This window comes from Bradyrhizobium sp. NBAIM18 (assembly GCF_020193825.1).
In the GTDB taxonomy this organism is placed as follows: Bacteria; Pseudomonadota; Alphaproteobacteria; order Rhizobiales; family Xanthobacteraceae; genus Bradyrhizobium; species Bradyrhizobium yuanmingense.
This window is the reverse complement of the sequence record NZ_JADYVO010000014.1, coordinates 56,008-111,192: the sequence shown is the minus strand read 5'-3', so window position 1 is coordinate 111,192 and position 55,185 is coordinate 56,008. Positions and strand designations below refer to the sequence as shown.

At 65.6% G+C, this 55,185-nt stretch carries 56 protein-coding genes, 1 other RNA gene and 1 pseudogene (2 of these 58 cut by a window edge); 28 read left to right on the top strand and 30 right to left on the bottom strand.

Annotation, left to right across the window (positions count from 1 at the left end):
• On the top strand, positions 1 to 157 hold the 3' end of the coding sequence (locus I6F17_RS26370; protein ID WP_036006428.1) for a LysM peptidoglycan-binding domain-containing protein. 788 nt of this gene lie to the left of the window's left edge; 157 of the gene's 945 nt are visible here — the last part of the coding sequence; its start codon lies beyond the left edge, outside the window; it ends in the stop codon at positions 155 to 157.
• A gap of 208 nt (positions 158 to 365) precedes the next feature.
• On the opposite strand, the gene I6F17_RS26365 is transcribed toward I6F17_RS26370, so the two are convergent.
• The gene (locus tag I6F17_RS26365) at positions 366 to 1,439 is read right to left on the bottom strand and encodes a tartrate dehydrogenase (RefSeq protein ID WP_225131724.1); all 1,074 of its coding nucleotides are present in this window, start codon (positions 1,437 to 1,439) and stop codon (positions 366 to 368) included.
• 273 nt (positions 1,440 to 1,712) lie between these two features.
• Between I6F17_RS26365 and I6F17_RS26360 the strand changes: the two genes are divergently transcribed.
• Both I6F17_RS26360 and I6F17_RS26355 read left to right on the top strand, forming a co-directional pair.
• Positions 1,713 to 2,630 (top strand): LysR family transcriptional regulator, encoded by a 918-nt coding sequence (locus tag I6F17_RS26360; protein ID WP_225131723.1) that lies wholly within the window; start codon positions 1,713 to 1,715, stop codon positions 2,628 to 2,630.
• Positions 2,631 to 2,689: 59 nt separating this feature from the next.
• A complete protein-coding gene (locus tag I6F17_RS26355; protein WP_225131722.1) occupies positions 2,690 to 3,514 on the top strand; it encodes an aspartate dehydrogenase in 825 nt (274 codons plus the stop codon).
• A 4-nt stretch (positions 3,515 to 3,518) separates the two neighbouring features.
• Here the strand turns inward: I6F17_RS26355 and I6F17_RS26350 are convergent, their stop codons facing one another.
• The 9 genes from I6F17_RS26350 to I6F17_RS26310 form a co-directional block, all read right to left on the bottom strand.
• Positions 3,519 to 4,823: a sorbosone dehydrogenase family protein gene (locus tag I6F17_RS26350; protein WP_225131721.1), complete on the bottom strand. Its 1,305-nt coding sequence runs from the start codon at positions 4,821 to 4,823 to the stop codon at positions 3,519 to 3,521.
• A 139-nt stretch (positions 4,824 to 4,962) separates the two neighbouring features.
• Entirely contained in the window at positions 4,963 to 5,172 is a 210-nt protein-coding gene (locus I6F17_RS26345; protein WP_225131720.1) for a hypothetical protein, read from the bottom strand.
• 136 nt (positions 5,173 to 5,308) lie between these two features.
• Positions 5,309 to 5,932: an isoprenylcysteine carboxylmethyltransferase family protein gene (locus I6F17_RS26340; RefSeq protein ID WP_225131719.1), complete on the bottom strand. Its 624-nt coding sequence runs from the start codon at positions 5,930 to 5,932 to the stop codon at positions 5,309 to 5,311.
• Positions 5,933 to 5,958: 26 nt separating this feature from the next.
• The gene (locus I6F17_RS26335) at positions 5,959 to 6,990 is read right to left on the bottom strand and encodes an NAD-dependent epimerase/dehydratase family protein (RefSeq protein ID WP_225131718.1); all 1,032 of its coding nucleotides are present in this window, start codon (positions 6,988 to 6,990) and stop codon (positions 5,959 to 5,961) included.
• A gap of 28 nt (positions 6,991 to 7,018) precedes the next feature.
• Complete coding sequence (locus tag I6F17_RS26330) at positions 7,019 to 7,537, bottom strand: Mpo1-like protein (protein ID WP_225131717.1); 519 nt, start codon at positions 7,535 to 7,537, stop codon at positions 7,019 to 7,021.
• 171 nt (positions 7,538 to 7,708) lie between these two features.
• A complete protein-coding gene (locus I6F17_RS26325; RefSeq protein WP_225131716.1) occupies positions 7,709 to 8,374 on the bottom strand; it encodes an OmpA family protein in 666 nt (221 codons plus the stop codon).
• Positions 8,374 to 8,790, bottom strand: a complete 417-nt coding sequence (locus I6F17_RS26320) for a hypothetical protein (RefSeq protein WP_036037371.1) — start codon at positions 8,788 to 8,790, stop codon at positions 8,374 to 8,376. Before I6F17_RS26320 ends, I6F17_RS26325 begins: the two co-directional genes overlap by 1 nt.
• An 88-nt stretch (positions 8,791 to 8,878) precedes the next feature.
• On the bottom strand, positions 8,879 to 9,166 hold the full coding sequence (locus tag I6F17_RS26315; RefSeq protein WP_225131715.1) for a type II toxin-antitoxin system HicB family antitoxin: 288 nt from the start codon (positions 9,164 to 9,166) through the stop codon (positions 8,879 to 8,881).
• A gap of 8 nt (positions 9,167 to 9,174) precedes the next feature.
• Positions 9,175 to 11,751: a UvrD-helicase domain-containing protein gene (locus I6F17_RS26310; RefSeq protein WP_225131714.1), complete on the bottom strand. Its 2,577-nt coding sequence runs from the start codon at positions 11,749 to 11,751 to the stop codon at positions 9,175 to 9,177.
• A gap of 236 nt (positions 11,752 to 11,987) precedes the next feature.
• On the opposite strand from I6F17_RS26310, the gene I6F17_RS26305 reads away from it, so the two are divergent.
• Positions 11,988 to 12,161 (top strand): DUF1328 domain-containing protein, encoded by a 174-nt coding sequence (locus I6F17_RS26305; RefSeq protein WP_036006471.1) that lies wholly within the window; start codon positions 11,988 to 11,990, stop codon positions 12,159 to 12,161.
• A gap of 65 nt (positions 12,162 to 12,226) precedes the next feature.
• On the opposite strand, the gene I6F17_RS26300 is transcribed toward I6F17_RS26305, so the two are convergent.
• Positions 12,227 to 12,733, bottom strand: coding sequence for a thioesterase family protein (locus tag I6F17_RS26300; protein ID WP_225131713.1), 507 nt, complete (start codon positions 12,731 to 12,733; stop codon positions 12,227 to 12,229).
• Between the two features lie 87 nt (positions 12,734 to 12,820).
• Between I6F17_RS26300 and I6F17_RS26295 the strand changes: the two genes are divergently transcribed.
• From I6F17_RS26295 to I6F17_RS26285, 3 genes are all read left to right on the top strand, one after another.
• Positions 12,821 to 14,245: an FAD-linked oxidase C-terminal domain-containing protein gene (locus I6F17_RS26295; protein ID WP_225131712.1), complete on the top strand. Its 1,425-nt coding sequence runs from the start codon at positions 12,821 to 12,823 to the stop codon at positions 14,243 to 14,245.
• Between the two features lie 100 nt (positions 14,246 to 14,345).
• A complete protein-coding gene (locus I6F17_RS26290) occupies positions 14,346 to 15,638 on the top strand; it encodes a Spy/CpxP family protein refolding chaperone (RefSeq protein WP_225131711.1) in 1,293 nt (430 codons plus the stop codon).
• Between the two features lie 34 nt (positions 15,639 to 15,672).
• A complete protein-coding gene (locus I6F17_RS26285) occupies positions 15,673 to 16,038 on the top strand; it encodes a hypothetical protein (protein ID WP_225131710.1) in 366 nt (121 codons plus the stop codon).
• 51 nt (positions 16,039 to 16,089) lie between these two features.
• Here I6F17_RS26285 and I6F17_RS26280 read toward each other — a convergent pair whose 3' ends face one another.
• Complete coding sequence (locus tag I6F17_RS26280; RefSeq protein ID WP_225131709.1) at positions 16,090 to 17,586, bottom strand: caspase family protein; 1,497 nt, start codon at positions 17,584 to 17,586, stop codon at positions 16,090 to 16,092.
• A gap of 187 nt (positions 17,587 to 17,773) precedes the next feature.
• Here I6F17_RS26280 and I6F17_RS26275 point away from each other — a divergent pair, with 187 nt between their 5' ends.
• Positions 17,774 to 18,751 (top strand): hydroxyacid dehydrogenase, encoded by a 978-nt coding sequence (locus tag I6F17_RS26275; RefSeq protein ID WP_225131708.1) that lies wholly within the window; start codon positions 17,774 to 17,776, stop codon positions 18,749 to 18,751.
• A 6-nt stretch (positions 18,752 to 18,757) separates the two neighbouring features.
• Here I6F17_RS26275 and I6F17_RS26270 read toward each other — a convergent pair whose 3' ends face one another.
• Positions 18,758 to 19,924 (bottom strand): ABC transporter substrate-binding protein, encoded by a 1,167-nt coding sequence (locus tag I6F17_RS26270; RefSeq protein ID WP_225131707.1) that lies wholly within the window; start codon positions 19,922 to 19,924, stop codon positions 18,758 to 18,760.
• 288 nt (positions 19,925 to 20,212) lie between these two features.
• Here I6F17_RS26270 and I6F17_RS26265 point away from each other — a divergent pair, with 288 nt between their 5' ends.
• The 5 genes and pseudogenes from I6F17_RS26265 to I6F17_RS26240 all read left to right on the top strand — a co-directional run bounded on the left by I6F17_RS26265 (position 20,213) and on the right by I6F17_RS26240 (position 27,871).
• On the top strand, positions 20,213 to 22,642 hold the full coding sequence (locus I6F17_RS26265; protein WP_225131706.1) for an EAL domain-containing protein: 2,430 nt from the start codon (positions 20,213 to 20,215) through the stop codon (positions 22,640 to 22,642).
• Between the two features lie 256 nt (positions 22,643 to 22,898).
• On the top strand, positions 22,899 to 24,194 hold the full coding sequence (locus I6F17_RS26260) for an MFS transporter (protein WP_225131725.1): 1,296 nt from the start codon (positions 22,899 to 22,901) through the stop codon (positions 24,192 to 24,194).
• A gap of 156 nt (positions 24,195 to 24,350) precedes the next feature.
• Positions 24,351 to 26,935, top strand: a pseudogene (locus tag I6F17_RS26255) (EAL domain-containing protein).
• 107 nt (positions 26,936 to 27,042) lie between these two features.
• A complete protein-coding gene (locus I6F17_RS26250; protein WP_225131705.1) occupies positions 27,043 to 27,387 on the top strand; it encodes a hypothetical protein in 345 nt (114 codons plus the stop codon).
• A gap of 247 nt (positions 27,388 to 27,634) precedes the next feature.
• Complete coding sequence (locus tag I6F17_RS26240; RefSeq protein ID WP_225131703.1) at positions 27,635 to 27,871, top strand: hypothetical protein; 237 nt, start codon at positions 27,635 to 27,637, stop codon at positions 27,869 to 27,871.
• Positions 27,872 to 27,916: 45 nt separating this feature from the next.
• On the opposite strand, the gene I6F17_RS26235 is transcribed toward I6F17_RS26240, so the two are convergent.
• From I6F17_RS26235 to I6F17_RS26225, 3 genes are all read right to left on the bottom strand, one after another.
• A complete protein-coding gene (locus tag I6F17_RS26235) occupies positions 27,917 to 28,138 on the bottom strand; it encodes a hypothetical protein (RefSeq protein ID WP_036006506.1) in 222 nt (73 codons plus the stop codon).
• Positions 28,139 to 28,189: 51 nt separating this feature from the next.
• Positions 28,190 to 28,432 (bottom strand): transcriptional regulator, encoded by a 243-nt coding sequence (locus tag I6F17_RS26230; RefSeq protein ID WP_225131702.1) that lies wholly within the window; start codon positions 28,430 to 28,432, stop codon positions 28,190 to 28,192.
• A 95-nt stretch (positions 28,433 to 28,527) separates the two neighbouring features.
• Positions 28,528 to 28,737: a cold-shock protein gene (locus I6F17_RS26225; protein ID WP_036006545.1), complete on the bottom strand. Its 210-nt coding sequence runs from the start codon at positions 28,735 to 28,737 to the stop codon at positions 28,528 to 28,530.
• 429 nt (positions 28,738 to 29,166) lie between these two features.
• Between I6F17_RS26225 and rpsU the strand changes: the two genes are divergently transcribed.
• Positions 29,167 to 29,442: a 30S ribosomal protein S21 gene (rpsU, locus tag I6F17_RS26220; protein WP_025038058.1), complete on the top strand. Its 276-nt coding sequence runs from the start codon at positions 29,167 to 29,169 to the stop codon at positions 29,440 to 29,442.
• 101 nt (positions 29,443 to 29,543) lie between these two features.
• Here the strand turns inward: rpsU and I6F17_RS26215 are convergent, their stop codons facing one another.
• Genes I6F17_RS26215 through I6F17_RS26205 form a run of 3 tightly spaced genes read right to left on the bottom strand, consistent with a single transcriptional unit; the run spans position 29,544 to position 30,436 of the window.
• Positions 29,544 to 29,822, bottom strand: a complete 279-nt coding sequence (locus I6F17_RS26215; RefSeq protein ID WP_036037411.1) for a DUF1488 domain-containing protein — start codon at positions 29,820 to 29,822, stop codon at positions 29,544 to 29,546.
• Between the two features lie 58 nt (positions 29,823 to 29,880).
• Complete coding sequence (locus I6F17_RS26210) at positions 29,881 to 30,177, bottom strand: hypothetical protein (protein WP_036006516.1); 297 nt, start codon at positions 30,175 to 30,177, stop codon at positions 29,881 to 29,883.
• Positions 30,170 to 30,436, bottom strand: coding sequence for a hypothetical protein (locus I6F17_RS26205; RefSeq protein ID WP_225131701.1), 267 nt, complete (start codon positions 30,434 to 30,436; stop codon positions 30,170 to 30,172). The genes I6F17_RS26210 and I6F17_RS26205 overlap by 8 nt, the downstream gene beginning before the upstream one ends.
• A gap of 371 nt (positions 30,437 to 30,807) precedes the next feature.
• Between I6F17_RS26205 and I6F17_RS37805 the strand changes: the two genes are divergently transcribed.
• Entirely contained in the window at positions 30,808 to 30,933 is a 126-nt protein-coding gene (locus I6F17_RS37805) for a hypothetical protein (RefSeq protein ID WP_276573291.1), read from the top strand.
• 66 nt (positions 30,934 to 30,999) lie between these two features.
• Complete coding sequence (locus tag I6F17_RS37800; protein WP_276573290.1) at positions 31,000 to 31,134, top strand: hypothetical protein; 135 nt, start codon at positions 31,000 to 31,002, stop codon at positions 31,132 to 31,134.
• Between the two features lie 84 nt (positions 31,135 to 31,218).
• Here the strand turns inward: I6F17_RS37800 and I6F17_RS26200 are convergent, their stop codons facing one another.
• Positions 31,219 to 31,830: a TetR/AcrR family transcriptional regulator gene (locus I6F17_RS26200; RefSeq protein ID WP_128263106.1), complete on the bottom strand. Its 612-nt coding sequence runs from the start codon at positions 31,828 to 31,830 to the stop codon at positions 31,219 to 31,221.
• Between the two features lie 131 nt (positions 31,831 to 31,961).
• Here I6F17_RS26200 and I6F17_RS26195 point away from each other — a divergent pair, with 131 nt between their 5' ends.
• From I6F17_RS26195 to I6F17_RS26180, 4 genes are all read left to right on the top strand, one after another.
• Positions 31,962 to 33,191 (top strand): cytochrome P450, encoded by a 1,230-nt coding sequence (locus I6F17_RS26195; protein ID WP_036037420.1) that lies wholly within the window; start codon positions 31,962 to 31,964, stop codon positions 33,189 to 33,191.
• Positions 33,192 to 33,324: 133 nt separating this feature from the next.
• On the top strand, positions 33,325 to 36,999 hold the full coding sequence (locus I6F17_RS26190; protein WP_225190451.1) for an AsmA-like C-terminal region-containing protein: 3,675 nt from the start codon (positions 33,325 to 33,327) through the stop codon (positions 36,997 to 36,999).
• 334 nt (positions 37,000 to 37,333) lie between these two features.
• Positions 37,334 to 38,452 (top strand): DUF2336 domain-containing protein, encoded by a 1,119-nt coding sequence (locus I6F17_RS26185; RefSeq protein WP_225131743.1) that lies wholly within the window; start codon positions 37,334 to 37,336, stop codon positions 38,450 to 38,452.
• A 31-nt stretch (positions 38,453 to 38,483) separates the two neighbouring features.
• On the top strand, positions 38,484 to 38,726 hold the full coding sequence (locus tag I6F17_RS26180) for a hypothetical protein (protein ID WP_036037436.1): 243 nt from the start codon (positions 38,484 to 38,486) through the stop codon (positions 38,724 to 38,726).
• A gap of 50 nt (positions 38,727 to 38,776) precedes the next feature.
• Here I6F17_RS26180 and I6F17_RS26175 read toward each other — a convergent pair whose 3' ends face one another.
• The 10 genes from I6F17_RS26175 to ssrA all read right to left on the bottom strand — a co-directional run bounded on the left by I6F17_RS26175 (position 38,777) and on the right by ssrA (position 48,466).
• The gene (locus tag I6F17_RS26175; RefSeq protein WP_225131742.1) at positions 38,777 to 40,483 is read right to left on the bottom strand and encodes an ATP-binding protein; all 1,707 of its coding nucleotides are present in this window, start codon (positions 40,481 to 40,483) and stop codon (positions 38,777 to 38,779) included.
• Positions 40,480 to 41,994, bottom strand: a complete 1,515-nt coding sequence (locus I6F17_RS26170; RefSeq protein ID WP_225131741.1) for an ATPase domain-containing protein — start codon at positions 41,992 to 41,994, stop codon at positions 40,480 to 40,482. Before I6F17_RS26170 ends, I6F17_RS26175 begins: the two co-directional genes overlap by 4 nt.
• Before the next feature lie 239 nt (positions 41,995 to 42,233).
• Positions 42,234 to 42,731, bottom strand: coding sequence for a GNAT family N-acetyltransferase (locus I6F17_RS26165; RefSeq protein ID WP_036037439.1), 498 nt, complete (start codon positions 42,729 to 42,731; stop codon positions 42,234 to 42,236).
• 201 nt (positions 42,732 to 42,932) lie between these two features.
• The gene (locus I6F17_RS26160; RefSeq protein WP_225131740.1) at positions 42,933 to 44,804 is read right to left on the bottom strand and encodes a ferrous iron transporter B; all 1,872 of its coding nucleotides are present in this window, start codon (positions 44,802 to 44,804) and stop codon (positions 42,933 to 42,935) included.
• 36 nt (positions 44,805 to 44,840) lie between these two features.
• Positions 44,841 to 45,116 carry a FeoA family protein gene (locus tag I6F17_RS26155; protein ID WP_036037441.1) on the bottom strand — a complete coding sequence of 92 codons (276 nt, stop codon included), beginning with the start codon at positions 45,114 to 45,116 and terminating at the stop codon, positions 44,841 to 44,843.
• A gap of 115 nt (positions 45,117 to 45,231) precedes the next feature.
• Positions 45,232 to 45,483, bottom strand: a complete 252-nt coding sequence (locus I6F17_RS26150; RefSeq protein WP_025038043.1) for a ribbon-helix-helix domain-containing protein — start codon at positions 45,481 to 45,483, stop codon at positions 45,232 to 45,234.
• Entirely contained in the window at positions 45,480 to 45,668 is a 189-nt protein-coding gene (locus tag I6F17_RS26145) for a DUF4169 family protein (RefSeq protein WP_109144934.1), read from the bottom strand. The genes I6F17_RS26150 and I6F17_RS26145 overlap by 4 nt, the downstream gene beginning before the upstream one ends.
• Before the next feature lie 275 nt (positions 45,669 to 45,943).
• Positions 45,944 to 47,377 carry a class II fumarate hydratase gene (fumC, locus tag I6F17_RS26140; RefSeq protein ID WP_225131739.1) on the bottom strand — a complete coding sequence of 478 codons (1,434 nt, stop codon included), beginning with the start codon at positions 47,375 to 47,377 and terminating at the stop codon, positions 45,944 to 45,946.
• Between the two features lie 88 nt (positions 47,378 to 47,465).
• Positions 47,466 to 47,984 (bottom strand): ClpXP protease specificity-enhancing factor SspB, encoded by a 519-nt coding sequence (locus I6F17_RS26135; protein WP_157284719.1) that lies wholly within the window; start codon positions 47,982 to 47,984, stop codon positions 47,466 to 47,468.
• Between the two features lie 115 nt (positions 47,985 to 48,099).
• Positions 48,100 to 48,466: a transfer-messenger RNA gene (gene ssrA / locus I6F17_RS26130) on the bottom strand.
• A 405-nt stretch (positions 48,467 to 48,871) separates the two neighbouring features.
• Between ssrA and I6F17_RS26125 the strand changes: the two genes are divergently transcribed.
• The 8 genes from I6F17_RS26125 to hflK all read left to right on the top strand — a co-directional run.
• A complete protein-coding gene (locus tag I6F17_RS26125) occupies positions 48,872 to 49,024 on the top strand; it encodes a hypothetical protein (protein WP_225131738.1) in 153 nt (50 codons plus the stop codon).
• An 81-nt stretch (positions 49,025 to 49,105) separates the two neighbouring features.
• Positions 49,106 to 49,867 (top strand): tripartite tricarboxylate transporter TctB family protein, encoded by a 762-nt coding sequence (locus I6F17_RS26120; RefSeq protein WP_036037445.1) that lies wholly within the window; start codon positions 49,106 to 49,108, stop codon positions 49,865 to 49,867.
• A 7-nt stretch (positions 49,868 to 49,874) separates the two neighbouring features.
• Positions 49,875 to 51,389 (top strand): tripartite tricarboxylate transporter permease, encoded by a 1,515-nt coding sequence (locus tag I6F17_RS26115; protein ID WP_036037446.1) that lies wholly within the window; start codon positions 49,875 to 49,877, stop codon positions 51,387 to 51,389.
• Positions 51,390 to 51,527: 138 nt separating this feature from the next.
• Positions 51,528 to 52,508: a tripartite tricarboxylate transporter substrate binding protein BugD gene (locus I6F17_RS26110; RefSeq protein WP_036006574.1), complete on the top strand. Its 981-nt coding sequence runs from the start codon at positions 51,528 to 51,530 to the stop codon at positions 52,506 to 52,508.
• Between the two features lie 173 nt (positions 52,509 to 52,681).
• The gene (locus I6F17_RS26105) at positions 52,682 to 53,476 is read left to right on the top strand and encodes a thymidylate synthase (RefSeq protein ID WP_225131737.1); all 795 of its coding nucleotides are present in this window, start codon (positions 52,682 to 52,684) and stop codon (positions 53,474 to 53,476) included.
• A 6-nt stretch (positions 53,477 to 53,482) separates the two neighbouring features.
• Positions 53,483 to 53,968, top strand: a complete 486-nt coding sequence (locus I6F17_RS26100; RefSeq protein WP_036037448.1) for a GNAT family N-acetyltransferase — start codon at positions 53,483 to 53,485, stop codon at positions 53,966 to 53,968.
• Complete coding sequence (locus tag I6F17_RS26095; protein WP_036037449.1) at positions 53,968 to 54,477, top strand: dihydrofolate reductase; 510 nt, start codon at positions 53,968 to 53,970, stop codon at positions 54,475 to 54,477. Before I6F17_RS26100 ends, I6F17_RS26095 begins: the two co-directional genes overlap by 1 nt.
• Before the next feature lie 153 nt (positions 54,478 to 54,630).
• Positions 54,631 to 55,185: the beginning of an FtsH protease activity modulator HflK gene (gene hflK / locus I6F17_RS26090; protein WP_225131736.1), read on the top strand. The gene runs 582 nt beyond the window's last position; only the first 555 of its 1,137 coding nucleotides appear in the window; it begins with the start codon at positions 54,631 to 54,633; the stop codon falls past the right edge of the window.

The following is a 55,185-nucleotide window of genomic DNA, read 5'->3' as shown; positions in this document are numbered from 1 at the left end:
CCGCGTGCCGCTGTGGACGCTGGCGCAGAGCAACTCGCTGCCCGAGAACGCGCAGCTGACGCCGGGCCAGACCATCATCGTCCCCCGCCATCTGACACCGCCCGAGCCGGCCGCCGCGATGGCCACGCCGCCGGCGTCACCGGCGGCGCGGAGGTAGGGGCCGTTATCTTGCCGCAGAAGGCGGTGCGCTCCCTCTCCCGCTTGCGGGGGAGGGTTGGGGAGGGGGTCTCTCCTCGATCGAGGACCCCAGAGAAGAGAGCCCCCACCCGCCGCGCTCTGGCGCGCAATTGCGCTGCCGAGCGCGTCGCCCTCCCCGCAAGTGGGAGAGGTGCAGCGAGTCCTTGGCGACACTCGATCCGATAAGACTAAACATTCGATCCGTGGATCGCATCGATCACGGCGTCCGTGACCTCCTTCGTGGTCGCCTTGCCTCCGACATCCGGCGTCAGCACGCCCGCGGCGCAGACACGCTCGACGGCGGCCATCAGCCGTAAGGCGGCATCCTTCTCGCCGAGATGCTCGAGCATCTGCGCGCCGGTCCAGAACGTCGCGACCGGGTTGGCGATGCCCTTGCCGGTGATGTCGAACGCCGAGCCGTGGATCGGCTCGAACATCGAGGGGAAGCGGCGCTGCGGATCGATGTTTCCGGTCGGGGCGACGCCGAGGCTTCCAGCCAGCGCGCCGGCGAGATCGGAGAGGATGTCGGCGTGGAGATTGGTTGCGACGATGGTGTCGAGGCTCTTCGGATGCAGCGTCATGCGCACCGTCATGGCGTCGACCAGCATCTTGTCCCAGGTCACGTCAGGGAATTCGCCGGCGACCTCGGCCGCGATCTCGTCCCACATCACCATGCCGTGGCGCTGCGCGTTCGACTTGGTCACGACGGTCAGCAGCTTGCGCGGGCGCGACCGCGCGAGCCGGAACGCATAGCGCATGATCCGCGTGACGCCGACGCGGGTGAAGACGGCGACTTCGGTGCCGACCTCTTCCGGCAGGCCCTTGTGGGCGCGGCCGCCCATGCCGGCATATTCGCCTTCCGAGTTCTCGCGCACGATCACCCAGTCGAGATCGCCGACGCCGACATTGCGCAGCGGCGAGGCGACGCCCGGCAGGATCTTGGTCGGCCGCACATTGGCGTATTGGTCAAAACCCTGGCAGATCGGCAGGCGCAGGCCCCACAGCGTGATGTGGTCGGGCACGTCGGGGGCGCCGACCGCGCCGAAATAGATCGCGTCGAACTTCTTCAGCTCGCTGAGGCCGTCCGCCGGCATCATCACGCCGTGCTTCTTGTAATAATCCGAGCCCCAGTCGAACGTCTTGACGTTGAAGGCGAGATCGCCACTGCGTTTTGCGAGAGCCTCCAGCACGCGGACGCCGGCCGAGATCACCTCGGGGCCGATGCCGTCGGCGGGAATGGCTGCGATCGAATGGGTGCGCATGGGAAGGCTCCGTTTGAGAGATCGGGCCGGCATATCCGGCCGTCGGCGTCGCTGGCGAATCTAGACGGGAGTGCCGGGCAAACTCAATCGGCGCTGGTTTATACAAAAAAATGATATAATCATCGGGAGGTCGCCACGGCGTCATGGCCGGGCTTGACCCGGCCATCCACGACTTTCCCCCGCGGCCCAAGAACGTGGATGCCCAGGACAAGCCCGGGCATGACGACCTCGCGCAAGTCTCAAGCGCGGTCGGGCGAGGCGAGAGGACGGCGAATGGAATTGCATCAGCTCCGATGCTTCGTGGCGACGGCCGAGCAGCTGCATTTCGGCCGCGCGGCGCAGCAGCTTCAGATGCTGCCCTCCGCGCTCGGCCGGCAGATCCGGCTGCTGGAGGAAGACCTGGGCACTCGGCTGTTCGCGCGGACCACGCGCGCGGTGTCGCTCACCGAGGACGGCACGACGCTGCTGCGCGATGCCCGCACCATCCTCGCCAAGGTCGAGGCGGTCGAGAGCAACCTGCGCAATCGCTCGCGCGCGGGGACCGCGCGGCGGCTGCGGGTCGGTGCTATCGACAGCGCGGCGGCCGGACTGTTGCCGCCGCTCCTGCGCGATTTCCGCGCCAGGCATCCTGACATCGCGGTGCAGCTCCTCGAAGACAAGACTGTCCGGCTGCTGCCGAAGATTTTGACCGGCGCGCTCGATCTCGCCTTCGTCCGTCCGCCTGACCGGCTGGACAAGCGGCTCGAATTCCGCGACCTGCTCCAGGAGAGCGCGATCGTTGCGTTCCCGCGGCGGCACGCGCTGGCCGGGCGCAAAGCGATCACGCTGGCGGATATCGCCGACGAGTCTATGCTGGTTCCGGACCGGCGCTCGCGGCCGCACAGCCACGACCTCACCATAAAGCTGTTCGAACAGGCCGGCCTGACGCCGCGCATCGTTCAGGTCGCCGACGAGAAGCAGACCATCATCAACCTCGTGGCAACGAAGCTCGGGGTCGCGATCGTGCCGCGCTGGACCGCACGGATGGCGGTGACCGGTGTGCGCTTCGTGCCGCTTCGACCGAGGCAGAGCGGGCCGGTGGGCCGGTTGCCGCTTGCCGCCGCCTGGCTGCGCGGCTCGCGCGATCCGGCCCGCGATGCCATGCTGGCGGTTCTGGAAGCCCGCCTGCGCAGCTATGCGCGGGAGGCGTGAGCGGCTATGACATCGGCCAAGACAGTGGCCAAGACAGAGGCCAAGACAGAGGGATGGTGATGACGGATCAGACGGCTTCACGCGAATTGCGGGTGGCTATTGCAGGGCTGGGCTCGATCGGCACCAAGATCGCGACCGCACTCGATCAGGGCATCGAGGGCCTGTCGCTCGCGGCCGTGGCCGTGCGGGATCCCGCCAAGCATCAAGCCTTCATCGACGGCTTGCGTCGCCCACCGACAATCCTGCCGCTCGACCAGCTCGGCAAGGCCGCCGACATCGTCGTCGAATGCGCGCCGAGCAGCCAGCTGCGTGCGATCGTCGAGCCTGCGGTGAAGCGCGGCAAGGCCGCGGTCGTGGTCAGCGTCGGCGGCTTGCTCGACAATTTCGATCTGGTCGATCTCGCCCGCGCCAATGGCGGCCGCATCCTCGTGCCGACCGGCGCCCTGCTCGGCCTCGATGCCGTTAACGCCGCCGCAATCGGCACCATCCATTCCGTGAAGATGGTGACCCGCAAGCCGATCGACGGCCTGAAGGGCGCGCCGTTCGTCGTTCAGAACAACATCGACATCGACAATCTGCGCGAACCGCTGAAGCTGTTCGAGGGCAGCGCGCGCGAAGCGGCAAAGGGCTTTCCGGCCAACGTCAATGTCGCCGTTGCGCTGTCGCTGGCAGGCATCGGGCCCGATCGCACCGAGATCCAGGTTTGGGCCGACCCGACCGTGACGCGCAACGTTCACCGCATCGAGGTCGAGGCGGATTCGGCGCGCTTCTCGATGGGCATCGAGAACATCCCGTCCGAGAATCCCAAGACCGGCCTGATCACAGCGCTGTCGGTGATCGCGCTGCTCCGCAAGCAGCGCGCCACGCTGTGCGTCGGGACGTGAGCTCCTACGCCCCCGTCACGCGCCAGATTACGTTGCCGACGTCGTCGGCCATCAGCAGCGATTTCCTGTCGGGACCGATCGTGACGCCGACCGGGCGACCGTAGGATTCCTTCTCGTCCGGCGATAGGAAGCCCGACAGGATGTCGCGCGAGGGGCCGGAGGGCTTGCCGTTCGCGAACGGGATGAACACCAGCTTGTAGCCGGACAGCTTGCTGCGATTCCACGAGCCGTGCTGGCCGATCACCATGCCTTCGCCGAAGCCGGGCAGGGTGCCTGCGGGCATCCAGCACAGGCCGAGCGAAGCGGTGTGGCCACCGAGCGCATAGTCCGGTTGAATTGCCTTGGCAACCATCGCCGGATCCTGCGGCACGCGGTCGTCCACCGTCTTGCCCCAGTAGCAATAGGGCCAGCCGTAGAAGCCGCCGTCGCGCACGGAGGTGAGATAGTCGGGCGGCGTCTCGTCGCCGAGGCCGTCGCGTTCGTTGACGACGGTCCAAAGCACGCCGGTCGTCGGCTCCCAGGCAAGGCCCACGGGATTGCGCAGGCCGGCCGCAAAGATGCGATGCGTGCCGGCGACGAGATCGAGCTCGTAGACCGCGGCGCGACCTTGCTCGACCTCCATGCCCATCTCGGCGATGTTGCTGAGCGAGCCGACGCCGGCATAGAGCTTCTTGCCGTCGGGACTGGCGAGCAGACTGCGCGTCCAGTGGCCGGCGGGCTTGAATGTTGTCAGCCGCTTGCCCGGTGCTGTGATGCGGTCGGCATCGGCAACGTAAGGAAAAGCCATCACGCCGTCGGTGTTGCCGACGTAGAAAGTGTCGCCGACCAGTGCCATGCCGAACGGCTGGCTGAGGTTCTCCATGAACGTGCCGCGCACTTCGGCGACGCCGTCGCGGTCCTTGTCGCGCAACAGCGTGATGCGGTTGGCGGAGACGCCGAGCGCGGCGGCGCGCCGCATCGTCGCCTGCATCGCATAGTGGAACACGCTGCGCGGGGCGCCCGCGATCTGCGTTGCCTCCGCGATCAGCACGTCGCCATTGGGCAGCACCTCGATCCAGCGCGGATGGTCGAGACCGCTCGCGAACGCATCGACCTTGAGCCCGGGTGCAGCGATCGGCTTCTGTCCGTCGCGCCAGCCGCGTGCGGTCGGCATCTTCAAGGTGGGGATCGCGCCTTGCGGTTTCGCTTCGGGAATGGCGGGCTTCTCGCCCCAGGCCGGCGCGGGCTCGGTGCCCGTCATCTTGCGCCATTGCAGCGCGATGCCGCCGATGAAGGCGACGAACTGCGCGAAGATGCTGGAAAACGTCATGACAAGCCCCCGGTTGCGCGCGCATCCAACTGGCTGACGGGGCCGACGTCAACCTGTGCGGAGCTCAGCAGGGGCCTATTCCCGTGGAATGGCAGCCGATCGAATTTGCATGGGACAGGTCGCGGCGTCGGCCCGGCGATCAACGGCCGATCTGCCGCTCCAGCCGTCGTGCCGCGCGAAAATCATCCAAGTGACGGATGTTCGGCGCCAGCGCCGCTTCCCTGGAGAGCAGATGATAGACCCGCGCCACCGTGCGCTGCTTCTGCTTCGTACGCCCAGGGGGCAGCGCACGCGCCCTGCGGACGGCGGCGATCGCGTGTGCGCGAAAATAATCGTAGGCGTCCGACATGGCTCGATGCTCTGCGGCCGTTGACAGATGTCGAGGGCTAACGGACCAGCGCAGGTGTGGTTCCTTGGCGAGTCGGAATCGTGCACTCGTGCCCCGGACGCGCAGCGCAGCGCGTCCGGACAGGAGAGTGACGCCCTCACCGCGGCGACGTGAACGGAATGATCATCGGAACGCGGCGGCAATAGGCTCCATATGCGTCCTCGCCGAGCTCCTTCGAGAGGAACACCTCTTCCATCCGGCCCTTCTGCCACATGCCGAGCGAGATCAGGATCGCGCCGAGGATCGTCGTCACCAAGCCGATCGCAACGCCGGTCACCAGCATGCCGAAGATCAGGCCGGTGTAGATCGGGTGACGGACGATGCCGTAAGGGCCGGTGTCGATGACGCGGTGGTCTTCCTTCTGGGTGATGGTGTTGGACCAGAATTTCCCGAGATGCAGCCGCCCCCACCATGCGAAAGCGATGCCGGCGACTGAGAGGACCGCAGCGATGATGATGCCGGTGTTGCCGAGCACCCAAAGCGGCTTCCAGCCCATGGCTTCCGCAATGAACGGCGTGTACAGGATGCCGCCGACCAGGATCGGCAGGCGATAGCGCTGCGACTCCAGCGTCATGACCTGCTTCTTGGTCTGTCCCTGCCAGAACGAGGCACCGACCCAGCTGGCCAGAAAAGCGAGCCAGATCAGGGCGAGCAGTTGCGTCGGCCAGGTCGTGGTCCAGCCACCCCAGGCGACAGAGAGAAGCTTGCTGAAATCGAACATGAAGGTTCTTTGCGTTTGAAGCGGCGTCAGCTCGCGCGCGAGGACAGCGCGTGATGCTTGAGGGCGCCGGAGGGCTGCTGGCCGTTGCGGGCGAGCAGGTGGGTGATGGTTTCGCGCAAGACCGGCTCGATCGGACGCGGCGAATAGCCGAGCTCGTTACGGGCTTTGCCGATCGAGAGGTCGCTCGCTGCGAGCGCGATCCGCACGCCCTCGGCGGTGCCGTTGGGCGGCCGGCGCGTGATGTGGTCGGCGATGTATTCGAGCATGATCGCGGAGAGCTCGGCGATCTTGCCGGGTACGACGACGGGAAGTTGCCGGCGTCCGCTCATCGCCGACATCATGCGCAGGATGTCGCCGAGCGGGACGCAGTCGCCGCCGAGGATGTAGCGCTGCCCGAGGCGGCCGCGCTCCATGGTCAGGACCAGGCCCATGGCGACGTCGCGGACGTCGACCAGGTTGACCAGGAAGTTGAGGTGCGGCTGCACCTTCTTCTGCAGGAAGTACCAGAGCATCGCGGTCGGCGGTGTCAGATGTTGGTCGGCGGCGCCGATCGGCATGGTCGGCGTGCCGATCACCAGCGGGAAGCCCGCTTCTGCCGCCTTGGCGGCGTGATGCTCGGCAAGCGATTTCGACCGCGTATAGGCGCCGGGCATCGCCTCGGCCGGCTGCAGCGCCTCTTCGGCCGGAACGCCCTTGAGGTCGCAATAGGGGAACAGGATCGATTCGGTCGAGCAGTGCAGGAAGCGCGCGACGCCGCGCTTCATCGCCGCCGCCAGCACGATCTCGGTGCCGCGGCAATTGACCTCGTGAAAGTCCTGCTTGTTCGGGGCCCACATGCCCGGCAGGCCGGCGAGGTGATAGACCTGATCGCAACCGGCGATCGCCGCATCGACCGCGGCACAGTCCAGCACCGAGCCGTGGACGTGCTCGACATCCGCGTTCGCCGCGCTCGGCACACGGACATCGAGAACGCGGACCCGCTGCCCACGGGCGCGGAGCGCTTCTACGAGGTGATGTCCGATGAAGCCACTGCCACCGGTAACCAGGACAAGAGCCATGCAGTAGGTTGCTGTTTCGCTTCGAGCGTTATCGGGTTGAAAGTGAATTGGCCGGAAGAGGCGCCAGAATCGCGGCAAGGTCGCGACGGAAACCCATTGCAATGAATAATTTTGCCATGACGAACATCGGTCCAAGCAAAAGATGCGAGGGGAACGTGAACAACGAGGCCTCGCGCCCCTCAAAAACCTTGTGGCCGATGGCCTGCGCGGCGAGGCCGAGCACCACCAGCGTCGCGAAAATCGCCCACATCGTCGCGGTGCCGACTTGCGCCGCGATGGTCGTCGCAACCGAAAACAGCACGACGGAGACAGCGAGAATGCCGAGCCCGAGCGCCGCGTCGAGCAGCAGCCAGTAAATCAAGACCGGAACAGCCAGGACCACCGCCAGGCTGACGTTGAATCCGAACAGCGGAAGCTTGACCAGCGTCAGCGGCAGCACGGCGCCGGTGAACAGCAGCAGGATGCCGACCACATGCATCGCCGTGTTGCGGGGATCGCGATGATACTCGACATAAACGGCAAGTTGGCGCAAAAAAAAGCCACCCATTTCGGTCTCATGCAGCACGGGGTCGGGAAGGGCGAACAGAGGCTATAGCACTGGACCGGGCGGTGCACAAACCGGCACTTTTGTCGCGTGAAACCGTCTTCGCGCGCCCGGGACAGGCTGCAAAATAGTCCGCACTTCAAGGGGTTCCGTCAGCGGCGGAGCCGCCGTCGCTCAGCGCTTCTTGGCGGGCTTTTTCGCCGCAGGCGCTGGCGTCGCAGCCGGACGCGGCTCCTCCGGCAGCTTGGCATAAGTCAGGATCTGCAACTGGCCGTTGACGGCGGAGGTCGGCTTGGCCCGGTCGAGAAACTGCTCCTCGCCGAGGCCGATCGGATGCAGCCGCTTGGTCGAGATCTTGAAGGTGTTCACCAGCACGTCACGGATCGCATCGGCCCGCCGCTGGCTCAGGATCGCATTGGCCTCGCGCGTCTTGGAATTGGATTCGACGTGGCCGACGATCAGGAAGGTGTAGGGCAGCAGCGAGGCATGAACCAGCGCGTCCGCAATGCGGCCGACGGTCTGGTAGGACGTCGGCTGGATGATCGGCGTGTCGGCGTCGAACTGGATCTGCGCATTGAAGGCGGGCAGCTTGGCGAGCTCCGGCGCGATCAGCGGCCGGTTCACCGGACCCGGATCGTTCTTGATCCTGGTCTTGGCGCGCTCCATCACCTGCTGCTTCAGCGCGGGCAGGTCGACCTCGGCGGCCTCTTCGAAATGGTTCAGCTTCGCGACGATGTCGTCGCGGGTCGGCGCCGCCGTCTGCGCGCCGGCGGGGCCCGCGAGCAAAGCGAGGCCCAGCGCCAAGCCCAGTCCTGCGGTGGCGAGCCCGTTCGCGCGCATCAGCGATACCCCGCGTCGTCAACGGCCTTCAGGCAGTTGTTGCTGATGCCCTTGGGCGTCGAGACCAGGCACGGGACCGACTTGCTGGTCTCCTTGGTCGAGCCGCCGCAGACCTTGACGATCTCGCGCTGGCAGGCGTTCGCCACGGTGACGCGCGCGGCGACGCGCTTCTGGATGGCGTCGAACACGCCGAGATAGTCGCTCGTGCATTGCGGCGAGAGCACGTCGCGATTGCGCGACAGGCATTCCTTCAGCCGGTTCGAATCCGGGTTGACGCCGCGGCAATTGGCGACGATTTCCGCCCCGCAGCTCGCCGCCAGCTTGCCTATCGAATCGCCAAAGCTCATGGTCTCCGCCGCCGCAAGCGACGGCATCCCCAATGCAAGCACGATCAATGTGACGGAGCCCCGGACCATGGGTTGCATCTGATACGGGGAAGTTCGCGGCGGTCAAGGGGCGTTCGGGCGAGAACTGTCGAGAGTTGCGCAGTGCGGCGAACAGTCCTCACTCGGCCTCAGCGAGGGGCGGCCAGTCGACCAGGGCGACGGTATGGTTCCTGAGGTCCTCGGCAACCTCGGGATCGGCCTTGAGCTCATCCAGCGTCCGCGGCGGGGGCAGCTGGCGACCGTCCGCGATCAGCTCCTGCGCATAGAATGCGAGCGCCTCGGGCGCATTCTCCAGGGCCTCCTCGACGTCGTCGCCGCCAGAGATGCAACCGGGCAGGTCCGGAAACCACAAGCTCACGGTTTCGTCCGGGTCGGCGTCCTCGATGATGGCAATGTACCGAGCCATATCGGGCCTCACGCCCGCTGCACGAAACTGTCCACGACCTTCTTCTCGCCGGCCTTGTCGAAGGCGATGGTGAGCTTGTTGCCGTCGATCTTGGTGACGCGGCCATAGCCGAATTTCTGGTGGAAGACGCGGTCTTCCAGCGAGAACTCCGAGGTCGTGCCGGTGGATTTGGCGACCAGCTCGCCCTCGATGGTCAGCGGTCCGCGGCGGCGGGAGGAGAAGCTGCCGAAGTCCGGTCCGGATGACGAGGAGGAGAACGTCGCGGCCTCTTCCTCGAAGCCGCCACTTCGGCCGCCGCCATTGCGACCGCCACCGCGATTCCGGTTCGCCTGCGCGCGCTGCCAGCCCGGCGTCGAATAGCTGGAGCCGAACGCCTCCATGTCGTCGAAGCGCGAGGCGCCGTAGCCGCCGCTGCCGCCCCATCCAGAGCCGCCCTTGGACTCCGTGATCTCGACATTGGCCGCCGGCAATTCGTCGAGGAAGCGCGACGGGATCGTGGTCGACCAGGTGCCATGGATCCGGCGATTGGTCGCGAAATAGATCTTTGCACGGCGGCGGGCGCGGGTCAGGCCGACATGGCCGAGCCGGCGCTCTTCTTCCAGGCCTGCGCGGCCCTGTTCGTCCAAGGTGCGCTGGCTCGGGAACAGGCCTTCCTCCCAGCCCGGCAGGAACACGTTGTCGAATTCGAGCCCCTTGGCCGAATGCAGCGTCATCAGCGACACCGCATCGTCTTCGGCGCCGCCCTCGCGGTCCATCACCAGCGAGATGTGCTCCAAAAACCCTTGCAGGTTCTCGAACTCCTCCATCGAGCGCACCAGCTCTTTCAGGTTCTCCAGCCGGCCCGCGGCATCCGCCGAGCGGTCCTTCTGCCACATCTCGGTATAGCCGCTCTCGTCGAGCACGATCTGGGCGAGATCGGTGTGCGCGGTGACCTCGCGCTGGGCGCGCCAGCGGTCGAACTGCGCAACGAGATCGCGAAGCGAACCGCGCGCCTTCGGCTTCAGCTCGTCGGTCTCGACCACGGCGCGCGCCGCCTCGAACAGGGGAATGCGGCGCTTGCGGGCGTGGTCGTGCAGCATCTGCACGGTGGCGTCGCCGAGCCCGCGCTTGGGCGTATTGACGATACGCTCGAAGGCGAGATCGTCGGCCGGCGAATTGATGACGCGCAAATAGGCCAGCGCGTCGCGGATTTCGGCGCGCTCGTAAAAGCGCGGGCCGCCGATGACGCGATAGGGCAGGCCCAGCGTGACGAAGCGGTCTTCGAACTCGCGCATCTGGTAGGAGGCGCGCACGAGAATGGCGATCTCGTTGAGCTTCTCGCCCTGGCGCTGCAGCTGCTCGATCTCCTCGCCGATGCCGCGGGCTTCCTCTTCCGAATCCCATGAGCCCGTGACGGTGACCTTCTCGCCGTCCTGGTCCTCGGTGCGCAGCGTCTTGCCGAGCCGGCCTTCATTGTGCGCGATCAGGTGCGAGGCGGCGGCGAGGATGTGACCCGTCGAGCGATAGTTGCGCTCCAGGCGAATGACCTTGGCGCCGGGGAAATCGTGCTCGAAACGTAGGATGTTGTCGACCTCGGCGCCGCGCCAGCCGTAGATCGACTGGTCGTCGTCACCGACGCAGCAGATGTTTTTGGTCTTCTCCTTCTCCCCGCTTGCGGGGAGGAGGCCGGGATGAGGGGGAGTCTCCACGAGCTCGGTGCTTGGAGAGTCCCCCTCACCCGCATCGCTTCGCGATGCGACCTCTCCCTGCAAGCGGGGAGAGGTGAAAGAAGGCGCCTGCGACAGCAGCCGCAGCCACAGATATTGCGCGACGTTCGTATCCTGGTACTCGTCGACCAGGATGAACTTGAAGCGCTGCTGGTACTGCCTGAGAATATCCGGGTGCTCGCGGAAGATGCGGATGTTCTCCAGCAGGAGATCGCCGAAGTCGGCTGCGTTCAGGATCTTCAGCCGCTCCTGATAGCTCGCATAGAGCTTGCCGCCCTTGCCGTTGGCGAACATCGCGGCCTCGCCCGACGGTACCTGTGAAGGCATCAGGCCGCGGTTCTTCCAGCCGTCGATCAGGCCGGCCAGCATCCGCGCCGGCCAGCGCTTCTCGTCGATGTTCTCGGCCTGGAGCAACTGCTTCAGCAGCCGGACCTGGTCGTCGACGTCGAGCACGGTGAAGTTCGACTTGAGCTGCGCCAGCTCGGCATGGATGCGCAGGATGCGGCCGCCGATGGAGTGGAAGGTGCCGAGCCACGGCATGCCCTCCACGGCGTGGCCGAGCATCTGGCCGAGCCGGTGCTTCATCTCGCGCGCGGCCTTGTTGGTGAAGGTCACCGACAGGATTTCGGCCGAGCGGGCGCGGCCCTGGCTCAAGATGTGCGCGATGCGCGTGGTCAGGACGCGGGTCTTGCCGGTGCCGGCACCGGCCAGCACCAGGACCGGGCCGTCCAGCGTCTCCACTGCCTCGCGCTGCTCCGGATTGAGCCCGGCGAGGTATTTCGGACCCACCGAGGCGCGCGCACGCGCGGCGATGCCGCCGGCTGCGGGCTGGTGGTCGGGTACGGCTGTGATCTTGCTCGGCTCGGTCATGCGAATCATCGGCCCCACGATGGCACCGCGGGGTGGTGGAAGGGAGCCTTCTTAACAGGGATTGGTGCCTATATGGGGCGCCGGGCCGGGTTTTCCACGTGCGCGGCAGGCCGATTTGTTCCAGCTGAGCCAGCGAATTTCGCTCCCGCCGGGACCGGAACTATCGTTCCCGCGTCGAGATTGTCAGGACAGGTGGCGCGGCCAGCCGCGTCGATCGCAGACAACATCAAGACGAGGGTTTGACCATGCTAGGCTGGGTTGTGACGTTTCTGGTTATCGCACTGATCGCCGGCATCCTGGGCTTCGGCGGCGTCGCCGGCGCTTCGATCGAGATCGCCAAGATCATCTTCTTCATCGCAGTCGTTCTGTTCCTGGTCTCGGCCGTCGTGGGCCTCGCCCGCGGCCGCAACAGAATATAGCTGCGATGTTCACCTCTCCCCGACGGGGAGAGGTGAACCACAGGCGGCAGACGGCGCCTGAGCCACTAACGCTTCGAGGGCATCGCCACGCTCCGGCCGATGCCCTCGGGTCGCGTCAAGGCGCTGTGGGATTTGGCAACCCCTGCAATGCGCTGCTGGATGTCGGGCGGAAACGGCGCAACGCGACGCGCGTTCATGTCCATGTGCAGCGACATGTTCTCGGACGTCGCCGATAGCCAGCCCTCTGTCGCATGCCGCATCTCCTCGAATGTATGCAGCCGCTTGTCGTCGGCCTGCAGCAGCCAGACGAAGATCTGCACGGGATCGCCGAGATGGATCTCGCGCAAATAGCGCACGTGGCACTCCGCGGTGAAGGTCGAGCCGTTGCGCTCTGTCTTGTAGCCCGGGCCAATCCCGAGCTCGAGCCAGAACTCGTCGATCGCCCGGTCGAACATCACGTTGTAATAGGCCATGTTGAGATGGCCATTGTAGTCGATCCATTGCGGCTCGACCTGCATGATCGAGGAGCGAAACGGCTCTGCGTTCGGCGCTGTGGCGGCAGTCTCCGGCATGTGTCCTTCCCAAGCTATGCGTCCGGTCCCTTGACTTGACCGGTTATATGTCCTTTGCCACGGTCTCTTCTCGTCGGGAGGAATTCCGTGGGTACGACCATCACCAATAATCCGCCGCGGCCGGAGCCGAAAGCCCTCGCAAGCGCGCTGGAGCAGCTTGCCGCGCGCTTCGGCAACCGCCTCATCACCTCGCAGGCCGTGCGCGAGCAGCACGGCCATACCACCACCTGGATCCCCAACCAGCCGCCTGATGGCGTGGTGATGGCGCAGGAGACCGCCGACATCCAGGACGTGGTGCGGATCTGCGCCAAACATCGCGTGCCCGTCATTCCCTTCGGCACCGGCACCTCGCTCGAAGGCCAGGTCAACGCACCCGCCGGTGGCATCTCGATCGATCTGCGCGACATGAACAAGGTGCTCGCGGTGCATGCCGAGGACCTCGACTGCGTGATCCAGCCCGGCGTCACCCGCAAGGCGCTCAACGAGCATCTGCGCGACCAGGGCCTGTTCTTCCCGATCGATCCCGGCGCGGATGCCTCGCTCGGCGGCATGGCCTCGACCCGCGCCTCCGGCACCAATGCGGTGCGCTACGGCACCATGCGCGACAGCGTGCTGGCGCTGAAAGTGGTGCGCGGCGACGGCGAGATCATCACCACGGGCACGCGCGCCAAGAAATCGTCCGCCGGCTACGACCTGACGCATCTGTTCGTCGGCGCCGAAGGCACGCTCGGCATCATCTCCGAGCTGACCATTCGCCTGCGCGGCATCCCCGAGACGATCGCGGCCGGTGCGGTGTCGTTCGAGACCGTCCACGGCGCCTGCCAGGCCGTGATCCTGGCGATCCAGACCGGCATTCCCGTCGCGCGCATCGAGCTGCTCAACGCCGCGCAGGTCAAGGCCTGCAACGCCTATTCCAAGCTGACGCTGCCGGAGACGCCGCTGCTGCTGATGGAATTCCACGGCAGCGAGATCGAGGTCGCCGAGCAATCCAAGGCGTTCGGCGAGATCGCGAGGGACTGCGGCGGGGGCGATTTCTCCTGGACCACCAAGCCGGAGGACCGCACCAAGCTGTGGCAGGCGCGGCACGATGCTTATTGGTCGGTGAAGGCGCTGCGGCCCGGCGACAGCATCGGCGTGGTCGCGACCGACGTCTGCGTGCCGATCTCGCGGCTCGCCGACTGCGTCAGCGAGACCGAGGAGGATCTCAAGCGCCTCAATTTGCTGTCGCCGATCGTCGGCCATGTCGGTGACGGCAATTTCCACTGCTCGCTGGTGTGCGACACCAACGACGCCGACGAGATGGCGCGCGGCGAGGAGTTCATGCATCGTCTGGTCGAGCGTGCGCAGGCCATGGACGGCACCTGCACCGGCGAACACGGCATCGGCCAGGGCAAGCAGAAATATCTCGAGGCCGAGCTCGGCCCCGAGGCGCTCGATGCGATGCGGGCGCTGAAGCAGGCACTCGATCCGCTCAACATTTTCAACCCCGGCAAGATCGTGCCGGAGGCATAAGGCGGCGCCCTCCGGAACCGGGAACTTTCGGCAATCCTGCCGGTTCCAATTCCCGCCAATTTCCGATGCTCAATGGCAGGGCTTTGCGCGGGAGGGTGCGATGGTGCGACCGGTCATGGGAATTGCCGCGGTGGCCTTTGCCTGCATGCTTGCGGGGGCCGCGTTCGCGAAGGGCGGACACGGCGGCAGCCATGGAGGTGGCCATGGCGGCGGGCGCGGCGGCGGTCACCACGGCGGCCATGTCCGCGGCCACGGCGGCGGGCATGCGCATGGCGGGCATCATCGCGGGATGCGGTTCACAACCGGCGCCCGGCGTGGCGGCCCGAACTTCGGTCAGATCCGCAATGCCGCGATACGGCCGACGAACTTCCGCAACGCCTGGAACGCCAGCGCCTTCCGCAATGGCCGGCTGATCAGCAATCCGGCGGCCCGCGCGCAGATTGCCGCGGCGGCGGCACTCGCCGGCTGGAGCGGTGCAAGCAGCGGATGGTGGCAGCATCCCGGCGGCGGCTACGGCTGGGTCGGGCCGCTGTTCTGGCCGTTCGCCTATAACGACCTCTACGATTACACCATCTGGGGCGACGGGCTCGCCTTCTGGGGCTACGGCTATCCGGACATCTATGCCGGCATTTTCGGTCCCTATGGCTATGATCGGCTGTCGGCTTATCTGCCGCAGCAGCCGCAGGGACGGCGGCGAGCGCGCAGCGCGCCGCTCGATCAGCTCTGCGGCAGCGATCGCCGCGCCATCGTCGGCCTGCCGATCGATCAGATCGCAGCCGCGGTGCAGCCGACGAACGCGCAAGGCGCTGCTCTCGATGCGCTCGGCAACGCCTCGATCGACGCGGCGGCGCTGATCCGCACCTCCTGTCCGACGCAGGCCGCAGCGACGGCGCCCGGCCGGCTCGCCGCCATGCAGCAGCGTGTCGAGGCGATGCAGAAAGCCGTCGATCTGGTTCAGCCCGCGCTGGACCAGTTCTATGGTTCGCTCAACGACGAGCAGAAGGCGCGCTTCAATGCGCTTGCCGACGATCAACGTCGTGCCGCGGCATCGAACAATGCGGGCGGATCGTCGGTGCAGACTTGCAGCCCGTCCGCCGCGTTCGATTGGCCCGGCGCCACGATCGAAGAACGGCTTCGTCCGAACGACACTCAGCGCGCGGCACTCCAGGTGCTCCAGGACACCAGCGCCAAGGTTAGCACATCGCTCAAGGCGTCCTGCGAGCCCAATGAGGTGATGACGCCTCCGGCCCGCATGGCCGCGATCCGCAAGCGTCTCGATGTCATGCTGGACGGAATCAAGTCGGTCCGGGCGGCGCTCGATGATTTCTACGCCACGCTCAACGACGAGCAGAAGGCGCAGTTCGAGGCGATCGGCCCGCGCCGCATGTCCTGAACGCCGTGAGCAATTGAAGACCATTGGTGGGGCAATGAAGTGGTGCGCGAGGCGAGAGCCGGCAGACGTCTGGGACGAGCCGATCGGGGGGCCGCTCGGCGACATCGACGCAGCCGACCGGATTCGCAACATCTGCCAGGCTGCGCGGGCGATCGCCGAAGCCGCCGGCGCTTCGGCGCCGACCAGCACGCGCGAGCGCTATGAGCGCGCAGCCCGCGCTGCCATGGAGATCGCGATGAAGATCTCCGACGATCTGATGCGCGACGACGCCGTGCGCCGCATCGTGGATCTCTGCATGAAGGCTGAGGACATCAAGACGGCGCAGATCTTGTCGCGTGCGATCCAGGCAGGCTGGATTCGAGAAGCCGTGCTCCGGGACCATCCGGCCCTGTCGCAATGAGTTCGGCTCGCGCGATTGGCGCGAGCCGAATGCTGCTGGTGCCGGACCGGCTCAGTATCTGCGGTAGCCACCGCTGTTGTAGCCACCGCTGTTATGGTCGCCGCCGCGGCCGCCCATTCCCATGCCGAGGCCGATCCCCACGCCGATGCCGATGCCCTGCATCACGGCCTCCGGCGGCGGGCCGCGATCCGGCGGCGGCGCGCGCTCGTAGACCACTTGCTCGGACGGCGGCCGTCGCTTGGGCGGCGTCTCGACCACCTTGCGCTTCGGCGGGGTCTCGTCGACGCGCTTCTTGATCACGGGCGGGACCGAGGGGTTGACCGGTGTTGCCGGGGTCGCGGGCGTCGAGCACGGGCAGGTCGGCGCCATCGCGACCGCGACGGGCGTCGCCGCGGCGGCGACGGGCACGGCGTAGTTGCGGTTCTGCACGCGCAGCAGCAGCCGGCGCGCGGTTGCCGCGAGATCGCTGTTGTCCCAGTTCGCTAGGTATGCCTCGAACGAGGCGCGGGTATTGATGGCGGTGGCACGCTCCCACGCCAGCATCTGGCGACGCCGCTCCAGCACGGTGCGAAGACGCGGCGTGCGGGTGTCCTGGGCGTATAGTTCGATATAGGCCTGATACGCCTCCACGGTGTCCTCGGTGATCACGAGCTCATAGGCGACCATGGCAGGCTTGCCCTGCAATGTCTTGCGCCAGTCCGCGACGCTGCGCGTGCCGCCGGCGAGCGCCATGGCGGATGCGCCGGGAAGAGCGGGCGTGCTGCCGCCGCTCTCGCCGAAGAACCTGAAATCGGTGGTCAGTGAGGAGCTTTCCCAGGGGATCTGCCGGCCGTCGGTCGACTGCGCCACCGCGACGCGGATGCGCTTGAACATCTCCTCGATCGGCAGGTTCGGCTGCTTGGCGACCGTCAGCACGGCCGTCGTGTAGGGGCTGTCGAGGCCGTTGCCGTCCTCGGCCTCGGCGCCGGGCGAGGTCGAATAGGAGATGAACGAACCGGGCGCGCCGGCCTTGGTATCGACGATCGCAAGGCCGTGACCGGCGCCGCTGAGCGCGGGGAACGGGTTGTTGCGGCAGGCATCGAGCATGAAGATGCGCGCCCGCGTCGGCAGCGCGCCGAGCGTGTTGAGCATGTCGTTCAGCCGCACGCCCTGCAGCGGGATGTCGGCTTCACGCTTGGGATCGAGATCGACAGGCACCAGATAGTTCTCGCCGTCGATCTGAAGGCCGTGGCCGGCATAGAACACCAGCGCGACGGTGTCGGGGCCGCTGGCACTGACCTTGCCGGCGAAGTCCGAGATCGCAGCACGCATCTCGGTCTGTGCCAGATTGGCCGCCGTGGTGACGGTGAAGCCCGCGCTGCCGAGCAGCTCCGTCATGCCCTTGGCGTCGTTGGCGGCGTTCGGCAGCTCCGGCACCGTGCGATAGGTCGATTGGCCGATCACCAGCGCAAGGCGCGCTTCGGCGGCCGCGTCGGTGGGCGTCACCAACTGGGTGAATGCGAGAAGACCGGACGCAAGAAGCAAATTCGAAAAGACTGGACGGCGCATGATGTCACCTCCAACGGCAATGCGCACGATGATGTCACTATTTCTAAGTCCGCGCCATGAGGGCGTCTGTGCGCTGGATCACGCAGGGGCCGCGGCAAAATGGGGCAGGGTATCTGCCGGAGCCGTCCCTGTGCTAGACCTTTCGACCGCGCTGCCGCGGGAATTCGGCTAGTGAAGGAGGCTTGTCGTGAAGGTCCTGCTCGCGCACACCCCGGAGATGCGGCGCAACTATTACGGCGATCGCAGCCTGAACGGCCTGCGGGCGGCCGCCGAGGTGATCCTGCACGAGAAGGATGAGCCGCTGGACGCCGCCGGCCTGGTGCGCGCAGCCAAAGACGCCGACATCATCGTCGCCGACCGCATGACTGAAGGGCGCGGCGAGATCTTTGCGCAATTGCCGCGTCTGCGGGCCTTCGTCCGCTGCGCCGTCGACATCCGCAACGTCGACGTGGATGCGGCGTCGCAAGCCGGCGTGCTCGTGACCCGCGCCGGGCCCGGCTTCGTGCAGGCCGTGGCCGAGCTCGCGCTCGGCTTCATGGTCGATCTCTCCCGCGGCGTGTCGCGGACCACCGCAGATTACCAGGCAGGCCGCAAGCCGGAAGCACGGATGGGCCGCCAGCTCGCCGGCAGCCGGATCGGCATCATCGGCTACGGCAGCATCGGGCGCTACCTCGCCGAGATCGCAAAAGTGCTGCGCATGGAGGTATTGGTCTCCGATCCCTTCGTAACCGTCAGCGATGCCGCGATCCGGCAGGTCGGTCTCGACGAGCTCCTCGCCGCATCGGACTATGTCGTCTGTCTCGCCGTCGCCAACGAGCAGACTGAGAACCTGATCGGGGAGGCGGCGCTGGCGCGCATGCAGAAGCACGCCGTCTTCATCAATCTCTCGCGCGGCAATCTGGTCGACGAAGCCGCGCTGGCAGGCGCGCTGCGTGAGGGCCGCATCGCCGGCGCCGCCATGGATGTCGGCCGCGCACCGGACCAAATGCCGACGCCCGATCTTGCCAAGCTGCCGAACGTCATCGCCACGCCCCACGTCGGCGGCCTGACGCCGCAGGCCATCGAATACCAGTCGCTGGAGACGGTGCGACAGGTCGAGGCCATCGCGAGGGGAGAAATCCCGCAAGGCGCCGTCAACGCCGATCGCTGGGCGCGGCGGCCGTGAAGGGTCTTAGAGCCGGTCCACCGCCTTGAACGTCCCGTCCTTCTGGATCACGGTCAGGAATACCTTCGGCGGCGTGTCGAGCATGCGTGTGCCGACGGTGACGATGCTGCCGCTGATGTCGAAACGGCCGGTATCGTTGATGGCGCGCAGCAGGCTGGCGCGGGTCGGATTGGGGCCGGCCTTTTCCAGCGCCGCGGCCGCAAGCCGGCCGGACAGATAGCCTTCCAGCGACACGAAATCCGGTGTCAGCGCCGGGTCGAACGCCTTCTGGGCCGCCTGGTAGTCGGCGACGAGCTTGAGCGAGCGGTCCCAGGGAAACGGCACGACCTGCGAGACGATGACGCCGTCGCCCTCCGGGCCGAGTTCCGCGGCGAGCGCAACGGCGCCGACGAAGGAGATGTTGACGAAGGTTGGACGAGCGCCGCTGCGGTGGGCGAGCTTGATGAACTCCGCGCACGGACCATAGGTCCCGACCATGACGATGGCTTCGGGGTCGGCGCGCTTGATCATGCGCCAGGCCTGGCCGACCGCGCGGGTGTTGCGCTCGAAAGTGCCTTCGGCGGCGAGCTCGAGCCCGCGCTTGGCGAGTGCCCGCTTCACGCCGACAAGCCCGTCGCGGCCGAAGGAATCGTCCTGGTAGAAGATGCCGATGCGGGTGAACTTGCGATCCTCGGTGAGATGCTTGATCCAGGCTTCCGCCTCCGCGCCGTAGCTGGCGCGGATGTTGACGACGTTCGGAAGCTCGAGATCGCGCAGGAACTCGGCGCCGGTGAACGGGCCGATGAAGGGCACGTTCCTGGAGCTGGTGATCGGTATCGTCGCCATCGCGGTCGGCGTGCCCACCGCACCGATCAGCGCGAACACCTTGTCTTCGTTGATCAAATGCAGCGTCTGCGCCACCGAACGGTCGGGGTCGTAGCCGTCGTCGCGGCTGATGAGCTGGAGCTTGCGGCCGTGAATGCCGCCCTTGGCATTGACCTCGGTGAATGCGGCGACGATGCCTTGCCGCATGCGCTGTCCCAGCGCGGAGGACGGGCCTTCCAGCGCCGCGGCCTGGCCGAACAGGATTGCATCCTCGCTGATGCCGGCCTCGTTGCCCCTCGCAACCAGCGTGGTCGCGGCCAGAAGCGCGATGGTCAGAACGACGGATCTCGCTGATCGAATTCGATGCATCGGGAGGCTTGCCGGATCCTTGAAAGAAACCTTGCGCAACATAGCCTTGCGAGGCTGAATAGCTCGCTAAGCGCCACGGCGCAGAGAGGCCGTATTACACCGGGGAAAACCGGCAACTTATGTCGAGAAAGCCGGGATCGCTCGTGCACTTCGTTAACTAATTTCCGCATTGCGGTACGACTGGTTTCCGAAATTGTGCACTTCTTAACCGCCGTCTTGTTCCGATAGCGGCACTGGCACCTCAACCAGAGGTTCGGTTCGTCGCGGACAGGGGACGGCGGCTTCAAGATGGGCGGTCGCGATCAGAACGATCAGGATCGGAGACGTAGAGGCGGATGGTGGCGTGCCGCGCCGCTGCTCGGGCTCTATCGTCCTGCGCTCGTCGCGGTCGGCGTCGGCCTGCTGTTCTCGATCGTGGGCGCTGCCGCCGTCGCGCGGTGGGAAGATCGCGTCAACAGGATCGAGTTCGAAAACGCAGCCGAGACCCAGGCGATCGTCCTGCAGAACGGCATGAACGAGTACATATCGAGACTTCTCGCGCTGCGCACGTTGTTCGAATCGACCAACGAAGAAGTCACCCGCAGCGAATTCGAGACCTTCAGCGCCCGCCTGTTCGAGCGTCACCCCGGCATGCTGCGCATCTCCTGGTTGCCGCGGATCAACCGCAAGGAGCGCGCGGATTACGAGGCCGCGGCGATCCGGGACGGTGTGTCGAGCTATCACATCAAGGCGCTGCAGGGCGAGAGCTTCGTCATCGCGCCGCAGAGTGACGAATATTTTCCGGTGTTCTACTCCACTCAGCCGAAGACCTCGTCGGTCTACGGCATGGACTACACGACCGTTCCGGAGCGACGGGCGGTGCTGGAGCGCGCGCGCGACAACGATCGCGTCGCAGCCATGCGCACGCGCCTGTTCGGGCCGAAGGACAGCGACCGGCCGTCCTATGTCCTCGTCGTCGTTCCCGTCTACGCCAAGGGAACCTCGCGCGAGGAGATCGCGGACCGGCGCCGCAATATCGCCGGCGTCGTGGTCGGCGTCTTCGACCTGCCGCTGCTCATCCAGTCCATCCGCGTGACCACCGGAGCCAGCCCCGCGGTCAGCATGACGGTCTTCCCGCCGTACACGGCGCAGATCGTCAGCCTCGAGCAGATGCTGCCGGATTATGCGTCGGCCGCCTCGGCGCTGCGGTCGATGCGGGACATCGCGCGGACCCTGCACTGGTCGGGCAGTCTCAAGATCGGCGACACCGATTGGCAGGTGCGGGCGGTTCCGACCGCCGGCGGTCCGCTGGCGACGACTTACGACCGCGCGGTTGCGGTCCTCGTCGTCGGCATGCTGCTGACGCTGTCGCTGTCGACCTATCTGATGCTCGCCAGCCGCAATTCGCGGCGGCTGTCGCTGGCGAACCGGCGCGTGCTCGAGCTTGCCCAGACCGACATCCTCACGGGATTGCCGAACCGCGCCTTTTTCCTCACCCGGCTCGACGAGATGAACGGCAAGTTGAGCGTGAGGGGCGAGCCCTTCGCGATCCTGATGCTCGACCTCGACCGCTTCAAGAACGTCAACGATTCCCTCGGCCACGCGGCCGGCGATGCGCTGCTGCGCCAGGTGGCGCAGCGGCTGAAATCCGCGCTGCGCGCCAACGACGTGCTGGCGCGGCTCGGCGGCGACGAATTTGCCATCATCCAGCAAGCCGGCGAGGACCAGCGCGCCTGCTCGACCGATCTGGCGGCGCGGATCGCCAAGCTCGTGAGCGAGCCGTTCCTGCTGCCCGGACACCGCGTCGAGATCGGCACCAGCATCGGCATCGCGATCGCGCCGGATCATGGCAGCGATCAGGAGCAGCTCCTGAAGAAAGCGGATCTCGCGCTCTATCGCTCGAAATCGGCCGGCCGCAACTGCTTCACTGTTTATGATGAGGCGATGTCGGCCGAGCTGGAGGCCCGCAACACGCTGGAAGGAGATCTGCGCGACGCCATCGCGCGCTGCCAGCTGGAGGTGCACTACCAGCCGTTCGTCGATGCCCTCAGCGGCGAACGACGCGGCTTCGAGGCGCTGGTGCGCTGGCGGCATCCGACGCGCGGCCTGATCCCTCCGGACCAGTTCATTGCGCTTGCGGAGGAGACCGGGCTGATCGTGCCGCTCGGCGAATTCGTGCTGCGGCGCGCGTGCGCGGACGCAGCCGGCTGGCCTGCCGATCTCATGATCGCCGTCAATCTGTCGCCGATCCAGTTCAAGGAAGCCGAGCTGTTCGACATGATCTGCGCGGCGCTCGCCGATTCCGGCCTGCCGCCGCAGCGGCTCGAGATCGAGATCACGGAATCCGTGCTGCTGGAGCGCGGCAGCGAGAATCATGCCTTCATGGAGCGGCTGAAGCAGCTCGGGGTCGAGCTCGCGCTCGATGATTTCGGCACCGGCTATTCCTCGCTCAGCTACCTGACCGCGTTCCCGTTCGACAAGATCAAGATCGACAAGTCGTTCATTCGCAATCTGACGCAGCAGCCGCGCTCTTCCGCCATCATCTCCTCGATCGTGACGCTGGCGCGCGGACTGGACATGTCGGTCACGGCCGAAGGCGTCGAGACGCCCGAGGAGTTCGACCGGCTGAAGGCGCTCGGCGTCAATTTTGCGCAAGGCTATCTGTTCGGCCGGCCGCATCCGATCGAGCGGATCCTGTTCGACGCGCCGGTCAAATCCTCACGGCTCGACGCCGCCTGAGCGCGCCGCTCAAGCAGTATTTAGGTCGTCATGCCCGGGCATAGCCGTCCGAAGGACGGCGTCGCTTCCGCTCGCCTATGTCCCGGGCATCCACGTTCTCCGTCCTGCGTCGCGAGACGTGGATGGCCGGGACAAGCCCGGCCATGACGCTGCGGGAGCGTCTGCGCCCCGCTCAAGAGGCATGCGCGAAAAGCGCTTGACCCGGACATCCCCGGATGGTCCGAAGAACCGTCTAGGGATGAAACAAGCACACAACATGCGGCTTCCGTTCTTCTACGGCTGGATCGTCGTCGCGGTGACCTTCGTCACCATGGCGATCGGGGTCAACGCGCGCACCGCGTTTTCGCTGTTCTTTCCGCCCATCATTTCCGAGTTCGGCTGGGAGCGCGGCGTCACGGCGGGCGCCTTCTCCTTCGGCTTCGTGGTGTCGGGCGTGGTCAGCCCGCTGATCGGCCGCCTGATGGACCGCGCCGGCCCGCGCGCGGTGATGGAGCTCGGGGTCGTGCTGATGGGCGGCGGCCTTTTGCTGGCGCCGTTGACCAGCGCGCCGTGGCACCTCTATGTCACCATCGGCGTCATGGTCGGGGCCGGCAGCGTCTGTCTCGGCTATTCCGGCCAGTCGCTGTTCCTGCCGAACTGGTTCATCCGCAAGCGGGGCTTCGCCATCGGCATCGCTTTCGCGGGCGTCGGTATCGGCTCGGTGACGCTGCTGCCATGGGTGCAGCACATGATCGAGCAGACCGGCTGGCGCACCGCCTGCACCGCGATGGGCCTGCTCGTCCTGATCGCGCTGGCGCCGATCAACCTGCTGCTGCACAAGCGCCCCGAGGACATCGGGCTCCAGCCGGACGGCGATGCCGCCCCCGCCGCAGGCGCGGCAAGCCCGGTCTCCAACGTGGTCGATCACGTCTGGGTCAACACCGACTGGACGCTGCGGCGCGCCGTCGCGACCGCGCGGTTCTGGTGGATCGCGCTCGGCTATTTCTGCGGCCTGTACATCTGGTACGCGGTGCAGGTGCACCAGACCAAATTCCTGCTCGATGTCGGCTTCAGCCCCGGCGTTGCGGTGTGGGCGCTCGGCATGGTCAGCCTGCTCGGCATTCCCGGCCAGATCGTGCTGGGGTACGTCTCCGACCGCATCGGCCGGGAGTGGGTGTGGGCGATCAGCTGTGCAGGTTTCGTCGTCTGCTTCGCCGCGCTGATCGCGCTGAAATATCAAGCTTCGCTCTGGTTGGTTTACCTGATGGTGTTCACGCAAGGCGCGCTCGGCTACGGCCTCACCTCGATCATGGGCGCGGTGGTGTTCGAGATCTTCCAGGGCAGGCACCAGGGCAGCATCTTCGGCACGATCATGCTCGCGGCGCTGGCGGGCGGTGCGGCCGGACCGTGGCTGACCGGCGTTCTCTATGATCGCGCCGGCGACTACACGCTCGCTTTCGCCCTCGCCATGGTCGTGAGCGGGGTGTCGGCGCTCGCGATCTGGCGGGCGGCGCCGGGCAAGGTGAGGGCCGTGGCCGGTCGGCTGCACAAGCTCAAAACGGCATCCGAATAGCTCCAGTACGCTTCAAGATACCTTCGGCGTTTTCGCGAAGCGTTAATCATGCCGCCTCTTGGCGCAGCGCGCCGGAATTGCAAAAACGTCTTGGACACCATCGGCGCGTTAACCTCTCGCCGATTGCCGCATTTCCCGATGCCGCTGGTCCAGACGATGCCCGCCTCCGATCACCTTGCGACTGAAATTCCTGACGTGCTGCGCGCCGCGCTCGAACGCGCCGACGATGGCATCGTCATCGTCGATGAGCGCATCGCATTACCCATTTCAACCCCGCCGCGGAACGGATCTGGAAGCTCGCCGCCGCCGAGGTGCTCGACCGCGATGCCGCCGTCCTCACTCTCAAATGTCTCCAGGCCGGCGCGACCGCGGATTTCCGCGAGGAGATCAGCCTCGTGCGGCACGACGGCAGCCGGATCAAGGCGCAGATCGCGATGTCGTCGGCGACGGTCGACGGCGCGACCCATCACATCGTGTTCGCACGCGACGTCACCCTCGATGCCGAACGCCGCGCCAGGATCGCACTTCTCCACGCGGTCTCCGACCAGACCAACCGCGTGGTGATCATCACCGACGTCGAGCAGAACATCGTCTACGTCAATTCCGCGTTCACGGCGCTGTTCGGCTACACCAGCGAGGAGGCCGAAGGCCGCCGCGCCGGCGAGCTCATTGCCGGCCGCCACACCGATCGCAAGGCGATTGCGAAGCTCGTCAAGCGGCTGATGCATGGCGGCCAGCGCGACGAGGCCGAGGTGCTCGTCTACGACAAGGATGGTGAGGAGATCTGGGTCTCTGCCCGGATCGATGCCTTCCGCGACAAGAAAGGCCGGGTCAAGCACATCTTCGCGCTGCTCGAGGACATCACCGAATCCCGGCAGCTGCGCTCGCTGCAGCAACTGATCATGGCGGCGCTCGCCGACGAGGCGCCGATCACCGAGATTGCCGATCGGCTGTGCCGCCGTGTCGAGCAGATCGCGCCCGGCGTCGTCTGCTCGCTGCTGCACGTCGATGCCGCCGGCTTGCTCCATCCGTTGGGCGGCCCGAGCTTGCCCGAGGACTATTCCCGTTCGCTCGACGGCATCGCGATCGGTCCCGAGGTCGGCACGTGCGGAACCGGAGCCTTCTACGGCATTCCGGTTCTGGTCGCCGACATCGATGCCGATCCGCGCTGGCAGCCCTACAAGGCGCGGCCGCTCGAAGTGGGCTTGCGCGCCTGCTGGTCGACGCCGATCAAGGCCAAGGACGGCCGGGTCATCGGCACCTTCGGCTTCTATTATCGCGAACCGCGGGCGCCGAGCCGATGGCACCGCCAGATCGTCGATGCCTGCGTCAACCTCGGCGCGTTCGCGATCGAGCGCAAGGAGGCGCGCGCCGAAATCGCGCGGCTCGCCTATCACGACATGCTCACCGGCCTGCCGAACCGCGCGCAGCTGCGCCACCTGATCACGACCGCGATCAATGCCTGTCCGACCGGAGGCCATGTCGCGCTCGCCTTCCTTGACGTCGATCATTTCAAGGACGTCAACGACACGCTCGGCCACGCCGCCGGCGACGAGCTCTTGATCCTGCTCGCGCAGCGCCTGCGCGAGCAGATCGGTCCCGACGACATGCTGGGACGGCTCGGCGGCGACGAGTTCGTCATCCTGCTGCCGGGGCGCAATGCCGAGGCCGCTGAGCGCATCGCGGCCGGGATCACCGAGGCCCTGTCCGCACCGTTGCGGCTTGGATCGAAGCTGATGCCGATGTCCGCCAGCATCGGAATCAGCCTCTATCCCGATCACGCCACCGACATCGACACATTGATGCAGCAGGCGGACGCCGCCATGTACATGGCCAAGCAGGCCGGACGCTCGACGCATCGCCTCTTCAGTGCCGAGATGAACGTGCTCGCGGAGCAGCGGCTGGCGCTGATCGCGGCGTTGCGCCGCGCCGTCGCGGAAGGTGTGCTGAGCCTCAGCTACCAGCCGCAGATCCGCAGCTGCGACGGCGCGATCCACGGCGTCGAGGCGCTCGCGCGCTGGCGCGATGCCGTGCTCGGCGACGTCTCGCCGGCAAAGTTCATCCCGCTCGCCGAGGAATGCGGGCTGATCGAGCAGATCGGCATGTGGTCCGTGCGCGAGGCCTGCCGTCAGATGGCGAGCTGGCGCCGCGCCGGGCTCAACATCCCCTGCGTCTCGGTCAATCTGTCGCCGATCAATTTCCGCAACGTCACGCTGGCCGCGCGGCTCAAGGACATCCTGGCCGAGCACGATCTGCCGCCGGATGCGCTGATGCTGGAGATCACCGAAGGCGCGTTCATGCAGGACGGCGCCGCGGCGCTGGAGACGATGAACGCGATCCGCGAGCTCGGCGTCGGCCTCTCGGTGGACGATTTCGGCACCGGCTATTCCAGCCTCAGCCGGCTCGCGCATCTGCCGATCCGCGAGCTCAAGATCGACCGCAGTTTTATGCGCGACATCGAGCGTGACGCTGGCGCGCTCGCGATCGCCACCGCCGTGATCCGGGTCGGCCAGGGCCTCGGCATGAGCGTGGTCGCCGAGGGGGTCGAGACCGAGGGGCAGCGCAACACGCTGGCCGAGCTCGGCTGCGACATCGTCCAGGGCTTCCTCTACGCACCGCCGCTGCCGCCGGTCGCCTTCGAGCGCTGGCTGATCGAGCATTGCGCCGAGCAGGCGAGGGCGATGCTGGGGCGGCTGGACCTTGTGGCCCAGGGCGAGATTGCCGTGAAGCGGTCGGCGTAGCCGCTTTGAGTAATATTGCCCAACGGTAGGAACGCATCAGCGACCGGCGGCTTGGTCTCCGTCAGGGGACGCCGCGCGATACTCTGTTTGCACACTGCACGAGCCCGATGAAAAGAGCGGAAAGCAGCGCCACCGCAGCAGCGGCAGGGTTTCGACCTTCACAACCGCAGCTCAAGGCGATCGCGGCATGGATGGCCTGTCAGAGCGACAGGCCCAGCCTGTCCGAGGCAATCGGCCGCTTGGTGGAACTGGGGCTTGCGGTGAGCGCCGATCCGGATCGCCAGAAGCAGCGCGCTCGCAAGATGGCCGGCGATGCGATCGATCGGATGGGCGACACAACGACGACGGCGGAGGATAGAGCAATTCGCAAGCGCGATCTGCTCGATGGACCCAAGGAGTTCGATCGGGTACGAATAGATCGGTCCAGGCGCAGCAAGCCGATCCCGGAATAGGGCGGACAACAAAGCCGCCGACAGCGGCGGACTTCTAGTCACCAGCGATAGGAGGACGAGCAATGCGACGGCATTCCCAATCGCGTGCAGCGACCGAGGCGAACAAGCTCTTCAAGCAGACCGCGACGAAGCCCGCGACCGACTATGAGAAAGCAGAACGGGTCTTCCACGACAATCGAGAGCGACTGAAGGCTGAACGGTTGGCAAGGGAGGCTGAACGGCGAGAACGGTCCGAGAGGACGAGTTAGTGCCGCAGTTCTACTTTGATATCTGGGATGGTGAAGCGCTCGTCGTAGACGAGGAAGGTCTCGATTTGGCCAGCCGGCGGGCCGCGGAGATCGAGGCGGCGATGTCTCTTGCCGACATTGCCAAACAGCGCGAGCCGCTCGCCAGCAGCGACGGCCTTGCCATCAATGTTCGGGATGCGGATGGTCCTGTCCTGACAGCGACATTCGTCTACGAGAAAGTCAGGCCGGTCAATTGAGATGGCCAATGAGATCGTCAAGAGTGCTCGCGCTCGCGTGTAACGCTAGAGCATCGAAAGCACGACAATGCCTTCCTCAAGCTCCCCTGAAGCCAGGCGCGCCCGCGCCATGCGCTCGAACTCCGTGCGATGCTTCTGTAGATAGCTGAAGGCCTGCTTCTGCGTGTTGAATGTCGTTGCAAGCCGGCACATCTGCCGATTTGCGCCGGACGCGAGAAAGAATGTGATGGTTCCGTGATCTGGCTTTATGCGAGGCACGATCTGCACTCTCCGGCATGGGATCGGCACTTCAGATTTCGCCGGCGGCGTTGAAGACGGCTATCGCGCCAGCTTCCTTGTCCGCTTCTTGAGCTTGGGCACCGGCAAAGTCGATCGAAGAGCTGCATCGACAGCTTCCCTAGCCTGGCGCGCCTCTCGGAGTCGGGCCATGTTCTTGCGAACCTCGATGGCTTGCCTTTCCACGTCCTCCAATGCCCGCGCGCCCTCTTCAGCGGCCAGGCGCTTGCGATCGGAACGCGCAATGCTTTCGGGTGACGGCTCTGCCGGCCTCTTGCTGCTCATCGTTCACCCGATCCGCAAAGACTAAACCCGCTCAATCCTGGGATTGAGCGGGCAATGCAACCGTTTCAGTACATCCGTGAAACGGCGCAACGATCTCAAGCCAGCGAGAGGTTCTCGGCGCTGGCTTTGCCTCGCATCTTGTCGGTCTTGATCTCGAAGTTGACCTGTTGGCCTTCGCCGAGACCGGCAAGCCCAGCCCTTTCAACGGCGCTGATGTGAACGAACACATCGTTGCCACCGTCGTTTGGCTGGATGAAACCGAAGCCTTTTTGGCCGTTAAACCACTTGACTGTACCTGTCGTCATTTTTCTTCTCCAAAGCGCGCGAGCGCATCCCGCGCGACAATCGCGCGGTTACCTTCAACTTCGTCGATGTCTTTGGAAAAGGAGCCCGCGGGCGCATTCAACAAGGCACAGCGGCTAATCGAACAACTTCAATATATACAACTTTCGCGCATTTGCAAGGAGCGAAGCCAGTTTGTTTGCTGCGATGCCGCTTCTTCTGTTCCGCGGCGCTTGTCCATCGATCTGCGAGCAAGGCGTTATCGATTGACAGCGCAGCACGACAATGGTCACGTGACGCCACCAAGCTGCTCGCCGTGACAAGCAGATCGGCTCGTCCGAAGCCGCGACCAATGTCGCGGCTCACTATCCTCACACATCGCAATGAAGCTCCTGCGCAATTGGCTGCGCTGCAGGACGTGTCGCATTCGCAGCCCGAGCCAGGAGGATCAATTGCACGTACTCGTCAGAGACAACAATGTTGAGCAGGCACTGCGCGTTCTCAAGAAGAAGATGCAGCGCGAGGGCGTCTTCCGGGAGATGAAGCAGCGACGGTCCTACGAAAAGCCGTCGGAGAGAAAGACCCGCGAGAAGTCCGAGGCCATTCGCCGCGCTCGCAAGCTGGCTCGCAAGCAGGCGATCAGGGAGGGACTGCTGCCCGCGCCACCGAAAAAGAAGCCTTTCGAACGCAAGCCGCCCTTGCCGGAGATCAAGGCAAGGCCGGAGTAGCAACGATCTGCTTTTCCGGATCTCACGCCATGCCGCGTCAGGCATCACGCAGCAGAAAAGCTCGACCAGGCTTCGCGGGCTGTCTTCACTAGGCCGAGATCCTATCGCCTGAAATCGATGCCTCGCAGCACGATGCCCGGCGGAGTGCCTTCGAATTCTGTGGCGCGATACTTGCTCGCAGCACATGCTTCGATGCGATCGCGTAGACGGGCGAACTGGGCTTCCCGCTGCTCGGGCCTGACTTGCGGTCCCTGCTCGAGATCGTCCATCGCCGAGGTCGAAATCGCGCAAGGAATCTCCCGGGCGCCGTCATGCATCGAGAACCGCACGATCATCCGCTCGTACTCATGGCCGATAAAGCGGCCGCTCGTCAGTGTCATGGCCTACTCCATTGCCCGTCGCTCGCGCCGGCATGAATGCAGGCGGCCGTCGCTCGGCTCAGCCGTCCCCGGACAGCCGTGCGAAATCATCGAACAGCGCCGACACCAGCGCGCGGTGGCGCGTGTCCTCTGCCGGAAGACTTGCAGCATAGAGGTTGAGCAGATGGCGCGCCTTCACCGCGGCTTCCTGCCAGGAAGCCGCGGGCACCGTCATCATGCGGTGCTCGAGATCGGCCTCGCGCTCGCGCAGCTCCCGGGCATGGGCCTCGACCTCGCCCAACGCGCGGCGCAGGTCGGTGGCCTTTTGCGCGGCCATGCCACGGTGCTTGTCGAGATCGACGGGCCGGTCATTCACTGGCGATGCTCGCGTCCGCTGCTTGCGCGTCAGCAAGATCGACAGAGCCGATCGACAATACCTCCACGGTACCGCGCGCGCCTTCGGCGGGCACGGTGATCATCGTGGCAATCCGGCGATAGGCGGCGAAAGACAAGCCGTCGATCGTCTCCTCATCCGTGACGACCTCGTAAGCGCCCGCCGGCAAGATGCGCGCGACGCCGCGGATTTGGAACGGATGTCTGAAGATGACGGTCTCTCGCCGCGAGCGGATGGTCATGCACGCTGCCTTTCGCAAGTGAAGCCCCACCGGTGCCGGCTGCTGCGACCATGCGCCTTTGGCGCGGCAATAGCCAGCACTATCGTCTGCACGCTGGCGAACGCTGGTTGCGACGGTGCGAGGCCGAGCCCGTGGCGCATTTACTGCTCGCTATTGGTTCGGCGTGAGCGTAGGCTCGTTGCCATCACCGCGCTTATCAACGGCATCGACCGGTGACTGAGGGTCACGTGTGCTCCCGCCGAAGGCTTCGCAGGGGCGTTCGATGTCGCGTGTCCGCATCTCGGAATGGATCGTGCCGCCGGTGATCGTTCCGCTGTTTCTTCTGCTTCTCGTGTGCGCCGCTGCGGTCATCAATGGCTAGGACAACACGCGTGCCGTATCTGGTCAGCGGCACCAACGAATACGGCAGCTCCAATCTCGGCCGCGGAACTGCGACGGTCGCGCTGCGTCTCGCGGAAAAGCTGCTGCGCGAGGGCTACATGGACGTCAGGGTCTGAACTCCGCGCGGCCGTGTCCTGCAGCCGAATGAATTCGACGAACTCAAACCAACAAGGGAAAGCGACATGGCAAAGGGCCAGCAACGCGGCAACCGCGAAGCCAAGAAGCCGAAGAAGGAAAAGGCCAAGGTGATCGCCGCGGCCCCGTCCCGCAAGGAAGTCGCCTGGCAACCGGATTTCGGACCCGCAAAGAAGAAGTAACGAGGAGCTGTCGCCGAGCAGGCGGTGAAACAGCCCAAGCAAGGCAAGCCCGGCCATGACGCTGTGGAGACAGTCGGTGCTGCGCTAGGCCGGGGCCAGTCCCGTCCGGCGCCGGAGATCCGTGATCGCGCGCAGGAAACTGTCGGCGGGCGTCGTCTCGGGGTCGATCAGCCGGTGCAGGCGAAAGCCGTCTTCCAGCGCGAGCACGACGGAGGCGATCCAGGGCGGGTTCAGATTGACGTTGCGCCCGTTGCTCTTCGATGTCGCTTCGATGATGTCGGCGACCAGCCTGCGCCGCGCGCGCAGGCGTTTGGCAAGTTCCGGGCGGCGCTTTTCGGCCCGCGCCACGAACAGGATCATCTCCATGTGCAGCAGGGGCGAGCGGCCGAGCGGATCCTGGCGGCTGCGGTCCATCGTCTTCAACGCCGCGATGAAGTCGTCGAGATTGTCGTGCTGCGCCAGGATGTCCATGTTGCGCCGGATCGACTGCGCGACATGGTCCTCGAGCATGGCGATGATCAATTCGTCCTTGCTCTTGAAGTTCGAATAGAACGCGCCGCGGGTGAAGCCCGCCGCCGCCGCGATCGCCTCGATGCTGGCGCCGCCGATGCCGTCCGCCTCGAACACGCGCGCGGCCGCCTCGAACAGCGCCTCGCGTGTGTCGTCCCTGGTCGGCCTGGTTCTCACCCTTGACATCGGCGCAGCTTAGGGCAGAATGCAACTCGATACAACAATGTATCGAGTTGATAATTTACAGGGATGGTTACGCTGGGCGATGGGGGCAGCCTTGCGTATGCGTGTCGTGCGGCAACCGATCCGAGGTCACCATGAACGAGCAAGTGCAACCCGCTGGCGGACCGCTGTTCAACCCGCTCTCGCCGGATTTCATCCGCGATCCCTATCCGCACTATGAACGGCTGCGCACCGTCGATCCGATCCACGTGACGCCTTTCGGCCAGTACGTCGCCAGCCGGCACGCCGAGGTCAGTCTCGTGCTGCGTGACAAGCGCTTCGGCAAGGATTTCGTCGAACGGACCACGCGCCGCTACGGCCCGGAGATCATGAAGGAGCCGGTGTTTCGCAGCATGAGCTACTGGATGCTGCAAGCCGATCCGCCGGACCACACCCGCCTGCGCGGCCTGGTCGTGAAGGCCTTCACCGCCCGCCGCGTCGAGGACATGCGACCGCGAATCCAGGAGATCGTCGACCAGGCGATCGATGCCGTGATCGAGCGCGGCCACATGGACCTGATCGAGGATTTCGCCTTCCGCCTGCCCGTCACCATCATCTGCGACATGCTCGGCATCCCCGAGGAGCATCGCGAAGTGTTCTACAAGAGCTCGCGCGACGGCGGACGGCTGCTCGACCCCGTGCCGCTCTCGCCGGAGGAGATCCGCCAGGGCAACGCCGCCAACTTGATGGCGCAGATGTATTTCCAGCAGCTGTTCGAGCTGCGCCGCAAGAATCCCGGCGACGACCTCATCACCCAGCTGGTGCAGGCCGAGGAGGACGGCAACAAGCTCACCAACGAGGAGCTGACCGCCAACATCATCCTGCTGTTCGGCGCAGGCCACGAGACCACGGTCAACCTGATCGGCAACGGCCTGCTCGCGCTCCACCGCAACCCGGATCAGCTTGCGCTCCTGAAAGCGAAACCGGAGCTGATGACGAACGCGATCGAGGAGTTCCTGCGCTATGATTCCTCGGTGCAGATGACCGGGCGCGTCACGCTGGAGGAGATCGAGGACCTCGGCGGCGTGACGATCCCCAAGGGCGAGACCGTGCTGTGCCTGCTCGGCTCGGCCAACCGCGATGGCGCGGTCTACCCCGACAGGCCCGACCGGCTGGACGTCACCCGGGCGAACGTCAAGCCGCTGTCGTTCGGCGGCGGCATCCATTTCTGCCTGGGGGCCCAATTGGCGCGGATCGAGGCCGAGATCGCCATCGCCACGCTGCTGCGGCGGCTGCCGGATTTGCGCATCGACGACATCGAGACCCCGGAATGGCGGCCGACCTTCGTGCTGCGCGGGCTGAGGCGGCTGCCGGCGAGCTGGTGAGGGGGCTTGCGCGTTAACCTCCGCGCGCAACAGTCGCTGTGACTTCGCCATACTTCCCCCTATATAAGGGGCTGTTCCGGCGCGCCTGAGGCTCTCAGCTTCGGCCCAGGCCGGTTTGGCCGAGGGGAGACCCGTGCAGACGACGCTGCTCGGATTGGCGATTGCCTTCATCATTGCGCTGCTGGCCGCGCTGATCGGGCCTTACTACATCGACTGGAACCAGTTCAGGCCCCAGTTCGAGGCAGAGGCCGGCAAGATCATCGGCGTGCCGGTGCGGGTGGCGGGCGAGCTCGATGCGCGGCTGTTGCCGGCGCCGACGCTGCGGCTGCGCGGCGTCACCTTCGGCGGCAACAACGATCTCGGCCGCCTGCGCGCCGACAAGCTCGATGTCGAGTTCAGCCTCGGCTCCCTGATGCGCGGCGAATGGCGCGCCACCGAGCTTTCGGTCGGCGGCATGGCGGTCGATCTTGGTCTGGACGCGCGCGGACGGGTCGATTTACCCTCCACCGCGAGCGGCACCTTCAACCTGGCCTCCCTCGCCATCGAGCGGCTGAACCTCACCGGCCGCATCGCCTTGCACGATGCCGCCAGCCGCTCGACGCTGGAATTAAACGACATCGCCTTCTCCGGCGACGTGCGCTCGCTCGCTGGCTCGGTGCGGGGCGAGGGCAGCTTCACCGCGCGCGGCGTGCGCTACCCGTTCCGCGTCTCCTCCGGTCCCAGCGCCGACGGCAGCGCCACCCGTCTCCACCTCAACATCGATCCCGGCGAGCGCGCCATCCTCGCCGATCTTGAGGGCGTGCTCGCCTTCGATAATCGCCAGCCGAAATTCGAGGGCGCGCTGACCCTCGCCATGCCCGCGGCCAGGAAGGCGGGCGAGGCGGGACCGACGCCCTGGAAGCTTGCGACCAGGCTCAAGGCCGATCCGGCCGGCGCGAAATTGGAGCAGATCGACGCGAGCTTCGGCCCGGAGGACACCGCGCTGAAGCTCGGCGGCGTCGGCGATCTCAGGTTTGGCGAATCGCCCTTGCTGCGCGCGGTGCTGTCGGCGCGGCAGGTCGATGCCGACAGGCTGACCGCCAAGGATGATGCCGATCCGCAGCGCGTCCTGCCGGCGCTGCGCGCAGGGCTGGCGGCGATCCCGCAGGTGCCGATCCCGGCTCAGATCGAGTTCAATGCCGATCAGATCATGCTCGGCGGCCGTCCGCTTCAGAACATCGCGACCGAGCTTGCGACCGACGGCCGGTCCTGGACCTTCCGGCGGCTCGAGCTGCGCGCGCCCGGCATGACGCAGGTCTCGCTCAATGGCGCGGCTCCCGGCGCCGACAGTTTCAGCGGCCGGCTCAGCGTCGAATCCCCGGATCCCGACACGCTGGTGGCCTGGCTGCAGGGCCGCAGCGAGATCACCCGCCGCAGCACGCGGCCCCTGCGTCTTGCCGGCGACGTCACCATCGCCGCCAATCATCTGGCCATCGACAGGCTGAAGGCCGACATCGACGGCGGCGCCGTCGAAGGCCGCATCGTCTTCGTGCAGACAGGCGCAAGCAAGGGCTCGCGGATCGATGCGGACCTCAGGGCCGACCGGCTCGACCTCGATGCCGCCGCGAGCTTCGTGCGCGCGCTGGCGGGGCCGCAAGGCGAATGGCCGGAAGAAGCAAAGCTCTCGCTCGATATCGGCCGCGCAATCTCCGCCGGCCAGGAGCTGCGGCCGTTCGCAGCCAGGCTCGCCTACAGCCCGGCGTCGCTGTCGCTGGAGCAGCTGCGCTTCGGCCAGGGCGGCGGCGTGACCTCGGAGGCGAGCGGCAGCTTCGACCGCACCAAGACGACCGGCAAGCTCGCGCTGAAATCCTCGGCCAATTCGCTGCGCGAGCTCACCGCGCTGGTCGAGCCGTTCGCGCCCGCGCTGCGCGCGCGCCTCGATGCGCTCCCGTCCTTGCCCGGCGCGACCCGTCTCAAGCTCGATCTCAGCCTCGACAAGAACGCCGAGCATGCCGATCGCAGCAATGCCCGTGTCGTGCTCGACCTCGACGCACCGCAGCTCAAGACCACGGCGACCCTGGCCGCGCAGACGCCGGCGGCCGCCATCGGCGGTATCGACCTCGAACGCCTGCGCAACAGCGACTTCACGCTGGACGCGAAGGTCGCGGCGCCGCAGGCCGGCGCCTTGTTGGCACTGCTGGGGCTGGACCGCATCGTGGCCGCGGGCGAGGGCGCCTCGCAATTCGAAGGACGGTTGAGCGGAGCCTGGCGCCGTCCCTCGCAATTGAACGCAAAGCTCAGCGGCGGCGGGCTCGATGCCGACGCGCAAGGCAGCGTCGAATGGTCGGAGCCCAAAACGTCCGAACCCAAATCGTTCGAGCCCAAATCGTTCGAACCGAAGGCGAGCGTGAACCTGCGCGTGCGCAACGCCAATCTGGCGCCGCTGCTCGGGACCAGCCCGGCCGGCAAGTCGGCGCAGAACGTCAGCCTGTCCTCCCGCCTCACGCTCTCCGGCAATCGCCTGACCTTCGGCGATCTCGACGGCAATGCCGCGGGCTCGCATCTGCGCGGCCATGTTTCGGTGACGCTCGGTCAGGACAAGAGCATCGACGGCGAGGTCGGTCTCGACTCGCTCGATCTGGCGCCGGCGCTCGCAATCGCCGTCGGCGCAGCAGGTCGTGAGTCCGGCGAGCCGCTCAGCGCAGGATTGGTTAGCGGCTGGCGCGGCCGCATCGCCTTCCAGGCCTTACGCGGAATGTTGCCCGGCGGCATCGAGCTCCGCCCCTTCGGCGGCACGATCCGGAGCGACGGCCAGTCGCTTGCGTTCGATGCGCTCAAGGGCGGGGTCGGCGGCGGCGAAATGTCCGCAAGCCTGGACGCGCGCAATGGCGCGGGTGGGCTTGCGCTGAACGCGCGCATCGAGCTCGGCAATGTCGATGCGGCGGCGCTGCGCTATCGCGACCTCGCCCTGCCCAAGGGACGCGCCTCGGTGCAGGTGGCGCTGACCAGCCAGGGCCGCAGCGTCGCGGCCTTGACGGGTGCGCTCGCCGGCAACGGCACGGTGACGCTCGAATCCGCCGAGATCGCCGGCCTCAATCCGCGTGCGTTCGAGATCGCCATCCGCGCCAGCGACGGCGGCCAGGTCAATGACGACAACCGGCTGCGGCAGCTCGTCGAGCCCGCGCTGTCGGCGGGGCGCATCGCGGTGCCCTCGGCGCAGATTCCGTTCACGATCCGCGACGGCCGCCTGCGCATCGGCGCAACGCCGCTGGAAGCGAAGAACGCCCGCGCCATCGTCTCCGGCGGCTACGACATTCCGGCGGACCAGGCCGACATCCGCGCCAGCCTGACGCCGATCATGACCGGGCTTTCCGGCGCCCCGCCCGAGATCCAGCTGTTTGCGGCAGGCCCGCCCGACAGGCTGAGCCGTACCATCGACCTCGCACCGCTGTCGTCATGGCTTGCGGTGCGCACGATCGATCGCGAGACGCGGCGGCTCGACGCCATCGAGCGCGGCGAGCCGCCGCCGGCCACCGCTGCGCTGCCGACGCTGGTGTCCCCAGAGATAGCGACCGAGCAGGCGCCACCCAACGTGCCGCTGCCGGGCCAGGACCCGCGCCGCGCGCCGGCAAAGCCCAGGGTGGCGCCGACCCCGAAAGCTCCGCAGGCCGCGCCCGCCGCGCCCAGCCCTTCACTGACGAGCCCGCCGCTCGCGAGCCAGCAGCTCGCGCCGCTCCCTCCAGCCATCGACGTGAAGCCCGCCCCGGGCCCGCCGCCCGCCAAACCCAGGCCGAAGCCGCCGCTGGTGCTGACGCCGCAGAATCCGTAGACAGCGCTATCTAAAGCGCTCCGTTGCCGATGCTCATCATGCCCGGGCTTGTCCCGGGCATCCACGTTCTTTGTGCCATGCGGCAAGGCGTGGATGGCCGGGACAAGCCTGGCCATGACGCGGAGAGGTTTCAGTGCCCAAAGCTTCTCGGCTCTTGCACAACAGTAAATCCATTCCCTCGCATTTGACGGAATTTTCGTCGGCAAAACTGATTTGCCGACTTTACTGAATTCTCGCGTTTCACCTCTAGCGTGGGTTCCCAGAGGAATTCGGCGTCGCGCCGCGAGCGGCGGGACGGCTCGCCAACGGGCTGCCAAGAACTGGGGTGATCGAGATGAACGGGGCGAAATCGCTTCTGCAGGATCTGGACGACGCGATCGCGCGCGGCACCGACGAAAGCCGGGCGCGTGCATTGTGGCATGCGACCGACATCCTGATCACCGGCCGCTACAGCGACGACGAGATCAGCATGTTCGGCGAGGTGATCGGCCGGCTCGCCGACGAGATCGAGGTGGCAGCGCGCGCGCAGCTCTCCGAAGTGATGTCGGCCTGCGATCACGCCCCGCTCAACGTCATCGAAAGGCTCGCCCTCGACGACGAGATCGCGGTTGCCGGTCCCGTGCTGCGCGATTCCAACCGCATCGACGAGAAGATGCTGGTCCAGAGCGCCATGACCAAGGGTCAGGCGCATCTGCTGGCGATCTCGCAGCGCCAGTCGATCGGCGAAGCCGTGACCGACGTGCTGGTCAAGCGCGGCAACCAGGAGGTCGTGACCTCGGTCGCCAGGAACGAGGGCGCGCGCTTCTCCGGCTCGGGTCTCTTGCACATGGTCCGCCGCGCCGAGGGCGATTCGATCCTTGCCGAGCAACTCGGCCTGCGCAAGGACGTGCCGCGCCACATCTTCCAGCAGCTGATCGCGAAGGCCTCGGAAGACGTCCGCCGCCGCCTCGAGACCGAGCGGCCCGAGATGATGACACAGATCCAGAGCTCGGTGACCGAGGTCACGGGCGATCTCCAGTCCAAGTTCGGCCCGTCCTCGCGCAGCTATTTCGTCGCCAAGCGCGTGGTCACGACGCAGTATCGCCAGGGCAATCTCAATCAGGATTCGATCTCGAACTATGCCCGCCAGCACCGCTTCGACGAGGTGCAGATCGGCCTGTCGCTTTTGTCGGCGCTGCCGGTCGACGTGATCGAGCGCGCGTTGATGGACCGCAACCGCGAGATGATCCTGGTGCTGTGCAAGGCGCTCGACTTCTCCTGGGACACGACGATGTCGCTGTTGTTCCTCGGCGCCAAGGATCATCTGATCACGGCGCGCGAGCTCCAGGACAACGAGCGCGAGTACGGCCGGCTCAAGATCGAGACGTCGCGCAGCATTCTGAAGTTCTACCAGTCGCGCAAGACCGGCGCGGGTGCCGATGCGGGCCGTCAGCCCGAACTTCAAGTCCACTGACAGGTCCACTGAGGAGAGGGGAGTACCTGCAATGTTACCTCAATTCGGCACCGCCGTTCGCAAGAAGAATCTCGCCAATGCCGGCGCTACCGATCTCGGCGGCGCAGCTCCGGACAAGGCTTCGGTCGACGCCGCCTGGCTCGTTCTGGAAGCCGCCAACGACCTCGGCGATCACGCCGCGGTGGACGCCTGCCGCCGCGTCATCGACGCCGAGCTGAACGGCACGGCGGCCCGCAGCGCCGATGTCGATCTCGTGATGGGATATTTCCGGTAAGGATCCGGAGATCGCCCGAGTCTGGCGCGCAGCGTAGTTCGCGACGACTCTCAGCAGGAGTTCGAGCGTTTGGAGCCTGCATCGCGCCGAAGACCTGACTTTGCCGCGGCCAAGGCCGCGGCGAGCTCGTCGATGTGATAGGGTTTGGCCAATATGGCGATGCCCGCGCTCTCCGCTTCATGGACCGAGGCTTCGGCGTATCCGCTGGTCAGCAATATCGGTATGTCGCTTCGTCTTGTCCTGACCTCGCGCGCGAGCTCGACCCCATTCATGCCGCCCGGCATCATGATGTCGGAGAAGATCAGATCGATCTGACGGCCATCCGCCAGGGCACCAAGGGCTGCCGCGGCACTGGAAGCGCGTGTGACCTCGTAGCCGAGCTGACCGAGCATCTCGCTGACCAGCGCGGCAACCTCGTTATCGTCCTCCACCAGCAGGATCTGCCCCTGATTGCTCTTTTTCGGGCGCACCCTGGTGAGGTCGATGAGGTGTCGCTCGTCGGAAGGCGTCTCGAAGGATCGCGGCAGGTACAGCTCGATGCTCGTGCCTCGTCCGACCTCCGATTGAATTCGCACCGTGCCCCGCGACTGCGTCGCAAATCCATGGACCTGTGCGAGTCCCAGTCCCGACCCCTTGCCGATGTCCTTGGTCGTGAAGAACGGCTCGAACACCCGCGACATGATCTCCGGGGGCATGCCGACACCGGTGTCGACGACGGACAAGCGGACATAGTCGCCGGCAATCTCTCCCTCGTTCAGGTCGGGTAGATTGTCGCCGCGCACGATGATCGTGCCGCCATTGGGCATGGCGTCGCGGGCGTTGACGGCCAGGTTGAGGATGACCAGCTCGAGCTCGCCGGGGTCGACCTCCACCGGCCAAAGCTGCTCCGGAAAGTCGAACTCGACATGGACGTCGCCCCTCAGGCTGCGATCGAGCAGTTCACGCATTCCGCCGATCTGCGCGGCGACGTCGACGGGCTGCGGCCGCAGCTTCTGCCGTCGGGAAAATGCCAGAAGCTGCTTGGTCAGGCTGGCACCGCGCTGCGCGGCCTGGATCATCCCGTCCATCAGGCGGCGACGGCGGTTCGGATCCGTCTGGCGGTCGAGCATGTCGAGCCCGCCGGAAATCACCATCAGCAGATTGTTGAAATCATGGGCGACACCACCGGTGAGCTGGCCGATGGCCTCGATCTTCTGCGCCTGCCGGAGCGTTTCCTCGACCCGGATGCGCTCCTTCATCTCGAGCCGAAGCTGCTCGTTGGCTTCTTCCAGCGCTCGGGTCCGTTCGACGACGAGCTTTTCGAGCTCCTGCGCGGTCTGTTCGCGCGCTTCCAGCAAGGCCCGGATTTCATATTGGCGCCGGCGTGCGCGCATCGCCGATTGGATGGCGCTGGTCAGTGTAATCGGCTGAACCGGCCGCTCGAGCAGCGACACGTTGCGAAGAAGCTGGACGATACTGCGTCGCCACGCGACCACTGCCGGCCGCTCCCCGTGGCTGGTGAGAACGACGAAAGGCAGATCGGACCACGGCGGCTGGCCGGCGATCCAATGTGCCAGGGCCGCGGTGTCCTTGCCGAACAATCCTTCCTCGGCAAGAAACACGGCGCCGACGCCTGCCGTCATTTCGGCAACGAGTTCGGCCAAGTCCCGGCAATTGACCGCCTCGAGGTTCGCGCTTCGCAAAAGTTCGGCTGATGCCGGTCCGTCGCGGCCGACCGGTGCGAAGACGAGAACGCGGTGATCGCGCTGCGCGCTCATTCGAGCGGCCCCTCCGGGAGGACCGTGCCGGTATAGCGCGGATTGCCGGAAAAGATGCCGCTGAATTCAACGAGTGGCGGGCCGAGCTTGATCCCGGTGCCGCCAAGTCGAAATTCGCGAATGCCGTGCTCGTGGCCGCCGCTGCGCTTCTTGACGACCGACAAGGCGCGGCGAACTGTTCCGGCGAACTCGAAATAGCGCAGCATCACGACGGCATCGCTCAGATAGCTGAGGTCGAGCGGCGTATCCATGGGACCGACAAGCCCGTGCTGGGCGAGGATGAGGATTGTGAGCACGCCCTGCTGGGCCAGATAGCTGAGCAGTTCATGCATCTGCAGAACGAGAAAGCGTTCGTCCGGCATCGCGTTCAGATAGCCGTTCAAGCTGTCGATGACGATGATGCGGGCATTGTCGACCTCGACGCTGCGGCGAAGCGTTGCCGCGAACTCACCCGGCGACAATTCGGCAGGGTCGATCTGCTGAAACCGGATCTTTCCGGAGGCGAGGTGCTCGTCCAGCGGCAGCCCGAGCGTCCTGGCGCGTGCCTCAACCGTTCCGCGTCCTTCATCGAATGCGAAGAACACGGCGTGCTCGCCGCGTTGCGCCGCCGCGATGGCGTAGGTCAGCGCAAGTGACGATTTGCCGACGCCGGCCGAGCCGAGGAAAAGCGCGTTAGTGCCGCGTTCGAGCCCGCCTCCGAGGAGCTGGTCGAGCTCGGGGTTGCCGCTGGACACCATGTCGCCATCGAATGATCTGTGATGTTCGGCCGCGACGAGCCGCGGAAAGATGCGCAGGCCGCCTTGCGCGATCGTAAAGTCGTGGAAGCCGCCGCGAAAACGGATGCCACGCATCTTGATCACGCGAAGCCGCCGACGCTCGGCACCGTAGTCGATGGCCAGCTGCTCGAGCATCACCACGCCGTGCGCGATCGAATGCAGTTGCAGATCATCCTGGGAGGACGACAGATCGTCGAGCAGAACAACCGTGCAGTTGCGATTGGTGAAGAAGTGCTTCAGAGCCAAAACCTGTCGCCTGTAGCGAAGCGGGTTCTGCGCCAGCAGGCGCAATTCGGACAGGCTGTCGAGCACCACGCGGGTGGGATTGATCCGTTCGACCTCCTTGAAGATCAGATTGGTGGTCTCGCTCAGCTCCATCTCGGCAGGATGAAAGACGGTGAGCTCACGGTCGGGATCAAGCGTCGTTTCCGGCGGGACGAGCTCGAAGACGTCGACGCCCTCCAGCGACCAGCCGTGCCGCTGCGCGACCACAGTGAGCTCGCTCTTGGTCTCGGAGAGCGAAATGTAGAGAACGCGCTCGCCTTCGCGCACGCCCCGAAGCAGGAATTGGAGCGCAATCGTTGTCTTGCCTGTACCGGGCCGGCCTTCGTAGAGATACATCCGGTTGGCATCGAGACCGCCGCCGAGGATGTCGTCCAGCCCTTCGCTGCCGGTCGAAACCCTCGGCAAATCCCTGAGGTCGCTGCCCGGAGCAGCCGCGGATTGACCGGTCATGAACCCCCCTTACGCGTATCTTCCCAAAGCTCTCCATGCGCTCCCAGCGCATGCCGGAGCCGGATGACTGAAAAGGTCCGTCTAAGGAACTCCGATGTCGGGGCTGAGTTCCCGTCCCGAGACGCTTCGGACGGTCAGGCGACCGCTTCGTTGCCGCTCAGACTGTGCCGACCCGTGGATGGTGTCGGTTCAAAAATGAACACAAACGGTCCGCTCGCCGGTCCATCCCGTTGCTGCCCTCACTGCCGGATGCGGTAGATCACGACGTCCCCGCCATGACGGTTCTTGCTCCGCTCGAGAAGATAGTTCGATTTCTCCAGCACGCGGCGGGATGCAGTGTTGCCGACATAGACGATGCCGATGAGAGACGGCAGTGCGAGCTGTGACAGCCCGATGTCCGTCAGCGCAGTCGCGATCTCGCTTGCAAATCCCTGGCCCCAGAATTCGCGCTTCAATGCGTAGGCGATCTCGATCTCGTCGACATCGTCGACGAGAACGTGTCGAATGCCCGCCCGCCCGGCGTAAGCCCCGTCTGCCGTTCGCAGCGTCCAGAGTCCGAAGCCGTGCTGATCCCAATGGGCCATGTTGGTCGCAAGATAGGCTTTTGTGACCTCGGGCGTCCGCACCCCGCCGAGATAGCGGGAGACCTCCGGGTCGCAATGCAGCGCGACGAGCTCGGCGAGGTGATTCTCGCGCAACCGCTCGGCGGTCAGGCGGGCGGTGCTGAAATGGTCCACGGAGACAGATCGCCGCTTTCGTGGCGTGTCGTCGGTCATGCTGCTATCGCTGCGGGCTGATCCTGCCATCATGCCCCTGTTTTGCCCGACGGGTCAACGGACGCGGCCGGGTGGTTTGTTGCCTCGCGCGCAACCCATTGATTTCACGACCCCCGGTCTACTGTGCATGGGGTTGTTTTCGCAGTTTTGTTTTGGAAGGGGCTACCCCGCCCCCAGCGCGAGGGCGACGTTGTACGTCACGAGGCTCGCCGCATAGGCCAGCACCAGCATGTAGGCGAAGGTGACCCCCATCCAGGCCCAGCTGCCGGTCTCGCGGCGGATCACGGCGAGCGTGGAGGCGCATTGCGGGGCGAAGATGTACCAGGCCAGCATCGACAGCGCGGTCGCGAGCGACCATTTCGTCGCCAGCACCTGGCCGATCTGCTCGACCGCTTCACTGCCGCCTTCGATCGCATAGACGGTGCCGAGCGCCGCGACCGCGACCTCGCGTGCAGCCATGCCCGGGATGAGCGCAACCGCGATCTGCCAGTTGAAGCCGACGGGCGCGAGCAGGGGCTCGAGCGCCTTGCCGATCATCGCCGCAAGGCTGAACTCGATGGCCGGCCCGGTCGCGCCCGCCGGCGGCTGCGGGAACGAGGCCAGGAACCAGATCAGCACCATCATCGAGAAGATCGTGGTGCCGGCGCGCTGCAAGAACATCTTGGCGCGGGTGTAGATCCCGATCGCGATGGATTTCAGCCGCGGCATCTTGTAGTCCGGCAGCTCCAGCATGAACGGCGCCGGCGCAAAGTCGCGCAGCATGAAGAACTTGATCAGGAACGAGACGACGAGCGCGCTGACGATGCCGGCGGCATAGAGGCCGAACATCACGAGGCCCTGCAGATTGATGAAGCCCCAGACGTCCCTGGCCGGGATGAAGGCCGAGATGATCAGGGTGTAGACCGGAATGCGCGCCGAGCAGGTCATCAGCGGCGCGATCAGGATCGTGGTCAGCCGGTCGCGCTTGTTGTCGATCACCCGCGTCGCCATGATGCCGGGAATGGCGCAGGCAAAGCTCGACAGCAGCGGAATGAAGGCGCGCCCGTGCAGGCCGGCGCCGCCCATGATGCGGTCCATCAGGAACGCCGCGCGCGCCATGTAGCCGAAATCTTCCAGGAGCAGGATGAACAGGAAGATGAGGATGATCTGCGGCAGGAACACGATGACGCTCCCGACGCCGGAGATCACGCCGTTCTGAAGGAAGCTTTGCAGCAAGCCGTCGGGCAGGGTGGCCTGCACCAGCTCGCCGAGCGAGTCGAAGCCGGACTTCAGCAGCTCCATCGCCGGCTGCGCCCAGGCGAACACCGCCTGGAACATCACGAACAGGATCAGCGCCAGCACGATCAGCCCGCCGACCGGATGCAGCACGATCGCGTCGATCCGTGCGGTCCAGGTGTCGGGGCGAGCAGGCAGGCTGACGCAGTCGGCGATGATGCGGTCGGCCTCGCGTTGGGTGGCGCGCAGCTCGGAGACGCCGAGCGCGCGCCAGCTGTTCTCCACCGGCTCGGCGGCGAGCGCTGCGGAAATCTCGTCGGTCAGCTTGAGCAGGTCGGCCGTGCCGCCCTTGCGCACTGCGATCGAGGTGACCACGGGCACGCCGAGCTCCTTGGCGAGCCGCTCGACGTCGACAGTGATGCCGCGGCGGCTTGCGATGTCGAACATGTTGAGCACGAGGATCATCGGCCGCCCGGTGCGCTTCAGCTCCAGCAGCAGGCGGATGGTCAGGCGCAGATTGGTGGAATCGGCGACGCACAGCACGAGATCGGGCAGGGTCTCGCCGGAGGCCTTGCCGAGCACGAAGTCGCGGGTGATCTCCTCGTCCGGGCTGCGGCCGCGCAGCGAATAGGTGCCGGGCAGGTCGACCACGGAGACCTGGCGGCCGAGCGGGGTGACGAAGAAGCCTTCCTTGCGCTCGACCGTGACGCCGGGATAGTTCGCGACCTTCTGCCGGCTGCCGGTCAGCGCGTTGAACAGCGAGGTCTTGCCGCTGTTGGGCGTGCCGACCAGGGCGAGATGCAGCAGCGGTGCTTCCATGGGATCAAGGGCCTGGGGGCAGATTGCGGTCGCGCGTCAGGCGACGATGATGGCCATGGCTTCGCGACGGCGGACCGCGATCGTGGTGCTGTCGACCCGTACCGCGATCGGATCGCGTCCGACCAGCCCCTCATGCAGGATCTCGACCCGGGCGCCCTCGACGAAGCCGAGTTCGATCAGGCGGCTCTCGAGCTCGACGTCCGAAAGCGCCGAGCCAGCCTCTTTGGCGGCAAGGTGTTGGATGACGCCGGTATAGCCGCGCTGGGCCAGACCCAGCGGCATGTGCGAATGCGTATCAGTGGTGTCGGTCATGCCCTGTATTTTCAACGCCGGGCATTGAGGTCAAGCGTGCCCGCGCGCCGAAGCTGCACCTTAGAGCGATTTTAAAGTGCAGAGGCCGGGGCGCCGTCGCGGGCGACCCCGACGGCTACTGGGCCGGGACCTTGTCCGGCTGGGCGGCCATGGCGCGGCTCTTGAAATAGTCCAGGACGAAGAGGCGGATCGCCGACGACAGATTGCCCTGCTGGCGGTTGTTGTCGATCTCGCCGACCAGCTCGGACAACGTCATGTTGCGCAGGCCGGAGATCTCTTTCATGCCGTTCCAGAACGCCTCTTCCAGGCTGACGCTGGTCTTGTGGCCGGCGACGACGATAGATCGTTTCACGACCGGCGACTTCATGGCTGCTCCTCGCGATCGATCCGGTGCTGGTCCAGATGCTCCTTGGCCTGGTCCGCCCGCTTCGCCTCGGACGACCGTTCCGCCTTCGTGCGCCCGAACTTCGCCCGGTTGGCGTCCGCCTGCTTCGCCGAGGCTTCCCGCTCGACGCGCTTCCTGAAACGATTCAGGTTGATGACGTTCCCCATGCCGCGTCTCCATCATCCGCTCCTCTTCAGGCAGGATGAAACATTCAGAAACAGGGCGCCACATTGCGCCGCAGAAGACTTGATCGCCATTCGCTCGTCCTCGTCAATCGGCCCTTGGGCCATCAAACGATGAATTTCGCCCCGTCGAGGGCAGTGGAGCTGCGTAACATGCCGCTCCGCCGCAACATTGACGGTAATCAAATCCCGCCCCCAAAACCGCATATTTTTGGGCGCCGAGCGTCCGTATCATTACGGATGGCTATCGGAATTCGGAATCATCCCGGGCTGATCATCTTCTCGGCGCGCACCAGGCGGTCGAACTCGTCGGCCGAGACGAAGCCGAGCCGCAGCGCCTCCTCCTTCAGCGTGGTGCCGTTGGCATGCGCCGTCTTGGCCACCTTGGCGGCGTTGTCGTAGCCGATCTTCGGAGCCAGCGCCGTCACCAGCATCAGCGAGCGCTGCATCAGCTCCTTGATGCGCTTCTCGTCGGCGCGGATGCCGCTGACGCAATGTTCGGTGAAGGAGCGCGCGGCATCCGCCATCAGGCGGATCGAATGCAGCATGTTGTAGGCCAGCACCGGCTTGTAGACGTTGAGCTCGAAATGACCCTGGCTGCCGGCGACCGTGATCGCGGTGTGATTGCCGAACACCTGGCAGCACACCATGGTCATCGCCTCGCACTGGGTCGGGTTGACCTTGCCCGGCATGATCGAGGAGCCGGGCTCGTTCTCCGGCAGGATCAATTCGCCGAGGCCCGAGCGCGGGCCCGAGCCGAGTAGGCGGATGTCATTGGCGATCTTGAACAGGCCGGTCGCGACCGAATTGATGGCGCCGTGCGCCAGCACATAGGCATCGTTCGAGGCCAGCGCCTCGAATTTGTTGGCGGCGCTGGTGAAGGGGAGCTTCGTAATCCCGGCAACGTGCTTTGCGAACAGCTTGGCAAAGCGCGGCTTCGAGTTGAGGCCGGTGCCGACGGCTGTGCCGCCCTGCGCCAGCGGATAGAGGTCCTTCACCGCGATCTTGAGCCGGGCGATGCCGCTTTCGACCTGCGCGGCATAGCCGGAAAATTCCTGACCGAGCGTCAGCGGCGTCGCATCCTGGGTATGAGTGCGGCCGATCTTCACGATCTTCGAAAACTCCCTCTCCTTCTTGCGCAGAGCGCGCAGCAGCTCGCCGAGGGCAGGGACGAGATCGGCATTGATGCGGCTTGCCGCCGCGATGTGCATCGCGGTCGGGAAGGAGTCGTTCGACGACTGGCTCATGTTGACGTGATCGTTGGGATGCACCGGCTTCTTGGCGCCGAGCTCGCCCCCGAGCAGCTCGTTGGCGCGGTTGGCGATCACCTCGTTGAGGTTCATGTTGCTCTGGGTGCCCGAGCCGGTCTGCCACACGACAAGCGGAAAATGGTCGTCAAGTCTGCCTTCGATCACCTCGCGCGCGGCGCGGATGATGGCGTTGGCTCGGCGCCGATCGAGCAGGCCGAGCTCGAGATTGGACTGCGCGGCGGCGAGCTTGACCATGCCGAGTGCATGCACGAGCGAGAGCGGCATGCGGTCGGTGCCGATGCGGAAATTCTGGCGCGAGCGCTCGGTCTGCGCCCCCCAATAGCGGTCGGCGGCGACCTCGATGGGACCGAAGCTGTCGGTCTCGGTGCGGGTTGCGGGGCGGGCAGTCTTCGAGCGGGACGCTTTGGCCATGAGCACATCCATTCTGCCGCGCGAAACGCCGCGCGGCCTGTTCATGTGCTCTTCTATATAGACAGTTGGCCGGGGGCGATGGCTCTGCGCCCAACCTAGATCATTTCTTGCGGAAACGATCGAGCCGCACGACCTCGGCGCCGCCCTGGCTCGGCGGCGGCGGCTCGTCGGCAGCTTCCGGCTTCTCCGCGGCAGGTGCCGGCACCGATACGGCCGATGGCGCGGGCGCTGCCGGCAGATTGTCCGGCGCGACCTCGGCGACGTCGGAGGTGTCGAACTGGAGACCGAACTTCACGGACGGATCGAGGAAGCTCTTGATGGCACTGAACGGCACCACGAGCCGCTCCGGAATGCCGCCAAAGGACAGGCCGACCTCGAAACGGTCCTCGAGCACGGTCAGGTCCCAGAACTGGTGCTGGAGGATGATCGTCATCTCCTCCGGATATTGTGCGAGCAGCCGCGGCGACAGCTTCACGCCTTCGGCCTTGGACACGAAGGTGATGAAGAAATGATGCTCGCCCGGCAGGCCATGGGCTGCGGCATCGGTCAGCACCTTCCGCAGCACGCCGCGCAGCGCATCGCGGGCCAGCACATCGTATCGGATATGATCGGTCGCCATGGTGGTCCTGTTGCATCCAAGCAGCCGGACCCTGCCGATCCGACTCGCCAAGTCGCAATAGTACCGCGCCTGACGGGCGAGCAGGAGTCCCCGCCGGGGAAGAATCAAAGAGTAAAGTGGAGGCTTCTGTTGCCAGGTGCCTCCGAACCCCGCCTAGCGGAGCTTAACCCGCTAGGACTTTAGAGTGGTCTTTCAAACTGCGTTACGCAGCCTGAGCAACCGGAGCAAAGTTGTCGTTGGCAACTATTGCAGTAGCCCGATAACGGCGGAACAATACCGGGAAAAAGTACGCCCTTTACGCCCTCGTCGATCCTATTTCGCCCCCGCCAAAGCCCAGCTTCGGGCACGCCCGATGGTGGGCTTTGGTGGAGGCGCCGGGTACCGCCCCCGGGTCCGAATGGTTTATTGCGACGACCGTTTATTTCCATAGCCGGCGAACCGGCACCCCCAATATAGGGGGCAAAGCTTTCGAAAAACAGAGGGTTGGAGGCGCAATCCCGCAGTTCCCTTTGGATAGGCTTCGGAGTGCCGGGCCTATCGCGGCTCTGGCCTTTGCCAGAGGTCGCCGGCCCGATGTGCCGAATCCTTGCGCATCTCCTGCCCGGCAGTCCCGATCGTTGCGGCCTTGCGCATGATGACGCTGCTGCTCCAGCGAACGGACAATGTCAGTCTCAGCGACGTTTAATTTCCTGCGGCGGAAAGTAGCTGCGTGACGAGCCGCAAGCCGACTGGGCGCTGATCTCCACTTCGGCCCGATCTCGCTCTTCGCCGTCGCCGCCGCGCCGTCACTGCGCGAGACCCACTGCACCGCGGTTGAGGCGAAGCACCAGAGGCCGACCAGGACAACGATCCGACCTCGCAGGACTTGCCAGGTCCGAACGCTTATCGTGACGTTAATCGGGCCGATCCAGCAATTTGCTGCACTGCATCTGACCGCGGTGGTTGCGGTGGTCGCGTCCATCTCGCGCATCAATCCCCTCTGGCTTTTGCTTGCCGCGGCGTGTTGGGTTTTGCTGGCATTGTCTGATGAAAATCGCTAGGCAGTGATCCGGGCGGGTATCCAGTTCCAGCCGATTTAGAACAACAGTGCTCGTGACTTACAGGTCGCGGAGGAGACAGGCATGGCCGACACGATGGGCCACTCAGCGACGGCCACCCGAAACACCCGGGTGGCGCTCGGCTTTTGTCTGCTGGCGATTGCGCCGCAGATTTTCGAATTGATCTGGTCGATCGGGACGATTTTCGGCTGGGGGACCGGCCGCGGTCCGGCGGCGGTCGTCACCGGTCATGCGACGGCGCTGCTGGCCGGCGCGCCGAGCGCCCTCTTCGGATCGTTCGGCGGCGGCGCCAAGAAGATGTCGTCCGAGGTGCTGCTGGCGCTGATCTATTCCTATCCGCTGTTTGCGGTGGCGATCCTCACGCTGTTTATGAACATCCGCTCGGCGCAAGATTATGTCGGCGGCGTCGTGCTGATGGCCGTCGCCCTGTTCGCGCTGTGGGCATCGAGCGATTTGCAGGGCATGCGTGGCTTCTCCTTCGGTGCGGGCACTGCGCCACGTATGTTCGGTGGGCTGCTAGTTGCCCTGTCTGCCGGCATCGCCTTGACCGGCCTGATCACGGAGGGACCGGCGCTTGCGCATTATTCCTGGCGCGGGCCGCTGTTCGTGGTGGCGGCGATCCTGTTCTTCGCCCTGTCGATCCGGTCGCTCGGTCTCGTTGTCACGGCCTTCTCGAGCTTCATGATCGCGGCGACGGGCTCGCACGAGACGCGCTGGCTGGAAGCGGTGATCGTCGGCGCCTGCCTGACGGTCGGCTGCGCAATCCTGTTTCCCTATGTGCTCGGGCTGCCGATGCCGATGTATCCGCGTTTCCTGATCCAGTGAGGGCGTGATGGATATCTTTGCCAATCTTGCTCACGGCTTCGCCGTCGCGTTCTCCCCGATCAACCTGTTGATGTGCCTGATCGGCGCCCTGGTCGGAACGCTAGTCGGCGTTCTCCCTGGCATCGGCACCATCGCCACCGTCGCGATGCTGCTGCCGATCACTTTCGGGCTGCCGCCAGTCGGCGCGCTGATCATGCTCGCCGGCATCTATTACGGCGCGCAATATGGCGGCTCGACCACGTCGATCCTGGTCAACATACCCGGTGAGGCGACATCGGTCGTGACCGCCATCGACGGTCACCAGATGGCCAAGCAGGGCCGCGCCGGTCCGGCGCTCGCGATCGCCGCGATCGGCTCGTTCTTCGCCGGCTGCGTTGCGACCATCCTGATCGCACTGCTCGGCGCACCGCTGACGAAACTCGCGCTGGCGTTCGGTCCGGCCGAATACTTCTCTCTGATGGTGCTCGGCTTGATCTTCGCGGTGGTGTTGGCCAAGGGCTCGGTGCTGAAGGCGATCGCGATGATCGTGTTCGGCCTGTTGCTCTCGATGGTCGGTTCGGACATCGAGACCGGCGCCTCGCGCATGGCCTTTAACATTCCCGAGCTCGCGGACGGTCTCGGCTTTGCGACCGTGGCGATGGGCGTGTTCGGCTTTGCCGAGATCATCCGCAACCTCGACCACGGCGCCGAAATGAACCGCGATCTGGTGCAGCAGAAGATCACCGGACTGATGCCCACCAGGAAGGATCTGGCCGATGCGACGCCGCCGATCCTGCGCGGCACCGTGCTCGGCTCGATCCTCGGTATCCTGCCCGGCGGCGGCGCGGTGATCGCGTCCTTCGCGGCCTACACGCTCGAGAAGAAGCTCTCAAAGACCCCGTCCCGGTTCGGCCGCGGCGCGATCGAGGGCGTGGCGGGGCCGGAGAGTGCCAACAACGCCGCGGCACAGACCTCGTTCATTCCGCTGCTCACCCTCGGCATCCCGCCGAACGCTGTGATGGCGCTGATGGTGGGCGCGATGACCATCCACGGCATCGTGCCCGGTCCGCAGGTGATGCAGAAGCAGCCGGATCTGGTCTGGGGCATGATCGCTTCGATGTGGATCGGCAATCTGATGCTGATCATCATCAACCTGCCGCTGGTCGGAATCTGGGTGCGGCTGTTGCGCGTGCCCTATCGGCTGATGTTCCCCTCGATCGTGATCTTCTGCGCGATCGGCATCTATTCGGTGAACAACGCGCCGGTCGACGTCATCCTCGCGGGCGTCTTCGGTCTCGTCGGCTATTGGCTGATCAAGCACGATTTCGAGCCGGCGCCGTTGCTGCTCGGCATGGTGCTAGGACCGCTGATGGAGGAGAACCTGCGCCGGGCGCTGCTGATCTCGCGTGGCGACTGGAGCGTGTTCCTGACGCGCCCGTTGTCGGCGGTGCTGCTTGCGGTCGCGGCAAGCCTGCTCGTCCTTACGGTGCTACCTGTATTGCGCGCCAAGCGCGACGAGGTGTTCACCGAGTCCGAGAACTGAGGTCGTGCGCGCCGAGTCGGCTCGGTCCTGCGTCGGCGCGCCGCATTCGGAAGTCGAATCGACTTGTGTTACGGCTTTGTGAAATGGAAATGCCGGCCTTTGGGCCGGCATTTTATTGTGTCCAAAGGGAGGATCGCCATGACGTTCATTCGCGCGCTTACAGGCGCATGTGCAGCAGCGATAGCATCGCTGGGCGCCTTCATCGCAACGGCTGAGGCGCAGACCTATCCGACGCGCAACATTACCGTGATCGTCCCGTTCGCAGCCGGCGGGCCGACTGACGTGATCTCACGCATCGTCACCGGGCACATGGCGCAAACGCTGGGGCAGAGCATCATCATCGAGAACGTGGTCGGTGCCGGCGGCACCACCGCCACGACGCGTGCCGCGCGTGCGGCCAACGATGGCTATACGCTGATCACCGGGCATATGGGCACGCATGCCGCCTCCGTGCCGCTCTATCCGAAGCTGGCCTATCACCCCGAGAAGGACTTCGAGCCGATCGCATTGCTGGCCGGTACGCCGATCCTGATCCTGGCGCGCAAGGACTTTCCGCCGAAGGATCTCAAGGAGTTCGTCACCTATGTGAAGGCGAATGCCGAGAAGGTGAATGCCGCGCATGCAGGCGTCGGTTCGGTTTCGCACGTCTCGTGCGAACTCCTCCACTCCATCCTCGACATCAAGCCCGTCGGCGTGCCGTTCAACGGCACGGGACCTGCGATGAACGCGCTGGTGGCGGGTCAGGTCGACTACATGTGCGACCAGATCGTCAACGCCGTCCCGCAGATCAATGCCGGCACCATCAAGGCCTATGCGATCGCCACGGCCGAACGAAACCCGTCGCTGCCGAACGTGCCGACCACGGCGGAAGCCGGCCTGCCGGCATTCCAGGCTCAGGCCTGGAACGCGATGTTCGCGCCCAAGGGAACCTCGCCCGCGATCGTGGCAAGCGTGAACGCCGCTGCCGTCAAGGCGCTCGACGACGAGACGGTGAAGAAGCGCCTGCTCGAGCTCGGCAGCGTCATCCCCGCGCCGAAGGACCGAACCCAGGAGGCGCTGGCGACCCTCGTCAAGAGCGAGATCGCGAAGTGGAGCCCGGTGCTCAAGCCGGCGAATTAAGCGAAGGCGATCAAGGCGCTAGGCGAGGGGCGGAACGCTGAGTTCCGCCCCTTGCCGTTTGTGCCGGGAACACTCACTTTTCCGGGTATAATCGACGGCGACAGCGAATCGCCGCTGTCGTAGCGCTGGGGGTGTCGCTAAGTTCGCCGCCTCCCCAAAGGCTCAGTCGCAACATGCACCAGTATCAGGACCTGCTCGAGCGGATTCTTTCCGACGGCGCCGAGAAGACCGACCGGACCGGCACCGGCACGCTCTCGGTGTTCGGCCATCAGATGCGCTTCAATTTGTCGGCCGGCTTCCCGATGCTGACGACCAAGCGGCTGCCGCTGAAGGCGATCGTGCATGAACTTCTCTGGTTCCTGAAGGGCGACACCAACATCAAATATCTGCGCGACAACGGCGTCACCATCTGGGACGAGTGGGCGGACGCCAATGGCGATCTCGGCCCGGTCTACGGCCATCAATGGCGCTCCTGGCCCACGGCCGACGGACGCAGCATCGACCAGATCGCCAATGTCATCGACATGATCAAGCGCACGCCTGATTCCCGCCGCCTGATCGTCACCGCCTGGAATCCGGCCGACGTCGAGAAGATGGCGCTGCCGCCCTGCCACCTGCTGTTCCAGTTCTATGTCGCGAACGGCAAGCTGTCCTGCCAGCTCTATCAGCGGTCGGCCGACGTGTTTCTCGGCGTGCCCTTCAACATCGCCTCTTACGCGCTGCTCACCATGATGGTCGCGCAGGTCACAGGCCTGAAGCCCGGCGACTTCGTGCACTCGCTCGGCGACACTCATCTCTATTCCAACCATCTGGAGCAGGCGAGGCTGCAGCTCGGCCGCGCGCCGCGCGCGCTGCCGGTGATGCGGATCAATCCTGAGGTAAAGGACATCTTCTCTTTCCGCTACGAAGACTTCGAGCTCGTCGGCTACGATCCGCATCCGCACATCAAGGCGGAAGTGGCGGTCTAGCGCCCTATGTCGCTCACCATCCGCCGTGCACGGCCCGAGGAAGCCGGGCTCGTTCTCTCCTTCATCCGCGAGCTCGCCGAGTACGAAAAGCTGTCGCACGAGGTCGAAGCGACCGAGGCTGACATCGCCGACGCGCTGTTCGGCGAGAGGCCGCAGCTCTATTGCGCGATCGCGGAGTGGAACCGTGAGCCGGTCGGCTTCGCGGTGTGGTTTCTCAATTTCTCCACCTTCAGCGGCCGTCACGGCATCTATCTCGAAGATCTCTATGTGCGGCCGTCGCATCGGGGCAAGGGCCTCGGCAAGGCGCTGCTGGCCTATCTCGCCAGGGAATGCGTCGACAACGGCTGGTCGCGCCTGCAATGGGCGGTCCTCGACTGGAACGCGCCCTCGATCGCGTTCTACAAATCGATCGGCGCGGTCATGATGGACGACTGGACGCTGTGCCGGGTCACGGGGCCTGCGCTGACCCAGCTTGCCGGGAGCTCTGCCTGATGGAGATCGTCTTCGTCGTCGCCATCGCGGAGAATGGCGTCATCGGCGCGGGCAATGCGATGCCGTGGCGATTGAAGTCCGATATGGCGCGCTTCAAGGCGCTGACGATCGGCAAGCCGGTGATCATGGGCCGCAAGACCTTCGAGACCCTGCGCCGGCCGCTGCCGGGTCGCACCAACATCGTGGTCACGCGCGATCCGGCCTATCGCGCCAATGGCGCCATCGTCACGAGATCGCCAGCGGATGCGGAGGCAGTCGCGCGCGGCGACGCTCTGCGGCGTTCGGTCACTGAGATCGCGGTGATCGGCGGCGCCGAGATCTACCGGCAATGGCTCGGTCGTGCCGATCGTCTCGAGATCACCGAAGTGCACGCGCGCCCCGAAGGGGACACGCATTTCGACATCGACAAGGCGGAATGGGACGAGGTCGAACGCATCCGCCATCCGGCCGGCCCCGACGACAGCGCCGACCTGTCCTATGTGACATATCGTCGGCGGCGCGGCCATTAACCGCTTTTGCCAATGTTTACATTGACTTTTTCGTGCCCGAGCATAGCTCGGAAGACGGTCATGGCTGCGTTGTAAGGGACTTGCCTGTCCCCTATAAAGCCGGACCGGACAAAGCGGGCGGTGGCAATTCCACCCTGCCGAGGAGAACGTCGAATGCCGTGGAAGAATCAGGGCGGTGGCCCGTGGGGCTCGGGTCCAAAGGGACCGTGGGGCTCAGGCCCGCAACCGGTCGGGCCGAGGCCGCCGGATCTGGAAGACCTTCTGCGGCGCGGCCAGGACCGCCTCCAGCAGATCATGCCGGGCGGTTATTTCTCCGGCATCGGCATCACGCTGATCATCCTGCTGATCGTCGCATTCTGGCTGCTGTCGGGCTTCTTCCGCGTGCAGTCCGAAGAGCTCGGCGTCGTGCTGCGCTTCGGCAAGCATGTTCGCACCGTGCAACCGGGTCTGAATTATCATCTGCCTTATCCGATCGAGACCGTGCTGCTGCCGAAGGCACTGCGCGTCAACACCACCTCGATCGGCATGACGCTGATCGAGGATCCGGCGCGGCGCGGCCGCTCGATCCGGGACGTGCCGGAAGAGAGCCTGATGCTAACCGGCGACGAGAACATCGTCGACGTCGATTTCACCGTGCTCTGGCGCATCAAGCCGGACGGTGTCGGCGACTTCCTCTTCAACATCCAGAACCCCGAGGGCACCGTGAAG

Excerpts from the sequence above, each read along its gene's own strand:
- I6F17_RS26365 (WP_225131724.1), bottom strand. The coding sequence starts at position 1,439 with ATGCGCACCCATTCGATCGCAGCCATTCCCGCCGACGGCATCGGCCCC.
- I6F17_RS26360 (WP_225131723.1), top strand. The coding sequence starts at position 1,713 with ATGGAATTGCATCAGCTCCGATGCTTCGTGGCGACGGCCGAGCAGCTG.
- I6F17_RS26355 (WP_225131722.1), top strand. The coding sequence starts at position 2,690 with ATGACGGATCAGACGGCTTCACGCGAATTGCGGGTGGCTATTGCAGGG.
- I6F17_RS26350 (WP_225131721.1), bottom strand. The coding sequence starts at position 4,823 with ATGACGTTTTCCAGCATCTTCGCGCAGTTCGTCGCCTTCATCGGCGGC.
- I6F17_RS26345 (WP_225131720.1), bottom strand. The coding sequence starts at position 5,172 with ATGTCGGACGCCTACGATTATTTTCGCGCACACGCGATCGCCGCCGTC.
- I6F17_RS26340 (WP_225131719.1), bottom strand. The coding sequence starts at position 5,932 with ATGTTCGATTTCAGCAAGCTTCTCTCTGTCGCCTGGGGTGGCTGGACC.
- I6F17_RS26335 (WP_225131718.1), bottom strand. The coding sequence starts at position 6,990 with ATGGCTCTTGTCCTGGTTACCGGTGGCAGTGGCTTCATCGGACATCAC.
- I6F17_RS26330 (WP_225131717.1), bottom strand. The coding sequence starts at position 7,537 with ATGGGTGGCTTTTTTTTGCGCCAACTTGCCGTTTATGTCGAGTATCAT.
- I6F17_RS26325 (WP_225131716.1), bottom strand. The coding sequence starts at position 8,374 with ATGCGCGCGAACGGGCTCGCCACCGCAGGACTGGGCTTGGCGCTGGGC.
- I6F17_RS26320 (WP_036037371.1), bottom strand. The coding sequence starts at position 8,790 with ATGGTCCGGGGCTCCGTCACATTGATCGTGCTTGCATTGGGGATGCCG.
- I6F17_RS26315 (WP_225131715.1), bottom strand. The coding sequence starts at position 9,166 with ATGGCTCGGTACATTGCCATCATCGAGGACGCCGACCCGGACGAAACC.
- I6F17_RS26310 (WP_225131714.1), bottom strand. The coding sequence starts at position 11,751 with ATGATTCGCATGACCGAGCCGAGCAAGATCACAGCCGTACCCGACCAC.
- I6F17_RS26305 (WP_036006471.1), top strand. The coding sequence starts at position 11,988 with ATGCTAGGCTGGGTTGTGACGTTTCTGGTTATCGCACTGATCGCCGGC.
- I6F17_RS26300 (WP_225131713.1), bottom strand. The coding sequence starts at position 12,733 with ATGCCGGAGACTGCCGCCACAGCGCCGAACGCAGAGCCGTTTCGCTCC.
- I6F17_RS26290 (WP_225131711.1), top strand. The coding sequence starts at position 14,346 with ATGGTGCGACCGGTCATGGGAATTGCCGCGGTGGCCTTTGCCTGCATG.
- I6F17_RS26285 (WP_225131710.1), top strand. The coding sequence starts at position 15,673 with ATGAAGTGGTGCGCGAGGCGAGAGCCGGCAGACGTCTGGGACGAGCCG.
- I6F17_RS26280 (WP_225131709.1), bottom strand. The coding sequence starts at position 17,586 with ATGCGCCGTCCAGTCTTTTCGAATTTGCTTCTTGCGTCCGGTCTTCTC.
- I6F17_RS26270 (WP_225131707.1), bottom strand. The coding sequence starts at position 19,924 with ATGCATCGAATTCGATCAGCGAGATCCGTCGTTCTGACCATCGCGCTT.
- I6F17_RS26265 (WP_225131706.1), top strand. The coding sequence starts at position 20,213 with ATGGGCGGTCGCGATCAGAACGATCAGGATCGGAGACGTAGAGGCGGA.
- I6F17_RS26260 (WP_225131725.1), top strand. The coding sequence starts at position 22,899 with ATGCGGCTTCCGTTCTTCTACGGCTGGATCGTCGTCGCGGTGACCTTC.
- I6F17_RS26250 (WP_225131705.1), top strand. The coding sequence starts at position 27,043 with ATGAAAAGAGCGGAAAGCAGCGCCACCGCAGCAGCGGCAGGGTTTCGA.
- I6F17_RS26230 (WP_225131702.1), bottom strand. The coding sequence starts at position 28,432 with ATGAGCAGCAAGAGGCCGGCAGAGCCGTCACCCGAAAGCATTGCGCGT.
- I6F17_RS26225 (WP_036006545.1), bottom strand. The coding sequence starts at position 28,737 with ATGACGACAGGTACAGTCAAGTGGTTTAACGGCCAAAAAGGCTTCGGT.
- I6F17_RS26215 (WP_036037411.1), bottom strand. The coding sequence starts at position 29,822 with ATGACACTGACGAGCGGCCGCTTTATCGGCCATGAGTACGAGCGGATG.
- I6F17_RS26205 (WP_225131701.1), bottom strand. The coding sequence starts at position 30,436 with ATGACCATCCGCTCGCGGCGAGAGACCGTCATCTTCAGACATCCGTTC.
- I6F17_RS37800 (WP_276573290.1), top strand. The coding sequence starts at position 31,000 with ATGGCAAAGGGCCAGCAACGCGGCAACCGCGAAGCCAAGAAGCCGAAG.
- I6F17_RS26200 (WP_128263106.1), bottom strand. The coding sequence starts at position 31,830 with ATGTCAAGGGTGAGAACCAGGCCGACCAGGGACGACACACGCGAGGCG.
- I6F17_RS26195 (WP_036037420.1), top strand. The coding sequence starts at position 31,962 with ATGAACGAGCAAGTGCAACCCGCTGGCGGACCGCTGTTCAACCCGCTC.
- I6F17_RS26185 (WP_225131743.1), top strand. The coding sequence starts at position 37,334 with ATGAACGGGGCGAAATCGCTTCTGCAGGATCTGGACGACGCGATCGCG.
- I6F17_RS26180 (WP_036037436.1), top strand. The coding sequence starts at position 38,484 with ATGTTACCTCAATTCGGCACCGCCGTTCGCAAGAAGAATCTCGCCAAT.
- I6F17_RS26175 (WP_225131742.1), bottom strand. The coding sequence starts at position 40,483 with ATGAGCGCGCAGCGCGATCACCGCGTTCTCGTCTTCGCACCGGTCGGC.
- I6F17_RS26170 (WP_225131741.1), bottom strand. The coding sequence starts at position 41,994 with ATGACCGGTCAATCCGCGGCTGCTCCGGGCAGCGACCTCAGGGATTTG.
- I6F17_RS26160 (WP_225131740.1), bottom strand. The coding sequence starts at position 44,804 with ATGGAAGCACCGCTGCTGCATCTCGCCCTGGTCGGCACGCCCAACAGC.
- I6F17_RS26155 (WP_036037441.1), bottom strand. The coding sequence starts at position 45,116 with ATGACCGACACCACTGATACGCATTCGCACATGCCGCTGGGTCTGGCC.
- I6F17_RS26150 (WP_025038043.1), bottom strand. The coding sequence starts at position 45,483 with ATGAAGTCGCCGGTCGTGAAACGATCTATCGTCGTCGCCGGCCACAAG.
- I6F17_RS26145 (WP_109144934.1), bottom strand. The coding sequence starts at position 45,668 with ATGGGGAACGTCATCAACCTGAATCGTTTCAGGAAGCGCGTCGAGCGG.
- fumC (WP_225131739.1), bottom strand. The coding sequence starts at position 47,377 with ATGGATGTGCTCATGGCCAAAGCGTCCCGCTCGAAGACTGCCCGCCCC.
- I6F17_RS26135 (WP_157284719.1), bottom strand. The coding sequence starts at position 47,984 with ATGGCGACCGATCATATCCGATACGATGTGCTGGCCCGCGATGCGCTG.
- I6F17_RS26120 (WP_036037445.1), top strand. The coding sequence starts at position 49,106 with ATGGCCGACACGATGGGCCACTCAGCGACGGCCACCCGAAACACCCGG.
- I6F17_RS26115 (WP_036037446.1), top strand. The coding sequence starts at position 49,875 with ATGGATATCTTTGCCAATCTTGCTCACGGCTTCGCCGTCGCGTTCTCC.
- I6F17_RS26110 (WP_036006574.1), top strand. The coding sequence starts at position 51,528 with ATGACGTTCATTCGCGCGCTTACAGGCGCATGTGCAGCAGCGATAGCA.
- I6F17_RS26105 (WP_225131737.1), top strand. The coding sequence starts at position 52,682 with ATGCACCAGTATCAGGACCTGCTCGAGCGGATTCTTTCCGACGGCGCC.
- I6F17_RS26100 (WP_036037448.1), top strand. The coding sequence starts at position 53,483 with ATGTCGCTCACCATCCGCCGTGCACGGCCCGAGGAAGCCGGGCTCGTT.
- I6F17_RS26095 (WP_036037449.1), top strand. The coding sequence starts at position 53,968 with ATGGAGATCGTCTTCGTCGTCGCCATCGCGGAGAATGGCGTCATCGGC.